Raw genomic sequence first — 52821 nt, 5'->3', positions numbered from 1 at the left:
TCCAGGTAGAAGTGCGCGGTGCCACCGCTCAGGAAGAGCGCGTACGCGGACCAGGCGAACGAGGCGGCCACCCCGAGGGAGACCAGCGTGTCCATCGTCGCGGCGCCGTGCCGCAGTCCGCGTGCCGCACGGCGGTGGAACGGCAGCGCGCCCCACACGGCGACCGGCGCGGTCAGCGCGAAGCAGAGCCACTGCCAGTTGCGGAACTGCCAGGCGGGGACCATCGACAGGACGAGTACGGGGACGGACAGCAGCGCGGTGACGAGCAGGCGGTTGCGTTCGCCGTCCGGTGCCTGCCCTTCAGACGGAGGGACTTCCTTCACCGGACCGGTCGGTTCGCCTTCCGGGAGTTCCGCCGTGAACCCCGCGGCCTCCACCGTCGCCAGGAGATCGGTCACCGGCAGTCCGGGCGGGTGGCGGACCCGGGCCTTGCCGGTGGCCAGGTTCACCGTGGCGGTCACTCCGTCGAGCCGGCCCAGCTTCTTCTCCACCCGGTTCACGCAAGCGGCGCAGGTCATACCGCCCACCGTCAGTACGGTGACGCGCTCGCTCATTCCCTACCGCCCATGCCGTCCATGCCGCCCATACCGTTCATGCCGTCCATGCCGTCCATGCCGTCCACGGAGTCGCCGTTTCCGGGTTGTTGCGGCGCTCCGGGGAGCGTGCCGCTCGGCCGCATGCCCGGCGCCACGGGTCCGGCGGCCGAGCCCGCCCCGTACGCGCCCACGAACAGGACGGCGAGCAGTGCCACGAACCCGGTCACCGGTTTCGCGGGCAGTGCGGATGACAGACGCTCTACGAGAGACATGGCCGCTCCGATACACGTGCACAGACGACGGAATGAGGAAGAGGAAAGGGGAACGGGGTAAGGGGAACGGGGTAAGGGGAACGGGACTCGCCAAGCCCGGAAGCGAGGCAAGAGAAAGGGGAAACGGGAACGGAAACGGAAACGGGAACGGGAACGGGAAACAATGCGCGGGGCAGCTCAGGGTTCCCGGTCTCCGGTCCCCGCGCTTCGCGCCTCGCGCCTCGCCCCCCGCCCCATCGCCCGAAGCCGCCATACTGGCACGGCGATCAGCCCCCTCCCCCTCTCTCACCGCCTCTTGCCCCACGTGAGGTTTGTCCTGGTCACCCGCCGGAACCCGCCCGGCCACCCGTCCGACTACCTAGGGCTGCGACCGCCTTTCGCGACACCACCCCACCGGAATTGCCGTATCCCTCGCCGGAATTCCCGTACCGCGCCGGGAACTCCTCCCCCCTTTCACCCGACCTCTGAGTGAAGCGTGCGCACGACCGGTCCCGGGCGTCCGCGCGGACAGTCGCCGATCGCCGAGGAGTTCGGTCCATGTGTGGCATCACCGGATGGATTTCATACCGCGAAGTCCCCCGAGCCCCCCACGCCCAGGCCTCCGTCATCGAGCGGATGACCTCCGCGCTGGCCCGCCGCGGCCCCGACGCCTCGGGCACCTGGTGCGGCCCGTACGCCGCGCTCGGGCACCGGCGCCTGGCCGTCCTGGACCCGGAAGGCGGTACGCAGCCCATGACCGCGCCCGCCACCTCACCCTCACCCGCACCCGCACCGCACCGACCGCCGCACGCCGTCCTCACCTACAGCGGCGAGATCTACAACCACCACACCCTGCGGGCCGAACTCCGGGCGCGCGGCCACCGCTTCGCGACCCGCAGCGACACCGAAGTCGTCCTGCGGGCCTACCTGGAGTGGGGCGACAGCCTCACGGAGCACCTGGAAGGCATGTACGCCTTTGCCGTCTGGGACACCCATCGGGAGCGGCTTCTCCTGGTACGCGACCGGCTGGGCGTCAAACCGCTGTTCTTCACCGAGGTCCCGGGCGGTCTGGTCTTCGGTTCCGAGCCCAAGGCCCTGTTCGCGCACCCCGCGTGCCGGCCGCGCGTCGACGCGCGGGGGATGCGGGAGGCGTACGGCCTGCTCTTCGGCACCGGGGAGACGCTCTGGTCGGGCGTACGGGAGGTACAGCCCGGCGGCGTGGCCGTCTTCGACCGGAGCGGTCTGACCGAGCGCGTCCACTGGCGTCTCGAAGCCCGCCCGCATCCGGACCGCGGGACCGCCGCGACGGTGGACACCGTCCGCTTCCATGTGGAGCGGGCCGCCCGTGCCCAGCTGGAGGCGGACGTCCCCCTCTGCACGCTGCTCTCCGGCGGTCTCGACTCCACCGTGCTGACCGCGTTGCTGGCGGACGAACTGCGCGTACGGGAGGGGCCGGCGGCCCGGCTCCGTTCGTACGCGGTCGACTACAGCGACCAAGCGGAACGTTTCACCGGCGATGTCCTGCGCACCGGCCACGACACCCCGTACGCCGCCGAGGCCGCCGCCTTCATCGGCACCGACCACCGCCTCGTCGTCCTCGACCCACGGGAATTGCTGGACCCGGCACACCGCGCGGCCGTGGTGGCGGCCCGCGACTCGCCCATCGGCGTCGGCGACATGGACACCTCCCTGTACCTCCTCTTCGGCGAGATGGCCCGGCACTCGACGGTCGCGCTGTCCGGCGAGGCGGCCGACGAGGTCTTCGGCGGCTATCCCTGGTTCCGCAGCCCCGCCGCGCGGGACGCCGACACCTTCCCCTGGCTGCTGGTGACCGGCGACGAGGCCGCCATGCCGCTGCACCCGGCGCTCGCGGACACCCTGCGCATCGGCGAGTTCCGGGCCGACACGTACCGGTCGGCGCTGGCCGCCGTCCCGCACCTGGACGGCGAGACACCCGCACAGCACCGCCGGCGCGAACTCCAGCACCTGTCCCTGACCCGCTGGCTGCGCCAGCTGCTGCACCGCAAGGACCGGCTCAGCATGGCGCGCGGACTGGAGGTACGGGTGCCGTACTGCGATCACCGCCTCGTCGAGTACGCCTTCAACGCCCCGGTCGCGCTCCAGGACTTCGACGGGCGGGAGAAGAGCCTGCTGCGTGCCGCGGGCGCCCGCCTCGCCCCGCACTCCGTACTCCACCGCCCCAAGAACCACTACCCGGCCACCCACCACCCGGCGTACAACCGCGGCCTCCAGGACATGGCCCGCGACGCGCTCGCGACCGGTCAGGGCCGCGTCCGCGACCTGGTGGACGAGGGCGTCGTCAAAGCCCTCCTCGACACCCCGCCCGAACACCTCCAGTGGGGTCACCGCCTGCGCCTGGAACGCGTCGTCGACCTGTCGCTGTGGCTGGAGGAGTACCGCCCGGAGCTGGCCTTCTGATCCCCTCGCGCACCTACGAGCCCGCGCACACCCTCGGCGCACACCCTCGGCGTACGCCTCCCCCGACCGGCCCACCCCTGAGGAGCACCCGCCCCATGCCCGTTCCCGAACCCGAACCGCTCCCCCTCTACGGAGAGAGCTACAAGCGTGACCCGTACCCCCTCTACACCGCACTGCGCGAGCGCGGCCCGGTCCACCGCGTCCGGTTCCCGAGCGGTGTGTGCGCCTGGCTCGTGACCGGCTACGAAGCCGCCCACCGGGCGCTGAACGACCCCCGGCTCGGCAAGCACCACTCCCGGGGCAACGCGGCCTGGCGCGCCCGGGCCTCGATCATGCCGGAGCCGCAGCACTCCCAGCTCCAGGTGCACCTGCTGCACCAGGACCCGCCCCGGCACACCGCCCTCCGCCGACTGGTCACCGACGCCTTCGCGCCCCGGCGCGTCGCGGAACTCCGCCCGCGTCTCCAGGCCCTGGCGGAAGCGCTGCTGGACGAGCTGCCGCCGACCGGGCACCCGGAGTGCGGCGGCACCACCGATCTCGTCGCGTCGTTCGCCGCCCGTTTCCCCTTTCTCGTACTCGCCGAGGTCATCGGCCTGCCCGACGAGTTCACCAGGCGCTTCGACCAGGACTGGGGCAAGGTCGTCCAGCCCGTCGGTCCGACGGATCCCGGCCGCCAGGCCTACGAGGCGAGACTGCGCGGCCTACAGGGTTACATCGCTGACCTGGTACGCCACAAGCGGCGGGAACGCGGCACCGACCTGCTCTCCCGTCTCGTCACCGCCCACGACGACGGGGCCTTGGACGGCGCGGAACTGGACTCCATGATCTTCCAACTCCTCGTCGCCGGACAGGAACCCGTCACCCACCAGATCACGACGGCCCTGACCGCCCTGCTGCGCCACCCGCACCACCTCGCCGCGCTCCGCGACGACCCCGCGCTCCTCCCCCGCGCCGTCGAGGAACTGCTCCGCTACGACAGTGCCTTCGAGCTGACGACCTGGCGCTTCCTCGCCGAGGACGCGGACGTGTCCGGCACCCGGATCCCGGCCGGCGACTCCGTGATCGTCTCGCTGTGCGCGGCCAATCGCGACCCCGCCCGCTTCCCCACACCCGACACCCTGGACCTCGGCCGGTCCCCCAACCCCCACCTCGCCTTCGGCCACGGCATCCACTTCTGCCCGGGCGCCACCCTGGCGCGTACCGAACTGCACATCGCCCTGGAGACGCTGCTCCGCCGCCTGCCGGGACTTCGCCTGGCCGTACCGGACAGCGAGCTGAACTGGATACCGGCGGTGCTCGCGCGGGGAGTCGCGGAGCTTCCGGTGGTGTACGGCGCCTCTCGCGGCGAGTGGCCCGAAGTAGAGCGTTCCCCGGCCGCGAGCTCCGGTGCTGCGCCCGGTTGCCCCTTCGGCGCCACCGACGCCCCCGCCGCCATCACCCCCGCTCCCGTACCCGCCCCCGGAGAGGGCCGATGACCAGCACAGCGGCCGCCATCCTCAGCACCCTCCTCCCCCACCACCGCACCCCGGAGGCAACGGCTCCCGCCGAAGCAGCCACCCCCACCCACTTCCCGCACCAACTACGCCATCTGGAAACCCTGGTAGCGGGCCGCCACCCGATCCGCTTCACCCTCCCCGGCTTCCCTTGCAAGTCCCCCAACCCCGCCAAGGTCGTCGGCCGGCTCCCCGACGAGGGTGAACGTCTCGCCCTGCGCTTCCTGGACCGGCTGTGCGCCCGGATCGGGGAGCTGTACGCGCCGGGCGCGCGGCTCGTCATCTGCTCCGACGGGCACCTCTTCAGCGATCTGATCGGCGTCCCGGACCCGCACGTCGACGCGTACAACGACGCGCTGCGCGCCATGATCCGTACGGCCGGACTGTCCCACCTCACCACCTTCGACCTCCGGGACGTTTACGGGGACCGGCCCTGCGACGCCAAACGCGCCGAGGCGCACCGCCGGTACGCGCCCTCCCTGGACTCCCTGCGCGCCGAGACCCGGAACGCGGCCGCCCACGGCGGCGAAACGCTTCGCCTCTACCGCGGCGTCACCCGCTTCCTGTTCGAGGACACCACCGGCTTCGAGGGCACCCGCTCCGCCCTGCAACGCGCCTGCCGCACCCGTGCCTACGGAGTCGTCCAGCGCAGCCGCGCCTGGGGCGCGCTGATCGCCGAGCACCATCCGGACGCCCTCCGGCTGTCCATCCATCCGCAGCCGCCCGGTACGGCGAAGTTCGGCATCCGGCTGCTCGACGCGCCCGACGTGTGGATGACGCCGTGGCACGCCTGCGTGCTGCGCGACGCGGACGGAGGCGGCGTACGGCTGATGCGCGCGGCGGACGCGGCGCGGCTCGGGCGGCTCGTCCACCGGGACGGCCGCCCGAGCCATTACGTGCGGGACGTGCACGAGGCCGGGCGGCCGGCACCGGCGCGGACGGCGACCCCGACTCAGCTCTCCTGACCCGCGACCGCGCCTGGAACGGGCGCTGAGACTGCGGTCGGGGCTGCGGTCGGGGCTGCGGTTGGGACTGCGGTTGGGTTCGCGGTTGGGATCGCGGTTGGGTTGGCGACTTCACGCTGATCGACGGCGATCAGCGGGCCCCCCGTCAACGGATGCTCGACCACCACCGCCCGCACTCCGAACACTTCGGCCAGCAGCTCCGGCGTCAGCACCTCGCGCGGCGCGCCGGACGCCACCACCGTCCCTTCGGAGAGCACATGGAGCCGGTCGCAGACCGAGGCCGCCGCGTTCAGGTCGTGCAGGGAGACGAGCGTCGTACAGGCCCGTCCGCGCAGCAGGTTCAGCAGCTCGACCTGGTGCCGTACGTCCAGGTGGTTCGTCGGTTCGTCCAGGACGAGAACGTCCGGTGCCTGGGCGAAGGCACGGGCGAGCAGGGCCCGTTGCCGCTCCCCGCCGGAGAGCGCAGAGAACCGCCGCCCGCCGTACTCCGCCAGCCCCACGTCGGCCAGGGCACGGGCCACCGTCTCCCGGTCGTCGCGGTCGTCGCCCGCGAACGCCCGCTTGTACGGGGTGCGGCCCATCGCCACCACCTCGTGGACGGTGAGTTCGAAGTCACCGCCGCGTTCCTGGGGCAGGGCGGCGATGTGCCGGGCGGTGCGCGACGGCGGCATGGCCCGGATGTCCTCCCCGGCGAGCAGCACCCGGCCCGCTTCGGGGTTCAGGTGCCGGTAGACCGTACGCAGCACCGTGGACTTGCCGCTGCCGTTCGGACCGACCACGCCCGCGATCTCGCCCGGCGCGGCCATCAGCCGCACCCCGGCCACCACGCACCGGCCGGCGTACGACACCCGCAGATCCTCGATGTCGATCCGCATGCCGTGGCCCGTGACGGCTTCCGTACGTCCTCCTCCACCGGCCATGCCGGCACTCCTCCCCGCCCTCATGCGCCCGCTCCCGATCCCGACGCCGGTCCCGATCCGGCTCACGTTCTCGACCCCGCTCCCACTCCCGCTCCCAGGCGCCGGTCCAGCACGTACAGCAGTACCGGCGCGCCGATCAGCGCCGTGACCACGCCCACCGGCAGTTCCTGGCCGTCCAAGGCCGTACGGCACACGATGTCCACCACGACCAGCAGGAGCGCCCCGGTCAGCGCGGCCAGCGGCAGCAGCCTGCGGTGGTCGCCCCCGACGATCAGCCGGCACAGGTGCGGCACCATCAGCCCCACGAAGGCGACCGCCCCGGACACCGACACCAGGACGCCGGTGAGCAGGCTGGTCACCACGAACAGCACCCGGCGCAGCCGCACGACGTCCACGCCGACGCTCGCCGCCGTCTCGTCCCCCATCGTCAGCGCGTTCAGCGCACGGGCCCGCGCCTGGAGGACCAGCAGCCCGGCCGGTACGGTGACGGCCGGCAGCAGGAGCGTGCCCCACGTGGCGCCGCCCAGGCTGCCCATCAGCCAGAACAGCACGCCGCGCGTCTGCTGCTCGTCCCCGGCCTGCAGTACGAGGTAACTGGTGAACCCGGCCAGGAACTGCCCGATGCCGACCCCGGCCAGCACCAGCCGCAGCGGCGCGAAGCCGCCGCCCCGGCGGGCCAGCGTCCACACCAGCGCGAACGAGGCGAGCGCCCCGGCGAAGGCGGCCAGCGACAGCCCCACACCTCCGCCCAGCCCGAACGTCCCGTCCCCGCCGAACAATCCGTCCGTCCCCGCCACGGTGCCCGCGCCCAGCACGATCGCGGCCACCGCGCCCAGCGAAGCGCCGTTCGAGATGCCCAGCAGGTACGGGTCCGCCAGCGGGTTGCGCACCAGCGCCTGGGTGGCCGTACCGACGAGCCCGAGACCCGCGCCGACCAGCGCGGCGAGCAGCGCCCTCGGAACGCGCAGCTGCCAGACGATCAGATCGTCCGTACCCGGCCGGGGTGGCTCGCCTCCCAGTCGCCGGAGCACCACCGACCACACCTCGGCCGGGGCGATGCCGGTAGCACCGAGTGCGACGGCCGCGGTCAGCGCGACGAACAGGGCGACCAGCAGCCCGAGAGCGAGCCAGACGGTACGGGCCTGACCGGCTGCCCTTCCCTCAGCTCCGCCAGCCTGGCCGGCGTCCCTCCCCCCAGCTCCGCCAGCCTGACCGGTATCCCTACCCTCAGCTCCGCCAGCCCGCCCGACACCCTGCCCTGGAGCCTGCTCGACGGCCTGCCCAGGAAGCTGCTCGACGGCCTGCCCAGGAGCCTGCTCGACGGCCTCTCGCCTCTCAGTCGGCGATGCCATCAGTGGTTCGCCCCGGGACCGGACCCGGCCAGCCGATCCGGGTAGAGCGTCGCAGCGATCCGCCGCACCGTATCGGCATTGCCCACCCCGGCGATGGTCGTCTGCTCCGAGCCGATGCGCAGGAATTTCCCTTCCCGCACCGCGCGCAGTCCCGCCGTGGCCGGGAATTCCCTGAGGAACTTCGCGGCCTCGTCGAATGCCTTGTCGGTGGCCGCGGCACTTCCCCGGTTCCGTACGCCGAGCTGGATCCAGTCCGGGTCCTTCGCGACCACGTCCTCCCACGACACCGGCCGGAAATCGCTCGCGCAGTCCGCGAAGACGTTCCGCGCCCCGGCCTCGGTCAGCACCGCGTTGGCCACCTGCCGGTTGCAGACCGCGACGGGCTGTTTCGTCCCCGCGTCGAAGTCGAAGAAGAAATACGACGGCCGCTTCGCCACAGGCACGTCAGCGAGAGCCGTACGTACCGAAGAAACCTTCTTCTCCATCTCCGCCACCAGTTGCACCGCACGTCGCGAGGTACCCGTGAGCTGTCCGAGCCGCCGGATGTCGCCTTCCACGGCGGACAGGTCCTGCTGCGGCACCTTCTTGCGCGGCGCACAGGCCGTGGAAGCCAGATAGACGTGCTTGATGCCCGCCGCGGCGAATTCCTCCTCGGTCGGACCGGCCGCAGCGCCCCCCATGGCGCCCATGGAAGCGAACGTGTCGATATAGACATCAGCTCCGGAACCGAGCAGCTTCTCCTTCGGAATCACCGTCTTTCCCAGCACCGGGACGCGCTGCGCCCGGGCGTCGAGTTCGGGCGGCAACGCACCCTTACCCGGCGGGAATCCGGTACCGACGACCCGGTCGCCCGCTCCCAGCCGGAGCAGCATTTCCAGGCTCGCCGCATTGCTCGTGACAATCTTTCGCGGCGCCTCGGAAAGCGTCGTCCGCCGCCCGTCGCAATCGGTGACCGTGACGGGAAAGCCCCCGGCTCCGCCGCCCTGCCCGTCCGCGGCCCCCGTCGCCGTACGCCCGTCGGCACTGCCGCAACCGGTGGCCAGCGCGGCCACCGCGAGCGCCCCCGCCACCCCCACTACCGCCGCCATCGACCGGCTCCCGGCCACCGGCCCCACCAGATTCGTCCGAGGACGCATACGTCCGCTCTCCCTGCCACTCGACGCCCGACGGCCCGCACGTGCGGGCCCGGGACCAGGTAGTCGAGCGGGCGGCGCCCCGGGTTCCCGCCGCATTCGTCCGATGACCACACCGCGGCCGGGCGTTAGAGTGTCCGGGCCGTGGTGTCGGGAAGACCGGTGAAGACCGTCAGGTCCAGACCGGAGCGGCCCTCGCCACTGTGATCGGGAAGTTCCCGCCCCGTTCCGTACGCGCCCCGCGCCCGTACGGAGCCACTGGCCGCAGCCCGCGGCCGGGAAGGCAGGGGCGGGCGCGCACACCCGTCAGCCAGGAGACCGGCCACGGCATCTCACGAACTGATCCACGAGGTGCTGGAGCGTGACCACCGGATGCCCCCGTCCGCCAATTCCCCGTCTTCTTCCCCGTCTCCTTCCCCCTCCCCCACCCCCTCGCCGTCCCCGCCTGCCGCTTCCACCCCCCTGCCACTGCCCGGGTTCCGCTGGCGGCGGCAGGACACCGTGCGGACCGCGGGACTGATGGCGGTCATAGCCGCCCTGCACGTCGTCGCCTTCGGTGTGCTCTTCCTGCTGGTCGTGCCGCAGCACTACACCGTGGGCTCGCAGGTCTTCGGGGTCGGTCTCGGCGTCACCGCGTACACCCTCGGTATGCGGCACGCCTTCGACGCCGACCACATCGCCGCCATCGACAACACCACCCGCAAGCTGATGGCCGACGGCAAGCGCCCGGTCTCGGTGGGCTTCTGGTTCGCGCTCGGGCACTCCAGCGTGGTCGTCGCCATGGCGGCACTGGTCGCCGGCGGCGCGCAGCTGGCCGGCACCCTGCTCGACGACGGATCGAGCGCCCACCAGGTGCTCGGCACCGTGGGCACCACGGTCTCCGGCGGCTTCCTCTACCTCATCGCCGCGCTCAACCTCGTCGCGCTGGCGGGCATCTGGCGGGTGTTCCGGGCGATGCGGCAGGGCCGGTACGACGAGACGGAGCTGGAGCAGCACCTCGACTCCCGCGGCTTCATGAATCGCGTACTGGGCCGCTTCACCCGCTCCATCACCCGGCCCGGCCAGATGTACCCGCTCGGCCTGCTCTTCGGCCTCGGCTTCGACACCGCGACCGAGGTGACGCTGATGGTGATGGCGGGCAGCGGCGCGGCGGCCGGTCTGCCCTGGTACGCGATCCTGGTGCTGCCGCTGCTGTTCGCGGCGGGGATGAGCCTGTTCGACACGCTGGACGGTACGTTCATGAACTTCGCGTACCAGTGGGCGTTCTCGAACCCGGTGCGCAAGGTCTACTACAACCTCACGATCACCGGCCTGTCGATCGCCGTCGCGTTCTTCATCGGCACCATCGAGCTGGTCACCGTCCTGCACGACAAGCTGGACCTCAAGGACGGCGTCACCGACTGGATCTCGTCCATCGACCTGGACAACGTCGGCTTCATCATCGTCGGCCTGTTCGTGGTGGTCTGGGCGGCGGCGCTGGCGTACTGGCGGCTGGCCGGAGTGGAGAAGCGCTGGTCGGCACGGGCGACGGAGGCGGCCCGAGAGACCGCCTGACCACTGCCTGAACCCTCTGTCCCCGGCGCCACCGCCTCCCGGCCCGAGTCTCCGCCGACGGAAGCAGGCCACCACCCCGCCCCGCCCTACCCGCGGGTCAGCGTGGCGGCCTGCTCCCCACCCTGCCTTCGAATCCCGGTGGCAGCCCGCTGCACCCCACCCTCAAATCCAGGTGGCGGCCCGCTCCACCCTCACCCTCAAATCCGAATCATGGCCCGCCCAGTCCTCAGGTCACCCTCAGATCGCCCTCAGATCGCCCTCAGATCGCCCTCGGGGCGCCCTGAGGACGACATCCTCAGGACACCCTCAGGTCGCCGACCCGGCCGCCGCGCCCGTCTTCAGGTCGCCGACCCGGCCGCCGCGCCCGTCCTCAGGTCACGGCCCCAGCGCGCCAACTCGGCTTCAAGGTCGAGCGGGCGCAGCCGGTCCGGCTCGTCCGGGCCCGGCCACTCCGTACGGGGCACCCGCCACATGACCTCGAACTCGTTGCCGTCCGGATCCTTGGCGTACAGCGACTTGGACACCAGGTGGTCGGTGGCGCCGACCAGCGCGCCCCGCTCGGCCAAGTCCTTCGCCACGTCCGCCAGCTCCCCGAGGGTGCCGACCTCCCAGGCCAGGTGGTAGAGCCCCACCCGGCCGTGCTCGGGCCCCGGCGCCCCGGCGCCGACCGCGAACAGCCCGAGATCGTGATCGTTGGCGGTCCCCTCGGCACTGAGGAACGCGGCCCTCCCCGGTATCTCGGTGTCCACCCGGAACCCCAGCGCCTCCGTGTAGAAAGCCACGGCGCGCGCCACGTCCCGTACGTAGAGCACCGCGTGATTCAGCCGCCGCACTGCCACGTCAATCCCTCACCTTTCCGCTTCTCTCCACAGACACCACTCCACCCGGCTCCTTACGGCTCCACACGCCTCGGCCGGGGGTCAGTCGCGCACCAGCAGCATCACGAACGCCACGATCACGCCGAACACCAGGGCAGCCACCCCGTACGCAAGCCGGTGGTTACGCAGGACCGGGAGCAGCCGGTCGACCGCGTACCGGCCGGGACCGGTCAGCGCCAGGGCTCCCGCACCCGCCGTGAGCAGCAGCTCGTACTCGACGCCCTCGGGCGCGAAGAAGCCGCCGCCCCACTTCACCGCCAGCGCGTTCACCATCGTCCCGACGACCGCCGCGCCCGCCAGCGGCGTCAGCAGCCCGAGGACCAGCCCGAGGCCGCCCAGCGTCTCGCTGAGCCCGGCCACCACGGCCATGGCCTTGCCGGCCGGGTAGCCGCTGGCCGTGAAGAACTGTCCGGTTCCGTCCAGCCCCGGCCCGCTGAACCAGCCGAACAGCTTCTGCGCGCCGTGCGCGGCCATGATCAGCCCGACCGCGAGCCGCAGCACCAGCAGGCCGATGTCGTACGCGTGCGGAGTCGCGGCATGGCGGTCGTCGACGCCGTTGCCGTAGTCACGGAGGGGGCTGCGCAGAGGGCTGAGGGGGGAGGACATACGAACGCTCATTTCTGTCTGGTCTGTCCGGGCCGGCGGCCCAGCAAGAGGACCGGTGCCGCCCATCCAAAAAGTACTTGAAACTTCAAGTCACACGCCCGACGATACACATCACTTGAAAGTCGAACAACACCCCCACGCCCTCACCATCACTCTTCGGCCACCACCCCACACAATGCGTAACCCCCGAACCTACCCCCAACACCCCCACCACACACCCCCTCACCCCTCACCCCCACCCCTCATCCCCACCCCCTGACCGCAAGACCACTCACTCTCACTCACCCCGACACCACCCCACCCCCTCCCTTCCCCCGCCCCCTCCGGCACCTCCCGTTCCCCCCACCCATGTGTCCTTGTCCCCACCGCGCCACTCCACGAGCCCCGGCGCATCCAGATCGATATCCTCCGCATCCGGCGCCAGCCCCGCGTGCCGCAGAAACTCGGCGACATCACCCCGCCCGTGCGCCAGCCCGACAATCTGCCCGTGAACAGTGACCCGCCGCCCACCGGACGAGGAGGGCGGGTGAACGATCACCGGCGGATGCTCAGCCATGCTTTCAGCGTGCACCGGGACCGACCACCACGCATGTCGACCGCATCTCACGCACCACCTCGCCCGCCACGGGGGTACGACCCAGGGCACACCGCCCAGCAGTCCCTGACACAGAACGAGTCCCCAACCGCCGAGCAAACGGCCAAGCCACCACCCCGACATGCCGGGGCCGCCGGCGAACGCGTCAGCCAGTTCCACAACCCACGATCACGAGGCCCCCAGGCCGGGTTCGGCCCCCAGCCCACGCCATGCAAGACACGCAACGCAAGGCCGTGCGCCACATGGACCGGCTCCTCAAAGAGCCCCCGCAACCAACTAGTCAGTAACCAACCGACCAGCACCGTTGATGCCAACCCTGCACGCCGAAGACCCCTCGTCGTGATCGACGAGGGGTCTTCGCGGGGTGGGCACAACAGGATTTGAACCTGTGACATCTGCTTTGTAAGGGCATAGTGTCCGATCTTGTGTAGTAGTGAGTACTGCCAAGCCTCGGCGAGTTTCGGCGCCTGCGTGACGATCACTCGAATGCGAGTCTCAGAGAGACTGATCTAGCCTCGCCGAGTGGGCTTTGTGGACTTTTCGCGGACTCCGGCGCTGCACCTCACGACACAGACCGGAGTCCACGTTCGCCGCCCAGAGCTGCACGTACATGCTCCCGCGCCCCCTCACGCTCATGGGTGTAGACCCACGTGACGCGCCCGCCACGGTCATGGCCAAGCACCGCTTGCGCGTCCGCCTCCGGGACTCCATGCGCATGGAGCCGACTCGTCACGTCATGCCGGTAGAGACCCAGCTCCGGCCACCAGTCCGTTCGCCCCGTCTCCGGGTCCATGACTTCCCGAGCGACGCCCGACTGAATGATCGCCGCGCGCCACACGCGGCCACTCAAGTTGTTGATGTTGAGGACTGCGCCCCGCGGGCCCCGGAAGATCAGCTCCTCGACGTGCAGGTCGAAGCCATCACCGATAGGCGACCGGGACCGGACCGGCTTCCACTTCTTCCGCATGAAGGCGATGGCGCCGGCCGCCCGCGGGGTGAGCGGCACCGTCCGGAAGCCAGCCGAAGTCTTCGGCGCGGCCTGCCTGCGAAGTCGGCCCCGATCGCTGACGATGATCTCCTTGATGTGCACGATCATCTCTTCCTCGTCGAAGCAGTGCAGGCGCAGGCCGGCGTACTCCCCCGGCCGCATCCCAGTCTCGTTCGCGAAGTCGCGCAAGATGATCTGGTAGTACGGCGGCAGCGCGGCGTGGATCAGTTCGTACTGCGCGGCCGTCGGCGGTTTGAGGTCGTCGGGGTGCTTCTGTGCCCGCGTCGCCGTGACCGTCAGTGCGGCGGCTGGATTCTCCGGGATGCGTTTCCCGTCTAGGACCGCAGCCCGAAGAAGGGCGGTCAGGATTTCCTTGCACTTCTTCTGGGAGTCGTAGCCCTTCACCTCGCGGGTCAGCCACCGCTGAAGATCCATGGTCTCGATGCTGTTCAGTGGGTAGTCGCCCCACTTCGGCTCGATGTGCGCTCGCCACACGGCGAGGATGCGATTCCGCGTAGTGACGCGGCCCTGTTTCTGGCGGATCTCCCACCACTTCTCCCACCACTCGCGCAGCTTGATCTGCCCGCGCTTCGGGTCGTGGTACGTCCGGCGTCGGACGCTGGTGCGGACCTCGTCGAGGAAGTCCTCCGCCTCCGCCTTCTTCTGGAAGTTCCGTGCGCACTGCTTGCCTGCGGGGTCCCGGTACCGGGCCTGCCACGAGCCGATGCAGTCGCGGCGCGGCCGACGCTTCGGCTCCGGGTACTCCTCCAAGCACAGGGCGCAGCCGCAGGACTTCGAGCGGATCTGTCGCGGGTTGTTGGTCGCTCTACGCGCCAATGTCGATCACCTCTTCGGTGTGTCGCTGCTGCGGTATCAGCCCCAGCCCATGGAGCGGGGCGCCGCAGAAACAGCGTGCACCGAACGGCCCCTGGTCTACCCCGAGTTCGGCCAGAACGGCGCGCAGCGCCATCACGGAGCGTTCAGGTGAGAGACCGGACGGGATCGATATGACCAGTCGGTCAGAGTCCCAAGGACGAGTCGGAGCTGAGACGCGATCAACGCGCACGCACATGTGCCCTACCCCCGTTATCGCAGGCAGACGAGATCGGATGCCGTGGGGGAGGACAGCGGCCGTGTGATCGAAGGTAGCGCTCTCGGGTGGGATATGCGACTACCGCGCGCAAAGTGGCTACAGTTCAGGCACGTTGAGTAACGAACTCCATTTAGCGGAGACTCACGAACTGCCCAACTGGTTGCGCTCGGCGAGGGCACGCATCTCGATCTCCTTCATCTCCTGCTGCTCAGCGGTGAGGCTGCGGTACAGGGCGAGGATGCGGGCCTCAGCATCGTCGTCGACCGGGCCGGGTACCTTGCGGCCGGCGGCGGCGAAGATTTCACGTTCGGTGAACCGAGGGAACTCCTCCGCGAGGCGGCGGAGCTTGTCTGGGTTGGGGCCACGGCCAGTGCCGCGCGTGCCGTTCACCCACGCATTGACAGTGGCGGGAGCAACGCCGATGCGGCGCGCGATCTGCGTCTCCTTGACGTCGTACTCGTCCTTGAGTCGCTTGATCAGGTCCGCGAGGGTCTCGGGGCGTTCCTCGGTGCTCACGCCGTAAGGATGCCGCTCGCCTTCTACTTTTCGCAAGTAAAAGTAGAAGCGTGGCCGGTACCGGCGTGCTCCCGTGCGCCTCCCCGCGCAACCCCAGACTAGGACAGGCGTTCGAGCGCGGGCAATCCTCCCCGAAACTCGGCGCCGCTCCGTTGACCTAGCTAACACTCACACTGTAGAAATGTGTCAGCGGCGCACCGCAAGGAGCGCAAGACACCACACGCACCGAGGTGCCCATGTCCACACTGATCCGCAAGGGCGATGGCCAGCCACTCAGAGCCGCGATGAAGGCGGCGGGACTCTCCGGTCCCGCACTCTCCGCGGCTACGAAGCGCGTCGACCCGACCGGCCGCGGCGTCAGCCCGGCAGCGATCGGTGTCATCGCCGGACGCGGCCGTACGGCCCGCCCTCGATGTCGGCTGCGTACGGCGTGGCTCATCGCTGACGCACTGGACGCGCCGCTGCAAAGCCTCTTCGCCATGCCCACAGCATCTACTGACACAGTAGAAAGGTAAACCCCATGGCCACCAAGACCCTCGCCGCGCGCACCGCGCAGCTCGCCGAGGTCGGCCTCACCCCGCTCCTCACCCAGGCGCAGGTTGAGGCGTTCTACGGCGTCTCGGACTGGACCGTGAACCAGTGGGTCAAGCGGGGGTGCCCCGTCGAGCAGACCCCGTTCCGCGGCCGGCGCTTCGACCTGGACCGCGTGAAGGCGTGGATCTCCCAGGACGTGGCCTCCGCCGCCTCCGCCTGATCTTCCCTCGATGTGAGTCGGGGCCGCACCGGATGCAGCCCGGATGCGACCCCTCGGCTCACCTCACCCACTCACCTACCGAGAGATGAGGCTCCCCGTGAGCACACAGATTACGTCCCCGCCGGACGCTGCCGAGGCGCAGCGCCGCGGGTACACGGCCGCTCTGGCGGTCGTCGAGCAGATCATCAGCACGTGCCCGATCGTCCCGCCGTCGGTCTCGGTCACCTGCTACGACTTCGCCCCGGAGAAGCCGCGCGTGGAGGTCCACTTCACCTCGGCGGCCGGTATGGAGGCGCTGGCGCCGCTGCTCGACGCGACGATCACGACCGAACCGTTCGGACCCGACGACCCGCGCCCGTACATGATGATGCACGGGGAGCTGGCTGGTGTGCCGGTCCGGGCGTCCGCGCTGCTGGACGCTCCGGCGGAAGCGGCGGTGACGCCGTGAAGGACACGAAGGCGATCAACGCCCTGGCGCTCGTGATCAACGAGGCCATGAAGTGCAAGCAGACCCCGGCGGGTATCGCGCTCGCGATCATCTCGTCGCAGGCGTGGAACGCCCTCGCGCGGCAGTGCTCGGGCCAGGTCCTGTTGGACTCGGTGTGGGGCGAGTCGACGCGGGCTGTGCCGCTGTCGGTGCAGGAGCGTGGTCTGATCTCAGAGGAGATCAACGACGACGCCACGCCGGAAGCGCGGCTGCGGCAGCTGTGCCGTGTCCTGCTGGCCGACTCCGGGTTCCGCCGCAACGAAGTCCACCGGCTTCGGGTTCAGGTCGCCGAGGTGAAGGCGTCGCGCGCCCGCTACCGCACCGCGTGGAGGGTCGCCCGCGCCCGGGCCCGCGCGGCGCTCGGTGACCCCGAGCCTGCCCATGAGGTGCCGCCGGAGCCGAACGCCTGCGCCCGGTGCGACATCCCCCGCCGCCTGCACGGTCGGCGGTACACGGAGCAGGGCGGGCACACCTGGGTGCGGCCATCCGACGAGCAGGTTCTTGCCCGTACGAAGGCGCGTGACGCCGACCGCCGAGGGGGTGTCGGCCGTGGCTGAGACGACGCCCGTTGACGGGCCGTTCTGGATCTCCGTCGAGCGCACGCCCACCGGCGTCGCGCTGGACGTGCGCCACTTCGTCGAGGCACTGCTCGTCGAGCTGTTCACCGAGCACGCCGACGCGGTCGCGGACATCCTCGCCGAGCAGGCCGAGGCGCGGCCGTACGACGGTCACCGTGCCGAGGCGCTGCTCGTCGAGCGTCTGCTCGCCGAGGTGTCGACGCGGCTGCCGGTGTACGGGCGGCAGTGTGTGGCGCTGGCGGACAGCATCCGGGCTGCGGCCGGTCTGCGAGGTGCGGCATGAGCGCCCGCGACTTGATCCGCCGGTACGTGTCCCTGCTCGGGGACTCGTGGACGCCGCGCGCGACGACGGACGCGCGGGTGGAGCAGGTGTACGCCGCCGTTCGCGCTGAGGTGCTGCGAGAGGAGGCGCGACGCCTGCGCCGACTGGCCGACGAGATGTCCGAGGTCGGCCGCGCGCGGCAGGCCGAGGGCCTGTACCGCGCCGCCCTGGTGCTGGAGGAGCGCGCCGACGAGGCCGGGAAGGACACCCGCAAGGGCGAGTCCACCCGCGCCACGTCGCCGTGGCAGCGCGCCGTCGACGGCCTCAACGCCCTCACCGACGCCGAGGTCGACTTCCACATCGAGCCGGACGGCCACATCGCCAACCCCTCCGGGGACGAGCACATCGAGTGGGACCGGAAGGCCCAGCGGTGGCGGCTCGTGCACGACGACGAGGACGGGTCCGCCCCCGACCCTGGCATGACGGCCGCCGAGCTGGCTGCCGCCGGGCCCGGCGCGTACCAGTGCCGGTGTGGTCACGGGAGCAACGTGCACGGGCCGTTCTGCTTCGCGCAGGGCTGCCAGTGCGGCAGCTTCACTCACCGCTCGAAGGGCGGTGACGCGGATGTCTGAGACCGCGCAGGCCGGGGCCACCACGGCCCCGGCCGCCGGTCGGCGGATCACCCCCACCGGCCGCCTCATCCTCTCCGCCGACGCCGACCGCACCACATGGCTCACCGCTCGCCGCTCCGGCCTCGGCTCCGCCGACATCGCCGCCATCCTCGGCATCTCCCGCTACGGCAACGCGCTCAGCGTCTACCACGACAAGACGGGCGGCCTGCCGCTGGAGAGCGACGACTCCGAACCCGCCCTCTGGGGCCGGATCGACGAGGAAGGCGTCGCCCGCGAGTGGGCCCGCCGCAATCGCAGCGTGGTCCGCCGCGTCGGCCTCGTCGCCAACATCGACCGCCCGTGGCAGATGTGCACCCTCGACCGCCGTGTCCTCGAATGCCCCCTCGCCGACGGACGCGAGCGGTGCGCCGTCGAGATCAAGTGCCGCGACAAGATGAAGGCTGGGCAGTTCCGCAAGGGCGTCGCGGACGACGTGCTCGCCCAAGTCCTGTGGCAGGCCGACACCTGCGGGTTCGACCACATCCACGTGGCCGTACGCCTCGGCGGCAACGAGTTCAGACAGTTCGTCGTGCGCACCGCCGACCACGCGGACCTGATCGACGACCTGCGCGCCGCCGGCGCCCGCGCCTGGGAGCAGATCCAGACCCGGCGCCCGCCGGTCCTCGCCGACGATGCCGACCCCGATGTCCTGCTCGACCTGTACGACCGGCTGCACCCGGACCGCTCCGGCGCGATCGACATCACCCGCGATGTCGACACGCAGGACGCGGTCGCGGACTACCTCGACGCGCACAACGACGAGCGGGAGGCGGCGGGCCGGAAGAAGGCGGCCAAGGCCCGCATCGTCGGCGCGCTCGGCGACGCCGCCGAAGCGATCGTCCTGGACCGCACCTTCGTCCGCCTCGACGAGACCAGCCGTGAGCACTGCGACACCCGCCGTCTCGCCGAGCGCTGGCCCGAGGCGTACGCCGACTGCGTCGAGGACCGCGTCAGCCGCCGCCTGACCATCCCCCGCGTGATCCGTGAGGAGCACAACGCATGACCACCTTGCAGGAGCGCGCAGCGGCTGCAGCCGGCCGCGCCACCGACGCCCCGTCGGGCCCGTCCGACGACGCGTCGTCGACGCCCGTCGAGACGTACGTCCCGGCGCCGGACCCGATGGCCGACTACGAGCCGGGCGACGGCGACCCGGAGATGGTGCCCGTGCACATCGCGTGGCTCCGCGTCCGCCGCGAAGTCCGCGCCATCGCCAAGAAGGAGCAGTACAACGGCGGCGGCACCCGCTTCAACTTCCGCGGCGTCGACACCGTCGTCAACACCTTCGGGCCCGTGACGCTGCGGCACGGCATCAGCGTCTTCCCCGTCGACATCGACGCCGAGCACCGCGACACCACCTCGGCCAAGGGCAGCAAGATGCGCGAGTGCACCGTGACCGTGTCGTGGATGGTCATGGGCCCGAAGGGCGACACGCTGCCGGCCCTGCTGAAGACCCGCGGTGAGGCGCTGGACTCCGCGGACAAGGGCACCGCCAAGGCGCAGAGCGTCGCGCTACGCGTGCTGCTCCTCACCGGCGGCCTCACGCCCACCCATGACGCGGACCCCGACGCCTCGTACGTCGAGCGGGGCGAGGCACCGCCGCGTACGGCCGCCTCGTACCGGGACGAAATTTTGGAACCGGGCACCTCCCGCCAGCGCCTCGCGCAGATCAACTACGAGATCAAGCAGGTCGGCCTGTACGACACGAAGGTCGTCAACGAGGTCGGCGAGGAGGAACCGCTCGGCTCCTTCCTGTTCCGCGTCGGCCAGGAGCGCATCCAGGGCGGTGCCGCATGAGTTGGCACCTTGGCCGCCTCGCAGGCTTCGACCTGGAGACCACCGGCCCCGACCCCGAGACCGCCCGCATCGTCACCGCCTGCGTCGTACAGTGCGGCGGCAGCCAGCCCACCCAGGCCGCCACGTGGCTGACCAACGTGGACGGGCACGAGATCCCCGACGAGGCCGCCGCGATCCACGGCGTCACCACCGAGCGGGCCCGCGCCGAGGGCGTCGCCCTGCGCGCGGCCGTCGAGCAGATCCTCGACGCCCTCGGCCAGGTGGTGCTGGCCGGCGTGCCGGTCGTCGCGATGAACGCGCGGTACGACTTCACCGTCCTCGACCGCGAGGCACGGCGGTACGGGATGAAGCCGCTCACCGATCACCTCGCCGAGACGCGGGTCGTCGACCCGTTCGTCATCGACAAGGCCGTCGACAAGTACCGCCGTGGCTCCCGCAAGTTGACCGCCCTGTGCGAGCACTACGAGGTACGCCTCGATGGCGCGCACTCCGCCGACGCCGACGCCATCGCCGCGTGCCGCGTCGCCTGGCGGCAGGGCACGCGGTACGCGCAGCTCTCCGCCATGAGCCTGGACGAGTTGCATACGGCTCAGGTGGCGTGGGCCGCCGAGCAGGCCGCGAGCCTTCAGGAGTACTTCCGCCGGAAGGACCCGGCCGCGGTCGTCGAGGGCGCGTGGCCCGTCGTCCCGCACCAGCGCGCGGGAGGCGACCAGTGATCAGCGACCTCGCCTGTCTGCTCGCCGCGGTGCCGGGCGCGCTGTTCGCCGCCGGTGTCGACCGGGTCCTCCGGCCGGCACCCGCCGCGCCGGTCCGGGCCGCGCACGCCCGCGCCGCCGCATCCCGGTTCGAGGACGTCCCGCCCGGCGCCCGGTGGCTCGCCTGCGACACCACCACGTGCGCCCACCTCACCACCCGCCACGTGCCGGACGGCGCCACCTACCGCTGCACCGGGTGCGACACGCTCAAGGGGGCGCAGTGACCAGCACTATCCGCTCCATCAGCTACGGCGGAGGCGTCCAGTCCACAGCCCTCCTCGTCCTGGCCGCACAGCGCCGGATCGACTTCCCGCTGTTCCTCATGGCCAACGTGGGCGACGACTCCGAGAACCCGGCCACCCTCCGGTACGTCGACGAGTACGCCCGCCCGTTCGCCGCCGAGCACGGCATCGAGCTGGCCGTCCTCGACCGGGTCAAGCGCACCGGCGCGGTCGAGACGCTGTGGGGGCGCCTCGTGGACCCGCGGCAGTGCGACCGCTGCAAGGGCGCAGGTGTCGTCCACTACTCGGACACCGACAACGAGGACGATGGCTTGCCGCCCGACCTCGACTCACCCAGGACATGCCCCCGCTGCCGCGGCGAAGGAAAGGTTCAATCCCGCTCTCTGCCGATCCCCGTGCGCATGTCCAACGGTGCCCCCGGCACGCGAAGCTGCACGGCCGACTTCAAGATCAAAGTAATTGCGAAGGAACTCAAGCGGCGCGGCGCTACCCCAGCGGACCCGGCCATCATCGGCATCGGCATCAGCGTGGACGAGATCCACCGCGCCAACAACCGCAAGGTTGAGCCGCACGAGCAGATCGTGTACCCGCTGCTCGAACTCGGCCTGCGTCGCACCGACTGCGCCCGCGTCATCCGCGAGGCGGGCCTGCCCGTACCGCCCAAGTCGTCGTGCTTCTTCTGCCCGTTCCACCGGCCCGAGACGTGGCACGACCAGCGACGGGAGGAGCCGGAGCTGTTCGAAAAGTCCTGCCAGCTCGAAGACCTCCTCAACAAGCGGCGCGCCACGCTCGGCAAAGACCCGGTCTATCTGACCCGGTTCGGCCGTCCGCTGCGCGAGGCGATACCGGACGGCGTGGATCTGCTGCCTGGCTTCGACGAGGCGGATGGCCTATGCGACTCCGGATGGTGCATGACATGACCGCACCGACCCTGTTCGACGCCGCCCCGGCCGCCACCACGGCGGCCGGGCCCCGGCCCCGCTACCGCGTCGCCGGACTCGACATCAGCCTCACCGGCACCGGCATCGCCACCCTCGGCGGCACCACCCGCGTACCCACCACTGGCCGCCGCCGCGACACCATCGTCCAGCGCCGCACCCGGATGCGGCACATCACCGAGACCGTCCTCACCGAGGTCGGACACGTCGACCTCGCCTGCGTCGAGGGCCCGTCGCACCACTCGGTGGGCGGCTCCGTGTGGGACCGCGGCGGCCTGTGGTGGCTGATCGTCGATGGCCTGTGCGCCCGCGACATCCCCGTCGCGGTGATCCCGCCGACCAGCCGCGCCAAGTACGCGACGGGCAAGGGCAACAGCAGGAAAGCCGTCGTCCTCGACGCCGCGCAGCGCCGGTACGGCGCCATCCTCCCGAGCGACGACGAAGCCGACGCCCTCATCCTCCGCGCCATGGGCCTGCACCACCTCGGCCAGCCGCTCGCGGAGGTGCCGGACGGGCACCGCGCGGCGCTCGCCGGGTGCCAGTGGCCCGACCTCGGACCGGCCGCATGAGCACCGCCAGCGTCCTGACGGGCGCGCTGTTCATCGACCTCGGCGAGGGCCGCGAGGACAAGGGCACCGGCCGCATCCGCTGGAGCCGCCCGCCACGCGCCCGGTACGAGTGCCTGCGCTGCGGCACCACCGAGGGCCCCGTCACCGGCGCCCGGGACGTGGCCGCGTTCGTCGCCACCATCCGCACCACCCACCCCACCCGATGCACCACCACCCACGAAGGAGCCCGCGCCGCATGATCAGCATCAAGATCGACAGCAAGGTTCTCGCCGACGTAGAGCAGGCCATCCGCCCCCACGCCAAGGCCCTGTTCGACGATCTCGGCACCACCCGCATGGCCATCGTCGAACTCGCCTCCGTCGAGCGCACCGAGCAGGGGCCCGACGAGGACAAGGACGACATCGTCAAGGTCCGCATCGTCGACATCGAGATCGCAAGCGACGAGTTCACGGACGAGAAGCTGCGCCAGCAGGCATCCGCGATGTACCGGCAGCGCAGCGCCGAGGGCACCCTCGACGAGGTCGCCTGATGGCCGGGCGCGCGGCAGCCGACGGCACCACCCGGTGCCCCGCCTGCCGCGCGCCCATCCTCCGGCAGCTCGTCGGCCACCGAGCCGCACTCACCGTCACCGCCGATCTGACGCCCCTCACCTCCGCCGAGCAGGCCGCCGCCCGCACCCCGAACCGCCTCATCTGGTGCCTCGTCCAGCGCCCCCACACGCCGCACCAGCTCCGCTGGATCGACCGCTGGCACCCCGCCGCCTGCCCCCACCCCCACGTGACCGAGCACCACTGCCCCGGCCCCGCCCGGCAGCACCCGCTGTTCTGAACCAAGGAGCACCGTGGACAACGTCCGCCGCATCCCACCGCGCAGCAACGCGGTCAACGACGAGGCACCTGATGCCCTCGCGCGGACACCCCACGACGCGGAGGCCGAGAACCTAGTAGCGGGCGCCATCATGCACAGCGCGCAGGCGTACACCGACTGTGCGCAGGTCATCGGCCGAGACGACATCTACCAGCCGGCCATTCGGCTCATCTGGGACACCGTGGCTGGCATGGTCGCCGCGGGACAGGACCCTCACCCCGTCCTCGTACGCGCGGAGATCGACAAGCTCGGCCAGCTCCGCATCGTCGACGGTGGCGCCCTCATCGACCGCCTCGGGACCGAGTACATCACCGCGCCCATGGCGCCCACCTTTGCCGAGCGCATCGCCGAGACCGCCCGCGAACGCCGCTACGACGAGCACTCGACCGCGCTCAAGGCCGCCGTACTCCGCAAGGCCACCGGCGACGAACTCGCCGAGATCGTCGCCGCCTTCCAACAGGCCGAACAACTGCGGGAGTCCACCGGCCACGGCCCGAGCCACCTCACTGCTGCCCTCCTCGACTGGGACGCCTTCTTCGTCACCGACTTCGGCGCCATCCAGCTCCTGCCCGGCAAGCTCATGGGCCCCGGCCAACAGATCACCGTCGTCGGCGACGGCAAGGCCGGCAAGTCCCTGTTCGTCCAGGAGTGGATGTGGCGCATGGCCACCGGACAGCCCTTCCTCGGCGACGCCCCGCAGCCGCCCGTACGGGTTCTGTACCTCGATGCCGAGAACGGCCAGGAGCAGGTACAGGAACGCTTCCTCAGCTTCGGTGGCGGTCTCGGTCGCATGGGCGAACTCCGCTACGCCAGCTTCCCGCCCGTCCGCCCCCTCGACACTGCGGGCGGCGGCGTCGACCTCCTCGCCCTCGCCAAGGCCACCGCCGCCGAGGTCGTCGTCATCGACACTGTGTCCCGCTTCATCTCCGGCCCCGAGAACGACGCCGACACCTGGCTCTCCCTCTACCGCCACACCCTGCTCCCCCTCAAGCGGGCCCGCATCAGCTCCGTCCGCCTGGACCACTTCGGCAAGGACCGGGACCGCGGCGGCCGTGGCTCCTCCGCCAAGACGCAGGACGTAGACCACGTGTGGGAACTGTCCGCGCAGGGCGGCGGCGCCCTCACCCTCAAGCGCACCCACACCCGCACCGGCATAGGGCCCGATCACTTCGCCCTCCTGCGCCAGGCCCGCCGCGACGGCGACAACTGGACCCCCGGCGGCACCCGCCACGTCCTCATGACGTGGGAGGAGGAGCCCACCGGCCTCGCCACCGTTCCCGGCACCGTCGAGCACATCATCGCCACCCTCGACGCCGCCGGCGTACCGGCCGACGCCGGCAACCGCATCGCCCGCCAGACCCTCGCCGACCGCGGCGTCCCCGGCGGCAACGAGAAGGTCGCCGAAGCCGTCCGCCGCCGCAAAGCACGGGCCACCACGCCCGCCCCAGACGTTTCCGGAGAGCGTTCCGGAGACCCCGCCCAGCAACGTTTCCCGGAAACGTTTCCCGGAACGCACCCCCGGAACGATGAAACCGCAGGTCAAACGTTTCCCGGAAACGTCGCGGAAACCCCCGGAACGCCCTCCGTTCCCCCCGTTCCTCCCTCCAAGGGAGGGAACGGGGAGGGAACGCCGGAAACACCAGACGACGGCAGCCCCCTCTGCGCCATCTGCGACCAGCCCCTCACCGGCTACCGCCTCCACCGCGGATACGACACCCACCTCGGCTGCGACCCCGCCACCGGCAGCCACCCCAACCGCCCCACCGACAACGTCCCCGCGCCCGAGGAGGACTGACCCCATGACCACCACCCCACCCCTCGGCCGCCCCGCCTGCGCCGCTGACCCCGAACCGTTCTTCGGCACCACCGAACAGCAGCGCGCCGCCGCCACCCTGTGCGCCACCTGCCCCCTCATCGAGCCATGCCTCACCGCAGCCATCGACAACGAGGAGCGGTACGGCATCTGGGGCGGCCTCACCCCCACTGAACGCCACCGCCTCACGCACACGGATGGTTCGTGGATCGACGACGCCGGCGCCGTCCGCGCCGCGTGCGGTACGGACATCGGGCACAAGCAGCACAAAGCCCGCGGCGAGCAGTGCGCTACCTGTCAGCAGGCGCACGACGAGCGCACCGCCGGCGGGCGCCGGGCGCGGCTGATCGTGGAGCACGCGAAGGGCGGGACGTTCTACGGTTACCAGCTGCACATCCGGCTTGGGGAGGACGCGTGCGGGCCGTGCACGGCGGCGCAGGCGCGGTCGTCACAGAAGGGCCGGGACACGCGGGCGGCGCGGCTGGCGGTGGCGTCGTGAGCGCCCTCCGCGCCGCCGTACGCGCCGTGGCGTGGCTCGGGGGACGCCAGGCCCGCCGTGAGGCGCGTGAGGCCGCTGTGCGCGCCGAGAGAGCCGCACGCCCCACCGAGGCCGCGCCGCTCATCACCGCGTGCTGCGAGACCTGGTGGCTCACCGCCGGCCGCGCCCACGACCGGGCGTGCCGGAACTCACCCACTCGATCAGGCACCAGCCCACTGACATGAACCCCACCCAGATCGACGCGACTGCCACCGAATCACCCCACGGATCACCGGACACCCACCGCCGAACCGCCACCACGGCCAACCAGCAGACGACCGCCGCGACCGCCGCGTACACCCACCGTCGAGTCATACCCGCCGACTACCCGCGAAGGGACACCGACGTGCCCACTGACCCCGCCCGCGAGATCGTCAAGGCCGTCGACCGGCTGACGACGCAGGTCAGACGCCTCGCCGACACCATTACGACGCCCGTCACCACCGAGCCGACGACGGGTAGCACGACGCCACGCCAGCCTGACGCTGCTCGCGCTGGCCGCTTTACCCATGGGAATCAACACCACCGAGTTCGTGACGATGGCGCTGCCTACCGCGACGCGCTGCTGGTGCTCCTGTCCCGCGCCGCCCGCGGCGTCCTCACCCCCGACGAGGGCCCGCTCCTGCGGCAGCACGTCGAGCACCTGCTCCATGACCGCGACCAACTCGCCGTCGCCGATGTCAGCCCTCGGCGTCCGCCTTGTTCTTCAGCTTGCGCACATACTCCCGAGTCCAGCCCGTGATCCGGGCAACAGTGGCTTGCGCCCCGCGTTCGTCGGTCTGCCGGAGCGCGGCCACGGCCTCGGCCTGGAGGTCTGCGCGGGCTGCGTCGAGGGCCTTCTCCGCGTCGCGGTAGCGCTGGGCTGCAAGTTCGAGCTTGGCGGTATCCATGGGGCCATGATGCCTCACCCTTGTTGGCCAACACAGTACGCCAACACGGTTGACAATGTGAATCGAGTAGGCCAACATAGTTCTCGCAAGGTGACGAGTGAACAGCCAGCGGAGGGGCGAGAGCATGAACAAGACCTACGAGCGCACCGAGAACGGCATCGCCACCAAGAAGGGCGCACAGCTCACCGACACCATGAAGGCCGCGCTGAGGAAGCTCTACGCGGGCGAGGTTCCCTTCATGGGCGCGTCAACGGTCCGCGCGCTGGAGCGGCGCGGGCTCATCACAGCGAACACTGCACCGCGGAGCCCGAAGCAGGGGATTCGCTCCCTCTACATGCTGACGGGCGCGGGGCGGGACACTGTGCGAGAAGAGGCGGGCGCGCGGGTCGGTCACGTAACCGACATCCACGACGCCCGCCCGGCGTTCGGGATCCTGTACCGCCGGTACCAGGACACCCGCAGCAGCTTCGTGCGGGTGCAGGCGGACAACGCCGAGGCCGCGATGGCCGCCCTCACCGCGCACGTCGGAAACACCCAGTACGTGGTGACGTCGATCCGTCCCGAGTGATTACCCGTTGGCCATGGTCACACCGATGCCCCGGCTGAAGGAAGCAGCCGGGGCATCGCCCGTACCGCAGATGAATGGAGAGCAGATGGCCGCCCCGGAGCCCGCGCCCGACCTGATCAACACCCTGTACGCCGCAGCACTCCGGCTGGAGAAGGCAGCGGCCAACGCCCGCACCATCGCGGAGCAGCTCACCGCCGGGGCCGCCGAAGCCCGACGTGCCTACGAGGCGGCATCGCGGACCGCCGACGGATCGGGCTGCGGCAGAGGCCCTCGCGACACGTGATTCACCTCGCCCGCCACCGAGACATGCTGGGACGCCCCCACCCCAGCCCTCCGTCAGCCACCCGGCCGACGGGGCGCAGTGCTGTGCGGGCCGCGGCGCGTCAGAGTGAGTACCGCTGCACGTCCGTCACACGGCACTTGATCGAGCCGGACGCCTTCACGAACCCCTGCGCCGTCGCCTTAGCGCGCTGGCCCGACGCAAGGTTGTTCTCCGCCGCCGCACCCGTACCGATCCGCGTACCGGAAGCGTCCACGAACTCGACCTGCACCATGTAGTTGAAGGTCCGCTCCGTGCGGTTCGTGATCAACAGCTTCGCCGCCGGCCACCCCGTCGCCCCGTCCACCGAGCAGCCGGTGACCTTCACGTCGTCCTCCGCTTCACCGCCGGCCGCGGCGGCCTTGCTCGGCGACTCGGCCGCCTCGGGCTCGGCCTTCTCCGGCGCCGCACTCGCAGGCGCCGGCGTCGCCTCGTACTTCGGTACGCCCATGCAGCCGGTGAGCGCGACCGCCCCCACGATCAGACCGGCTGCGGCGAAACGTATGCGCATGATCCCCCCACGGGACGCTAGTTGAGGACGCAACCGTAAGAGCCGGACACGCACTCGTGGGAGTGGCGTGGCGATCCTGTGACCATTCCGCAGCCGTCCCCACACGACGCGCAGCGGGCCCCACCGTGTCACTGTTCGATCACAAGCCCAACGCACCGCCCCCACGCGCCGCATGATTGCCCCCTCAACCACCGTGGGGGCCCACATGAACATCCGCACCACCGCCGTCGGAGCACTCACCCTCGGCCTGCTGCTCGCCGCTTGCGGCACCCAGGAGCAGCCCAAGGCCGAGCCGACGCGCACGCCGTCAGACAAGTTCCTCGGTGCGATCGTCGACCATCCGATTCATAGCTGGGACGACAACGGTCCCTCGCAGACAGAGCTGCTCGCGTACCCGCCGGAGTGGTGCACAGCCCTCAAGCAAGGGCACAGCGTCGATTACCTCTTCGGCAAGGGGGGCCTCTACCCGATCGGCATGGAGTGGGGGACCAACAAGGAGGACGCGCGGCAGGTGCTCATCATGGCGGTAGAGGCGTACTGCCCACAGCACCGTGAACGGGTCGTGCAAGAACTGCGCAGCAACGGCGACTACTGACCCGTCGGCCACTCACCCGGCCCGCCGCCGCGCCACTCGATCAACTCCGGATCATCCGGCCGAACCGCACCCTCGTCGAGGCCCGCGCGGCGCAGGAACTCCACCACGTCACGCCAGCCGTACGCGAGCCCCAAGATCGTCCCGTCGACCGACACCCGCCGGCCGCCGGTCGGGGATGGTGGATGCACGATCACGGGTCGCCGCTCCATGTGACCACGGTGCGCGGCGGGCGGCGACGACGCACGTCAACGGCCGTCGGACGGGCTACTCGCCGTCGGCGTCGCGCTTCGGGGCCCGCCACTTCCCCGCCGCGATCTGCCCGACCGCCTCACCGGAGATGTCGCCCATCCGCTTCCCCAGTTCCCGGTAGGTCACGCCGCTCGCCTTGGCCGTGATGACTGCCTGCTGCCGCATGTCCGCGACCATCCGGTGCAGCTCCGGCCACTCACGCAGCAGCTCGGCGCACGCCGCCGCCCGGTCCGTCGCATCCGGGATCGCCTCCAGCGCCCGCAGCGCCCGCCGGACCCGCTCGACCTCACCCGCCACGCTGATCACCTCCGGCCGGAGCGTATGGCGCGCACGAGCGCGCCCAAGGGGTACCCATTGGGAATAGCCAAGGGGTACCCTTTGGCTCGTCGCGACGGGCCGACGACGCCCGTCGACGCTCCTAAAACAAGATCGGCCCCCGGCGGTGTGGCTGCACTACCGGGGGCCTGACCAGGAGAGGTGAGTCTCCATGGCTGAGCAGCAGCCTACCCGCGACGACGACGCCGAGGCCCGCGTTCGCGACCTCCAGGCGCAGGCCGCCGTCGAATACGCCCGCCACCACGACCCGGCCACGGCCGCCGCCGCCCGCGACCAGTCCGCCGTCGCCCGCGCCCACGGCAACGAGAACGGCGGCAACCGCGGATGAAGCTCCTCCCGCGGAACCTCTGGCGTCGCCTGACACGCAGCCTCCGTGCCCGCCGCACCGCGCCGCTCCCGTCGTCGAGCGCCCGCATCCCCTGGTGGGCATCGCTGTTCACCGACGCCGGGCGCCCCATCGTCGCCGTCCTCGTCATGGTCATGTGCGCCCCCGGCGAGCACCACCTCGGCGTACTCGCCGGATGGGACACCCGCCTCGCGTGGGGCATGGCCTCGGTCCTCGCCGCGTACGCCGGCATCGCCGCGGTGGTCGCGTCGCGCCGGCCGAAGGGCGCACCGGGCAAGACGAGCGCGGTCGTCGGTGCGTGGCTGGCGCTCGGCGCCGCCATGGCCGCACAGCCGATCTCGCATCTTTTCGTGACCGGGCATTGGTCCGCCAAGCCGCACGCTCCGGCGTGGCTCGTGATCGTCGTCTCGTGCGTGCCGCCGCTCGTCCTCGGCCACCTCCTGCACCTCGCCGCGACGCCCGTCCCGGCCCCGTCGACCAGCGTCGACACCGAGCAGGAGACGCCCGTCGACGAGCACGCCGACGAGGAGCCCGCCACCCCGGCTCCGGCCGCACCACCGGCAGGAGGAGCGCCCGCTCCTCAGCAGCCGCCCGCCGCTCCGCCGCCGGTCGTCTACCGCGACCCCAGGTGCGCCGCCATCCGGCCCCTGTACGACGGCGGCACCCGCCCCGGCACCGCCGCCATGCGCGATGCGCTGGAGGGCGCCGGTTACGGCCGCGTCGGCGACTCCACGATCCGCGGCGTGATCCGCGCCGAGGTCGAGGAGCACGAGCCGCAACTCGCCGCCTACCCGCCCGCGCTCCCCGCAGCGCACTCCGCCTGACGCCGTGACCGCCCCCGGCGCCGACGAGCTGCGGATGCGCTACCTGCTTCGCCGCCTCGGCGTCGGGCCCGACGCTTCACCCGAGGACCCCATGCCCGAGAACACGCACCAGCCGCGGCCGGTCACGCCGACCCGCGTCATCCCGGCCGGGCAGCCGTGGCCGCCCATCGCCCGGCCCTTACCGCCCGGACCGCCGGGGCCCGGCGCCGTACCGCCGTGGCGCACCGCCCCCGCGGCCCCGCCGCCGCCCCCGCCGGTCGTCCCGCCGCGCACCCAGCCGTGGCCCGACCCGCCGCCGCCCGGCCCGGTCGAGGTCCGCGTCACCGTCGACCTCGTCCGGCCACCCGAGCCGGAGCCGTCCCGCTGGCGGTGGGACTGGCTCACCGCGCGCCTGCGCCCGTGGGCGTCGCTGATCTCTGCCGTCGTCGTGCTCGGCCCGTGGTTCGGCGGGCACAGCATCGCCGGAGCGTGGTCCGCGACGCTGCACGAAGCGCGCACCGAGGCCGGGCTCCTGCCTGCCTATCTCCTCGCCATCGGCGCTGGTGCCCTCGTCTTCTTCGCCGATGACCGGCGCCCGCGCTGGTGGACGCGCGGCGCGCTGATCGTCGGCCTCGTCGGCGGCACCGGCGCCATGGGCTGGTATGACCCCGTGACTCTGCTGACGGGGGTACGCCCGTGAACACCGCCACCAGCCTCTCCTTGGGCGGCCTCGCCCTGTCCCTCGTCATCGCCTACGCCAACCTCTGGCCCTGGTGGAAGTCGGGCCACGACCCGAAAAAGCTGATCCCGTTCGGGGAAGGGCTCGCCCTCGGCAGCGTGTCGACCATCTGCGCGGGCGGCCTGCTCGGCGTTCTCGCCGGGTGCTCCGCAGGTGCCGGTAACACCGTCGGCGACAAGACCCTGTCGGGCGTGACTGGTGTTCAGGGTGGCGCCGCGTTCGGCCGCGGCGATCTCGGCCACCTCACGCCGGAGGGCGCTGTCGTCGTCCTGCTGATGACCGTGGGCGTCGTCCTCGCATGGAGGGCCGCCGGGAAGAACGACAAGAAGAAGATCGCTGGCGGAGTGTTCGTCGGTACCACCCTGTCCCTGACGGCCGGTGTCGCGGGCCTGCTCGGCTTCCTGCCCGACGCGATCAACATGATCGGTCAGCAGGGCCGCGCCACGCTGGAGGGGGCGGGCATCCTGTGAAGCGCCTCCGCCTCCTCGGTGACCGGCTCTGGTACGGGTCGATCACTGTCGCCCGGCGCCGGGCCGCTGCCCTCGCCGCGTGGGTCCGCGCCTCGCCCACCCCCCGGGGCCGCGGCTTCCGCTTCGCGGTGCTGCTCATCGTCGGGTGGATCGCGGTACGGACTGCCCGCGCGATGCCCGCCCTGCTGTGGGTCGCTACTGCCGCGTGGCTCTGGGCCGCTCACCGCGCCGGCCGCGGACGCATCGCTGCCCCCGCCGAATCGCCTGCCGAGGAGACTCCCGCAGACACCTCCGAGGGGTCTGCGGAGGACGCTTTCCGCACCCTCGTCTGGGACGCCATCGGGGACCGCCAAGGGGTGCACCTGCGGGACCTCCTCGCCGCCCTGCATCAGGCCGGGATGCACCCCGAGTGGGAGGTGGCCGATGTGCGGTCGGTGTGCACCCGGCTGGGCATCCCCGTGCGGGATCGCGTGAGGGTGCGCGGGAGGGGCGTCACGGTGGGCGTGCACCGGGCTGATCTGGCACCCGCCGAGGCCCCTTCCGGCCCCTCTCCCGAGAGCGGCCCCGTGGAGACGCCCGGGCCGGGACTACGCGTGGCGTGACCTGCGGAACTACACCTCGACCACACCCTAACTACGGGGCCGACTACAGCCCTGGGGCAGCCGACTGCTGCCAGACCGCTCGTCCGCCCCAGCCCCATCCCGACACAGGAGCTACATCATGGCGCTGAGCCGCGACATGCCCATCCGCGACGAGAAGCGCAGTAGCGATGAACCACAGCACGCACGCTACTACGCGGCCAGTACAGGCGGATGGACTAAGCCAGTGAGCAACCCCAATAGTGATGGAGATAGGCAGTGCCAAAGGCCCAATTAAACACTGCTGTTAAGACAACAGCGCACTGCGGAGTGCGCTACGGTGAGGTCACTCGCGTTGTTGAAACCTAGGGTGTAATTGTCACAGGCACCAGTGGTCCTGGGACGCCACCACCTGTGTTCATCAATGCAGGTAGCCCGCCCCCAGTGCCCAAACCGGAGGCGGGCCGAGCAGTACAGCTCAGAGCCCGGCCGTACACCCACCGGCCGGGCTCTGTGAGTCCGCGACCAGGACGCCGGGATCGCACCTGCCGACTGCTACCGGCAGTGCTGCACCACTTCCGCGACAATCAGCGACAGTACGGGCCAACAATCGATGATGGCCTGCACCCACTTCTGTCGGCCACGATGGCACCGACAGTCACAGTCGTCCTGATCGTCCACATGCATCACCTCCCCGTCCCTGAGACCCGTGGTCGGGTCACGGTCGCCCGCGCTGGTGGCACGGGCTCACCAGCCCATGTACAGCTGGCTAGTTGAGGTGGGACGAGGCGGAGCAGGCTCAGCATATGGGACCGGCCGGGTCACGGATGCACACTCCCGTATATCCGTGTCGCTCTGCGCGCCGCGGCCCTTGCTCTGCTGCGAATGACACCACCCAAGATCCCGGCCGCCGGAAAATCCTTACCCTCCCCACCAGGGAGGCGAGCGGACATGGCAACGAAGATCAACCAGGACATCGCGACAGCACGCGAGCAGCAGGTCATCGACATGCGCGTCCGCCGCCGCATGCAGTTCCGTGAGATCGCCGCCGAGCTGGGCATCAACGTGAAGTCCGCCCACGAGGCGTGGAAGCGCGGGATGCGCCGCTGGGCCGAAGCCGCCGCCGAGCAGCGCGACGCCGAGATCGGCCGCCAACTCGCCACCCTCGAAGCCCTGCTCGACGGCCTCATGCCCAAGGCCGTTAACGGGGACGCCCGCGCCGCCGAGGTCATCATCAAGGCCCTCGACCGTCACGCTCGGCTCCTCGGCCTCGACGCCCCCGTCAAGGTCGACGCCAAGCTGACCGACGCCCTCACAGCGGAAGTCGAGGCGCTGGCCGACGAGATCGCCGAGCGGGCCCGGTGAGCAGCCTCACCGCCGAGCAGCGGGCGCGGCTGGAGCGCATGAGCCCGGCCGCGCTCCGCGCCCTGCGCGACCGCCTCGCCGCCCGCCTGTGGCAAGACCGGTGGGACGCGTGGACCCCGTACGAGTGGCAGGTCCCTCCGGCCGAGATCGAGACGCACGGCATGTGGCTCCAGCTCGGCGGCCGAGGCACCGGCAAGACCGACGGCTGCGCCCGGTACGCCGTTGCGCACGTCAACGGGCCGCCGTGCGACGAGCGCGTCCCCGGCGGCCACCGCCTCAGCATCATCGCCCCTACGCAGGGCGACGCCGTCGAGTCCGCCGTCAACGGCCCCTCCGGCATCCGCGCCCACGACCCGCGCGTCGTTGTCCGTACGACCGTCGGCGGCACCCACGTGCGGTGGCCGTCCGGCGCCGAGGCCAAGCTGTTCGGCGCCCACTCGCCCGACGACATTGAGCGCCTGCGCTCCGGCGGTAACAGGTGCTTGGTGTGGCTGGAGGAGGCCGCCGCCATGCGGCGCCTCGGCGACGCCCTCATCCACTCCGCGATGGGTCTGCGTCTCGGTCCCCAGCCGCACTACATCGCGTCGACCACGCCGAAGCCGCGCCGCGAGATCCGCGACCTGATCACCCGAGACGACGTGCACGTCACCCGCGGCCGGACCCGCGACGCCATTCACCTGCCCGCGCTCATGCGGTCGAAGTTGATCGCACAGTACGCCGGCACCCGGCTGGAACGCCAGGAGCTGGACGGCGAACTGATCGCCGACGTGGAAGGCGCCCTGTGGTCGTGGGGCCTGATCGACACGACCCGTGTCGGCGCGGTGCCGGACACCGCCCGCCTCGTCGTCGCCGTCGACCCGGCCGCCACCTCGCACGACGAGTCGGACGAGATGGGCATCATCGTGGCCGGCCTGTCCCGCCAGTACATTCCGGACCTGAACGGAACGGTGAGGCAGCACGGGTACGTGGTCGATGACCTCTCCCTTCGGATGCCGCCGATCGAGGCCGCCCGGCGGGCCGTTGAGGCGTACCACGCCCATCGCGCCGACGCGGTGATCGCTGAGGTCAACAACGGTGGGGAGTGGATCGGTGAGGTGATCCGGCAGGTCGACCCGACGGTCAACTACCGCACCGTGCACGCCTCGCGCGGGAAGGCGACGAGGGCCGAGCCGGTGGCCGCTCTCTTCGAGCAGCGCGCCGCCCATATCGTCGGCGCGTTCCCGGAGCTGGAGGAACAGCTGACCACGTGGGTACCGGGCGACGACTCCCCGGACCGGCTCGACGCCCTCGTCTGGGCCCTTACCGATCTCATGCTCGCCCCCGCGGGCAACCTCGCCGCGGTCGCATAGGAGGACGACGACGTGGGACGACTCAAAGACGCGCTCGACGTGGCGCGCGGCCGGCGCTCCGTCGGCGGCCTCGACCAACTACGGGACCGCCGCCCAATCACCGTCGCGTCGATCGGTGGGCAGCAGTCCCTCACGCTGGACCTGGACGCTGAGGCTCGCGGGTACGCACACTCCGCGGTGGCGTACCGGTGCGTAGCGGCCATCGCCGACAACGGCTCGTCGGTGCCGCTGGTGGTTCGGCGGCCGGACGGCGAAGCCATCAACGGGCACCCGGTGGCGCACCTCTTCAACAAGAAGCCGAACCCGCAGATGAGCGCCCGCGTCTTCAAGTCGCTCATCCTCCAACAGGCGGAGTTGGCCGGGCAGAGCTTCGTGTGGCTCGACCGCGGCGAGACCGGCCTCGGCCCGATCACCGAGGCGCACCCGGTGTACGACGACGTGCAGGTCGTGGTGAACAAGCCGATCGCCGCGCGGCCAACGACGGCCGACATCGTGGGCTTCGTGATCAACCGGGCCGACGGCCAGCGTGTGCCGGTCCTGCCAGACGAGATGCTGTGGCTGCGGTACCCGCATCCCTTCGACCCGCTCGGCTGCCTCGCCCCGTGGAAGGCCGCACGGCACGCGGTGGATATGGACGCGTACGCCCGCGAGTGGCAGCGCCGGTCCTACGCCAACGGCGCTGCGCCGAGCGGTGTGCTGTACGTCGGCGACCAGACCGAGCAGCAGTTCGCGCAGACCCGCGCGTCGTGGCGCACGTCGATGCAGGGGCCGGAGAACGCCGGCAAGACGCTGCTCGTCGCCTCGCCGCCGGGCTCGCAGGGCAAGGGCATCGAGTACGTCCGTGTGGGCCTGACCACGGAGGAGATGGACTACCTCGAATCCCGCATGGCCAACAGCGCGGAAGTGATGTTGGCGTTCGGGGTGCCTCACGACTACCTCGCCAGCGGCACGACGTACGAGAACCGCGCCGCCGCCCGGGGCACGCTGTGGTCCGACACGATCAAAACGAAGCTGGAGATCATCGGCTCCGAGATCGACCGCATCTTGCTGCCCTCGGACAGTGAAGAGGCCGAGTTCGATCTCTCGGGAGTCGAGGCTCTGCAAGAGGCGCAGGACTCCAAGGCGAACCGGGCCCGCGCGAGCATGTACGCGGACATCACGACCGTGGACGAGGCGCGGGCCGTCCTCGGCTACGACCCGCTCCCCGGCGGCGTCGGGCAGATGACGTTGACGCCGTACCGTGCCCAGTTCGCGCCCGTGCAGGGGCAGGCCGGCACCGACGATGCCCGGTCGTGGGATGCCGACTTCTCCCGCCTGCCGGGCCCGGACGTGGACACCATCGTCGTGCGGGCCGTCGAGACGACGCTCTCCCGTCTGCTGGGAAAGACGCAGGTAGACGACCCGTCGGCGCCCGTCCGACATGAGCTGACGCGTACGGACGACGGCCCGTCGGCGCCGTCGCTGGCGGAGATCGCCGAGGCGTACGAGGCGCTGGAGGCGTCCGGCCGGGCTGCGGTGCGGGCCCTCGGGCGGGAGCAGCGGGAGCGCGTGCTCCGGGACTTCGATCGGCTGATGAAGAAGCCGCAGCGCTCCACCGACTGGCTCGCCGAGGTCGGCGCGGAGGCGTGCGCGCTGGCCCGCGAGAACACCGTCCGTCTCGCGCCGCCGGACCCCGAGGTGACCACCGCGGATCGGATGACGGACCTCGATATCGCCGTCGGCCCGGAGGGCTGGGAGCAGCGGATCAAGGTCCGCGATCTGTTCGACGGCGGGTACTGGCGGCGCCGGACGCGGGAGATCATGAGGCCGTTCGTCGAGCGGGCATGGCGCCGCGGTGGAGCATCGATCACCGCGTCGTTCGACCTCGACGAACCCGCCGTCGCCGAAGCCTTGGACGACCGCATCGACGAGCTGGCCGGCCGCGTGACCGCGACGACCGAGGCCGTGCTCCGGTCGCAGCTCCTCGCGCACGGCGTCGCCGAGGGTGAGTCCGTGCCCGAGCTGCGGGCCCGGATTCAGAAGGTGTTCACCGACCTCAGCGACTACCGGGCGACGATGATCGCCCGCACCGAGTCCGTCGGCGGGTACAACGCCGCCAGCCACACGGCCGCCCTCGACGCGGGCGCCGTGCGCAAGACGTGGCTCGCCACGGTCGACACGCGCACCCGCGAGACGCACCGCGAGGAGAACGGCCGGTCGGTCCCGCTGAACAAACGATTCGTTCTGACCAAGTCGCGGTGGCCAGCGGACCCGACGGCGCCCGCGTCGCAGGCAATCCAGTGCCGCTGCACCCTGACCTATCAGTTCGAGGAGGACTGACCATGGCCAACCCCCGGCCGCCGATCATGGCGTACTTCCAGTTCACCCACCTGCCAGCGGGCCCTCTGCAGGAAGTCTCATGCCGGTTCTCGAAGTTGGCGTACGAGCTGTACACGACGCTGCCCGCGGGGCCAGAACTGTCCGTCGCACTGCGAAAGCTCCTGGAGTCGAAGGACGCCGCAGTCCGCGCCGCGCTCGGTGCCCCGACCTCGGGTGACTTCGTGGCCGAGCACACCAACTGGGACATGATCGGGCCAGGTGAGTGACCATGGCGACGCTGCTGCGTGGTGAGGTCCGCGCGATCCTCCAGCCCGCCGGCCATGCCCAGTACAAGGGCGCCTACTGCCCACCCGGCGTGCCGTTCGCCCAAGTGCGAAGAGGCCCGTTCGACGGCAAGACGGACGTCGCCGTCCGCCCGGACGCCGACGGCAGCTTGCCCGCGCACATGACGTTCGGCGGCGGCTCCGTCGTATACGAGTACGACGGCCGGGACAAGAGCGGCCGCGCCGTGTACCGGTACGCGCCGCGCCTCTCGCCGTCGCACCGGACCGTGATGGACGGCGTCGCCGAGGTGTACGCCGAGCACACCCTGAAGGGGAAGCGATGACCGAGATCGAATTCCGCACGGCCGTCGACATCGACCTCCGCGCCGCCGATGCCGATGACGGCACGTTCGAGGGCCTGGCCTGCCGGTACGGCGTGGTCGATAGCTACGGCACCACCTTCCATCAGCGGGTGTTCCGCAAGGGCCTCAAGGGGCAGTACGCCATGTTGTTCATGCACTCCCCGATGCAGCCCGTCGGGGTGTTCAGCGCCGAGGAGCGCGACGACGGGCTGTACATCTCCGGCCGGTACGACGACACGGCCGCCGGCCGCGACGCCCGCACCATGGCCCGGTCCGGCAGCGCGCCGGAGCTGTCCGTCGGGTTCGTACGGACGGACCTGCCCGACTGGGACAAGCTCGCCGAGATGGACGACGACAAGCGCCGCGACGTGATGGAGAACATCCGCGGTGCGCGCCTCGTGGAGGTCAGTCAGATCACCGCGCGGATGGCCGCGGTGCCCGGCAGCAAGCTCAAGACCGTACGGCACGCCCTCGGCGCTCTGTACGAGGACATCGAGGCGCCCGCCCCCTCTCTCGACGAGCAGGTTGACGCCGACCGCGATCGGGTGGTCGAGGAGCAGCGGCGGGCCCGGCAGCGGCGGGCGGCGGCGCTGCGTCTCGCCGTGATCGGAGGTGCGTGATGGCGCGGCGGTTCACGAGCAAGGCGCAGTGGCGCGCGATGTTCGCGCGGAAGATGCCGTTCGCCCGGCGGTGGGCGCACCGCAACCAGCGCACCGCCCCGTACCGTTCCCTGCCAGCACGCAAGGGACGCCGCACTGGGAGGCACAACTGATGCACTGGTTCCTGATCGCGGTCGCGGCTCTTCTCCTCCCACCCACCTTCGCCGCTGAAGGCTGGGTGCGCATCTACCTCGGCGTGCTCGCCTTCGCGTGCACGGTGGGTGCGATGGTCGCCAGCCGGTTGCGGGACTAGGACGCCGCCGATAGTCGCCGCGAATGACACCACCCCCCACCGCGACACGCGGCATGTGATCTACCCTCGCCGCATCGATCCGGGCCGCCTGTACCGGACGTGAAAGCCACAGGCTTGCCGGGCGCGATCCACCGGCCGTGAAAGACGGACGCAACCCCCAGACATCTGGGCGGCTGCGACCCGCCCACGGACCGGAAGGCACCGCGATGAGCACACGCGCGAAGCCCATCGGTCGCCGCCGCGACGGACGACCGATCTACCCCATCAAGGGCGCAGCCCCGACCCTCACCGAACAGCGCGACGAGATCGTCCGCCTCCTCCAGGACGACTCGTACGAGGGCGACCTCGACGAGCTGATGCAGCGCGCCGACACGATCGCCGCGCAGATCGAGCAGGCCAACCAGCGGGACGCCCGGCTGCGTGCCCTGCGCGCCGCCGCCCTCCCCGCCGGCGACCCCGACCCTCAGCCGCAGCACCGCCGCACCGAGCCCGGCCAGCAGCCGGACGACCAGGGGCGCGAGCATCCGGTCACCGCAGCCGAAGCGTTCGTCCGGTCCGCTGCTCTGGCGCACTTCCGCAGCAACGGCATGGTCGGCAAGTTCAGCGTCGAACACCGGGACGCGCCGACTGGCACGGTCACCACCACGAACGGCGTGCCGGTCGTTCCTCAGCGCGTCCCCGGCCAGATCCCTGTCAACCCCGACTTCCCCCTCCTGATCGCCAACTTGATCGACCGGCAGACCAGCAGCGGCAACACGCTGGAGTACGTACGCGACACGTCCGGCCCGGTCGCCGGTACCGGCACGTGGAACAAGGCCACCGTCGTACCCGAGGGGACGATGAAGCCACAGAGCGGGCCGTTCTCCTGGGACCTGATCACCACGTCCCTCAAGACGTGCGCGCACTGGGTGCCGATCACCCGGCAGGCCGCCGACGACGACGGTCAGATGATGGGGTACATCAACGGCCGGTTGCAGTACGGCCTTGAGTACAACATGGATCGCCAGGTCCTCATCGGCAACGGAACCAGTGAGATGCAGGGCATCCTGACCACGCCCGGCATCGGCACCTACCGACCCGGCGTTGGATCGACGGACGCCAAGCTGATCACCGTCCGCAAGGCTCGCACACAGGGCGAGTTGGCGCTCTACCCGCCGGACGCCGTGGTGATGAACCCGCTGGACTGGCAGGACATCGAACTGGACACGGACGCCAACGGCCAGTTCCGCGTGATCACCAGCGTCACCGAACCGGGCGCCGCGATGCGCCTGTGGGGCCTGACCGTCGTTACCTCTGTTGCGATGGCGCAGGGCACTGCCCTGCTCGGCGGCTTCCGCACCGGCGCCACGCTGTGGGAGCGGCAGGGGATCACGATTCTGATGACTGACTCGCACGCGGATCTGTTCCTCGCGAACACGCTGGTCATCCTCGCCGAGCGCCGAGCGAACGTGGCCGTCCACACGCCCCGCGCGTTCGTGAAGGTCACCTTCGCTGCCGCCACCGCCTGACCCGGCCCCCGCCACCACGACACCGTGAGGAGGCCAGCGATGGCCGCACGCAAGAACCCCGACGAGCCGACCCCCGCGGCCGTCGTCCGCACGCAGGAGTACGCGGCCGGCGTCGGCTGGGAGGTCGGCCAGACCGCGCCGGACGACGCGTACCGCTCGCTGGACGACCACTCAGCGCCGACCGGTCCCGTCGTCCACTCCCACCCCGGCGGCCATGCCCGGCTGATCGTCGCGAAGGACGCCGTCGTCACCGAGGGCGCCCGGCGCGAGCTGGACGCCGCCGACACCGAGCAGACCGAGGGCTGATCGGTGTACTGCTCCGTGGCACAGGCGCGCACCGCGGGGTGCACCGGGTCGGACCCGGAGGTCACCGCGTGGATCACGGCTGCCATGGAGCGGATCACCGCGTACACGCAGCAGGCGTTCGAGCCCACTGTGATGGCGGTGGTCGCGGACGTGGCGCCGGGCGGCTTGGTGCTCCTCCCGCGCCGCGTCCGCACGGTCACCACCGTGACGCCCGTCTGCGACGGGTACGAACGCCCGTCGCTCCCGTCGTCGGCGTACCGCGTCACCTCGTCTGACGTGCTCGGACAGGTCGACGCCGTACACCTCGCGTGGGGCGGCTGGGACGACCTGATCGCTGGGGCCGAGTCGTGGAACGGCGGGTGGCACGCGCTGTTCGAGGGCTGGGGCGCGGAGCAGGTGCGCATCGAGGGGGAATTCGGGTACGCCTATGTACCGCCCACGGTCGTGCAGGCCACGGCGCTCCTCGCTGCGCACGTACAGGCGCAGGCCGCGCCGTCCGACGCCGACGCCGCCCGTGACCCGCGGCTCGACGTGGACGACGAGGGCAACAACGTCCACATCGAGGACGAGTCGGCCACGGAGACGGTCGTCGTCTCGGCTGCCGCGTCGACCGGATCGACGCAGGTAGACGCCCTCCTCGCCCCCTACCTCAACAGCGGCGCGACCGTGCTGGGGGGCGTGTGATGGCCCGCTACTTCGACACCCGAGCCACCGCCCGCATCGACACCCGCGCGTACGAGCGTGGCCTCCGGCGCTGGCTCGGCCGCATGTCGGACGACGTGAAGCGCGCCGTCGAGCGCACCGGCACCGACGTGCAGAACGAAGCGAGGAGGCTGGCGCCGGTCGACACCGGTCGGCTCCGCTCCTCCATCGTCGCGCGGCAGACCGGCGGCGGTCGCCGTGTCGGCTACGAGGTCGGCACCAACGTGACGTACGCGGCGGCGGTCGAGTACGGCACGGCGCCGCACGTCATCGTGCCGAAGAACCGCAAGGCCCTGTACTGGCCCGGTGCCGCGCACCCGGTCGCCAAGGTCAACCACCCCGGCACCGCCGCCCGGCCCTTCCTGCGGCCGGCCGTGGAGAAGACCTCGTTCTTCTTCCGCTTCCACATGGCCGGTATCCGGGGAGGCCGCTGATGTCTGCGACCACCGGCGGCGCCATCAAGGCGTACCTCGAATCGCTCGGCTCCGGGGTGCCCGTCTTTCGCGACGGGCCCCGGGACGGGCAGGCCGAGCCGTACATCGTGGTGCAGGAGGCCGTGAGCGTTGGCCTCGACGGTCGGGCCAACGGGGACTTCGGCGATCCGAGCGCCGAGATCAACGTGACCGAGGTGGCGACCGTCGACCTGGTCCAGCGGGCGCGCACCAAGACCGGCGCCCGCACCGCCAAGAACGCCGAGCGGTACGGCCTCGCCGAATCCCTCGCTCACGCGCTGCACGGCTGCCGCCTCCCCGCCCATCCCGCACCCGTGCACGCCGTCCGCGTCCGGGACATGGACCGCTTTCCCATCTCCGACAATCGCATCCGTGTCTCGATCACCGTCGAGATCCGGCGCGGCCTGCTCTCCGCCGAGGTGACCCCCGCATGACCTCCATGTACATCAGCCTCGATCGCGCCGAGGTCGTCCTCTGCCTCGACCGGCGCATCCCCGCGCAGCCCGGCCGGCCGATGGTCCGCGTCCCGGCGGACGCCGAGGTGCAGACCGGCGGCGTCGCCGTGCACCGCGTCGAGGGCCAGCCCGGCTACCTCTACTACCTCCTCGACGGCTGCATCTACGAGCAGGACGCCGGCCGCCTGGACGACCTCCCCGACCACATCCCGGGCGCCGCGCTGACGGTCGTGCCGGGCGACATCCCGCCCGACAAGCCGCCGTCGACCACGCCGGACTACCCGTGGGACCCGCCGGTGCCGCCGGAGGGCGACGCCACGACAACCCCCGCCGAGTAAGGGCCGGCCCCCGGCACCAGGAAGGACACCACCATGCCGCTCTCACCCGTCACCAAGGTCTACAGCGTCAAGGACGCCAAGGTCTTCAGGCTCACCGCCGACCCTGCCGGAGGGGCCGCTACGTACGGGCCCGCGGTCGACGCTCCGGGCATCCAGTCCATGGAGATCAGCGGGGACATCGAGACGAAGAAGCTCCGCGGCGACAACGGGCCGCTGGCCTCGAACAGCACGCTGTCCGGCATCACGGTGAAGGTCGAGCACGCCAAGCTGTCGCTCGCCGCTCTGGCCGTCATCACGTCCGGCACGGTCACCGAGTCAGGCACCACTCCGGCGCAGAAGTCGGAGTTCACCCTCACTGGCGATCAGGCCGACATGCCGTCATTCAAGATCGAGGGAGTCACGCCGCCGAACGGCGTCGACATCATCGGCGGTGACCTGCACTGGACACTGTACTGCTGCACCCTGTCGAAGTTCCCGGAGCTGGGCTTCGCGAACGAGGAGTACCGCATCGTCTCGTTCGAGGCTGACGCCAACCCCCTGATCTCCTCCGGCAAGTGGATCAGCGCGGTCATCAACGAGACCGCCGTCCCCATCGCCACCACCTGACTGCGGGCGGGCCGCCGCCCGGCCGCCCGCCCGGCCACCCATCCGCAGGCCGAAACCCGGCACTGACCAAGGGGCACACGCACATGACCACTGGCCTTGACCTGCTCGCCGAGGGCGGGACCATCACCCTCACCGACGGCACGACCGTCCCCCTCCGCTACAGCTTCCGCGCCCTCGCCCTGTTGGAAGCCCGTTTCGGCAGTGTCGCCGCCGTACAGGACGCGATCGACAGCACGGGCAAGGGCGCCGCGTTCGGCCCGCTCATGCAGATCATCGGCGCCGGAAGCCTCGGGCCCGGTGGCTTCGAGCCGCACATCCGCGAGCACCAGGACGCCAAGGGCAACCGCAAGGTCAGCGATGTCGTGTTCCGCCGCCGCACCGACGGCGCCGACCTCGCCGACCTGCTGCACCCCGGCCGCCTCGACGAGTACACGAGCGCATTCACCGCCGCCCTCGAACGCGCTCTGCAGAGCCAGGGAAACGACGGAGCGGCGACCACCGCCGCGACTCCGGTGACGACCGTTTCCCCTGGTCTGAGTGCTATTACCTCGCCGTCGGTGCCCTCCACATTCAGCCCGGCGCCTTCTGGGACATGACCCTCGGCCAGCTCCTCACGCTGGCCGACGAGCACCAGGCCGCCCACCGCACCAGCGGCCACACCACCCCGCAGCAGTCCGGCCCCGGCCTGCTCGACCTCGCCGCGATGGCCCGTGCATAGGAGGTGACCTGCGATGGCTGAGGAGATCAACCTCCCCAACCTCGTCTCGCACTTGCAGGTCAACCTGCAAGGGACATCCGGCGTGATCGCGGACGCCGCCCGGCAAGGCTCCTCCGTTGGCGCGGCGCTGGGTAACTCGCTGCGGGAGACGCTGCGGGACCAGCTCGCCTACCTGCCTGAGATCGAACTCGATGCAGACTCCACCGAGCTGGACCGTGATTTCGACCGCGTCCGCCGCGAGATCCAGCGCCTGTCCGAGCAGCGCATCGGCATCGACATCTCCATCGAGGACGCGCTCCGGCAGATGGAAAGGCTGGAGCCGCACCTCGATCGGCTTCAGCGCACGCATCCCAGCATCGCCGTACAGGCTGCCGTCGGCGGTGCGCTCGCTGACTTCGCCGAGGTCCGCGAGGCGGCGCGTGCGGTCGACGACACCGACATCGAGATCGACGCCCACGTCGACACCCACAACTCCGAGGCGACAACCGAGCGTCTGCGCGGCGCGCTGGCCCGGCTCGGCGCCATGGGCAGCAGCATCGTCGGCATCTCGGCCTCGTTCCTCAAGGTCTCGGCGGCGGTGGGCGCCGTCATGCCGCTCGTCGCTGGGCTGTCCGCCACTCTGGCCAGCATCGCGCCGGCCGCCGGTGTCGGGGCTACGGGCCTGCTTGCGTTGATCGCCCTCGTGGGCACGGTCAAGATCGCTTTCTCCGGGGTCGGGGAGGCGATCTCGGCAGCGTTCGATCCGTCGAAGCCGGAGGCGTACGCCGAGGCGCTGAAGAAGCTCAGCCCCAATGCACAATCGTTTGTCCAGCAGCTACGGTCCATGTCGCCCGAGCTGGACAAGATCAAGCGCAGCGTCCAGGACCGCGTCTTTGCTGGACTGGACACGCAGCTCAAGAGCACCGCATCGGCGACGCTGCCCGTGTTCCGGCAGGCGCTCACCTCGTCGGCCACGACGCTCAACCAGATGGCCAGCGGGGTTCTGACGACCGCGCGGCACCTCGGCCAGTCCGGCACGCTCGGCGCCGCGCTCAAGGGCGCGACGGCCGGTCTCAGCGGATTCTCCAAGCTGCCGTCGGTGCTGGTGCAAGGGCTGGTGCAGGTCGGTGCCGCGGCGGCGCCCGCCTTCAAGCGGCTCGGTGACGCTGCATCGTCCGGTCTCGGTTCCCTCTCGCAGAAGATGGACGCCGCGTTCAAGAGCGGCGCGATGCGGCAGGCCATCGAGCAGGCGATCAGCCTGGTCAAGCAGTTGATCCAGGTGGCGGGCAACATCGCGTCGATCTTCGCGAGCGTCTTCCAGGCCGCGCAGGTCAGCGGCGGTGGCTTCGTCGGCATGCTCCAGACGATCACCGGCCACATGCGGCAGGCGTTCGCGTCGCCGGAGATGCAGGCCGGTCTCCGGGCCCTGTTCACCACTATGGCGCAGCTGGCCCGTACGGCAGGGCCGCTGCTCGCGCAGGCGCTCGGCGTCGTCGGGCAGGTGCTCGCCAAGCTGGGCCCGCCTGCGCAGGTGCTGATCCGGACCCTCGGCACCGCACTTCAGCCCGTGATCCGCGCGCTTGGCCCCGTCCTAGTGCAGGCGGCGGGCGCCGTCGGTCAGCTCGTCGTAGCGTGCGCGCCGCTGATCACGGCCGTGGGGCAGATCGTCGCCGCCATCCTGCCCGCACTCGGCCCCGTGTTCGGCGCCCTCGGCCGAATCTTCGCCGCGCTCGCGCCGATCATCTCGCAGATCGCGACGGGCATCGCCGCGTACCTGTCACCGGTCCTCTCCGGCCTGGCGCAGGTCATCGCGCAACTGATCACCGGGGCCGCCGATCAGCTCGTCGTGATCCTCAAGAGCCTCGCCCCCCTCGCCCCGCAGATCGCGCAGGCGATGGGCGCCATGGGCCAGGCGATCGGACAGGTGCTCGTAGCCGTGGCGCCGCTGCTCCCCGCGATCATGCAGCTCGGGACGCAGCTCATCGCGGGTCTGCTGCCCGCCGTGCTCCCGTTGGTGCAGCCCATTCTGCGCATCGCCACCGTCCTGATCCAGTTCGCGGTGGTCGCCATCCGGCAGTACGCGGTCCCGGCGATTCAGGGGCTGGTGGGCTTCATCAACGGGCTGGGGAGCGCGTTCGGCCCCGGCATCGCCGCCGTCCGGGCGCTCGTCAAGGCGATCAGCGTCCCGTTCGAGTGGCTGTACGACCACCTCGTCGGTCACAGCGTCATCCCCGACATGGTCCGCGGCATCGTCTCGTGGCTCACCGGCCTACCCGGCAAGGCGCTCAACGCGATCTCCTCCCTGCCTGGCTCACTGGGCCGGAAGGCGAGCGAAGCCGCCCGCGACTTCCGGTCCTTCCTGGAGAGAGGCATCAGCGACGCCGTGGGATGGCTGCGCGGCCTGCCCGGCCGCGCACTCTCCGCGCTCGGTGACCTCGGCGGCGTGCTGCGGAGCGCTGGCGCCTCCCTCGTCCGAGGGTTCATCCGCGGCATCGAGTCGGCGATCGGCGGAGTCCAGGCCGTACTGGGACGGCTCACCGCGATGATCCCGGACTGGAAGGGCCCGAAGCGCAAGGACGCATCGCTCCTCACCCCAGCCGGTAAGACGCTGATCAAGGGCCTGATCGACGGCATCACCGCGTCGACCTCCTCCCTGAAGTCGAAGTTGGCGCAGGTCACGACGTTGATCGAGCGCGCGATCAGCGTCAACGCGGGCAACCGGAAGAAGCGGGGCGGCCTGTCGAAGCTGCTCGCGCAGGTCAAGAAGGACAACGCCGCCCTGGTCAGCCTCGCCCTGCGGCGTGATGCTGCGGCCAAGCGTCTGTCGGAGGCCACGAAGAAGCTCAACGACCTCGTATCTGAGCGGAACAAGGCGGCGCAGGAGGCCACGAACAAGGCCCTCGGCGAGGCGAACATCGTCACCGGACACGAACAGGTCAACAGCGCTTCGGCGATCACCGTCGGCCTCCAGCAGTCCTTGAAGAAGACGCAGAAATTCGCCGACACCCTCGCCGCCCTGAAGAAGAAGGGCGTACGCGGAGACCTACTCCAGCAGATCGCCGACGCTGGTGTCGCAGGTGGGTCGGCCACCGCCGACGCCCTCAACCGGGCCACCCCGGCAGAGCTGAAGCGGATCAACGATTTGCAGGCGAAGCTCACCACGGCCGCCAACAAGGTGGGCAGCACGGTCGCCGACCAGATGTACGGCTCCGGCATCCGCGCCGCTCAGGGCCTCGTCAACGGCATCAAGGTCTCACAGAAGGCCATCGAGGCGCAGATGCTCCGCATCGCCAAGGGCATGCAATCCGCGATCAAGAAGGCCCTCGGCATCCGGTCGCCGTCCCGCGTGTTCGCGGAGATCGGGCGGCAGACCGGCGAGGGCCTGCGCCGCGGAATGCTCGCCACGACCGGTGCTGTCGCGGCGGCGTCCGCCGCGATGGCTGGTGCCGCGACCGGCGCCGCCAGTGCCGCTACCGCCGTTCCCGCGCCGGGGGCCCTGGCTGCCGCGTCAGCGGGCGCCGGGCCGACGAACAACACCTTCAACCTCTACAGCACCGACGCCACCCCGGACGGCATCTTGCGCGCTCTGTCGTGGGCTGGCCTCGTAGGGAGGCGGTGACCATGCCCTCGTCCGAGGCCATCGGCCGTATCCAGTGGGGCGACCTGCTGTTCGGCCCCGGAACGCCGTACGGCATCGAGGCTCTGCCCGATATCGACGACCTGCCGGACGTACGCGGCGACGACACCGACCGGCCGGCACAGCACGGGACTTACTCGGGCCCGGACTTCACCGGGGCCCGCGTGATTCAGCTCGGGCTGGCCATCCGCGGCGACGACCCGTCCCACCTCCGCGCACTGAAGGTCGCACTTCGCGCGGCGACACAGCCCGGCCGCAGCCCGGCGCCGCTTCAGTTCCTCGACTGGGATCTCCTCGCGTACGGCAAGGTCAGAAAGCGGAGCATCCCGTACGACGCCCACTACCTGTGGCGCACCGGCACCGCCGCCATCGAGTGGTACTGCCCCGACCCGCGCCTGTACTCCCTCGCCGAGCACACCGCGACCACGACGGCGTACAGCCCGTCGGCCGGCCGCACGTACCCGCTGACCTTCCCGCGGGTGTACGGGGCCGCCGGGTCATCCGGCCGTCTGACCATCTCCAACTCGGGGGATAGCGAAGCATATCCACAGCTGCGGATCGACGGTCCGGTCGCGCAGCCCATCGTCGAGCACATCGGCTCGGGCGCCACGCTCGCCCTGTCCGGCACGCTCCAGCCCGGGGAATACCTCGTGATCGACACCCGCACGCGGGCGGTCCTGCTGATGGGGTCGGCGCCGCGCCGGGACTGGGTGCGGGCAGGGTCGGCGTGGCCGGTACTGACGCCGGGTGACAACGAACTCGCCTTCAGAGGAGCTGCCCTGCCGGGCGCCCCGGGGCAGACCAGCACGCTCACCGTGACGTGGCGGGACACCAGCCTGTGACAGCGAAGGAGGGCCCGTCGTGGCCGAAGTGAATCCGCCGACGTGGATGCAGGCGGGCAGCTACCCCGCCCGCAACGACCGGCTCGGAGCCATCTCGTCGATGCTCTGCTATCCCGGCTTCGCGGCCGACGAGTCGGCGCCGCTGCGCATCCGGCAGGGCGTGAAGCCCAGTTACCAGAATTACCAGCTCAAGGTGCGTCCCGCGGCTACACCGAACATGACGGTGATCGTCAGTGCGGGGTATTGCTGGGTGGACAACCACGATGTCGGCGGGTTCGGGGCATACACCTGCGTCAACGACGCCGACAAGATCCTCACCATTGCGCCGGCGGGCGGCGCCGGGCAGTACCGGCGGGACGCGATCGTCGCGTCGGTGTACGACGCCGAGACCAGCGGCAGTGTCTCCGAGTGGCGCCTCGAAGTGATTCAGGGGGTGTACGCCGCGTCGGCGGGCGCCGCTGTTCTGCCGACCCTGCCGTCCTCGGCGGTGCTCCTCGGGTCCGTGCTGGTGTCCCCGGGGCAGACGAGCGTCACCGCGGCGAACATCTCCGATCACCGCAACTACACCGTCGCCGCTGGTGGCATCCTGCCGGTGCCTGCCTCGATCATGCCGAACCGGCTGCATCCCGGGCAGGTCGTCTACCTGTCCGATGCCGACCTTTTCGCGTATGGCCGCTCTGACGGCAGCTATGCGCCGCTCATTCTCGGGGTCGGGGCGGGCGGGTTTGCACGCAAGACCTCTGACACCTCGCGCGCGAACACGGAGGCGATGACCCCCGACCCCCACCTGTCCGTGCCCGTCGCGGTGTACTCGACGTACACCGTCGACGCCTACCTCGTGTATACGGCGGGCACCACCGGGGACATCAACATCGCGCTCAATGGACCCAGCGGAGTCGAAGGGTCGTGGTCCGCGGTGGGCTTCGGACGCGGCGTGCCACCGGCGAGCGGCGTCGAGGGGTACACGGTCCGGCTCAACCCGAACACCATCGCCTCGACTCAGCCGCGCTCGTACGGCGGTGACGGCGGGGAGGAGACGCTGCACCTGCGCGGCATCGTGCGTACGGCGGGCACGTCGGGGACGTGCTCGGTGGTGTGGTCGCAGGCCGCCAGCAACAGCACAGCGACAGTCATGCGTGCGGAATCGTGGCTGCGCGTACAGCGGGTGGCGTGATGGATCTCCTCGACATGGCGCCTGACCTCACCATCGGCATGGAGCAGCAGGCGCACACGTACACGTACCTGTTCTGTGACCTGCGCACAGATACGGTCCTCGCCGAGCTGCCGCTCCGGGACGTTAAGTACAGCACCGAGTTGAACGGGATCGGCTCGCTGAGCGCGGTCGTGCCGTACACCGATGACACCCTGCCGCTTGACCCCGACACCGCCACCCGGCCGGGCCGGACCGCGGTGTACGTGGACCGGGACGGCGTTCTCGTGTGGGGCGGAATCTTGTGGACGCGGGATCGCGCCGAGGGCGGCAAGGCCATCCAAGCGGGCGAGTTCCTGTCGTACTTCCAGCGCCGGTACGTGAAGACGACGCTCAGCACGGACACCAGCGTGATCCTCAATCCCGCGTACGTGCCGGACGGGCAGAAGTTGTACCCGGACCAGCGCTTCATCGTGTGGTCGCTACTCAAGTACGCCGAGGTGCAAACCGGCGGATCGATAGGCATCGACATCACCAGCATGATCGCGGAGCCGAACACCGGGATTTTCCCCACGATCACTTACTTCGGTTACGAGCGGCCCGCCATCTACGACGCCATCGCGGCCCTCGCCAAGAGCGACAACGGGTTCGACTTCGGAATCGAGACGTTCTGGACGCAGCCCGGCAACAACGACGCGCCGTCTCGGGTGCGTCGGATGCGCGTCTGGTATCCGCGGCGCGGCCGTCAGTCGGCCGCCGAGTCCGGGCTCGTGTTCTCCAACGGCGGGCCCGAGCCCAGCATCCTCAGCTACGACTGGCCGGAGAACGGGACCGAGCTGGCGACCGAGGTGAGCGCGCTCGGCGCCGGGAACGGCGAAGCGAAGCTGGTCAGCGTTCAGCCGGCCGCCGACCTGATTGCCGCCGGGTACCCGCTGATCGAGACCGTCACGACCTACTCGGACGTGCTGGAGCAGGCGCGGCTGGACGCGACCGCACGGGCCGACCTCGCCGCCCGGACCAGGGCGGACGTGCAGCCGTCATTCGAGGTGATGGCGGACGCCGACCCCGTGTACGGCTCGTACACCGTGGGCGACGTGGCGCGGTTCGTGATCGAGCCGGACGGGCAGAGCCCGGCCGGCCGGTCGGCGGAGCTGCGCATCCTGTCCATCGAGGCGACGGCTGGCGCGGGGGCCGAGCGGGTCACGCTGAAGTGCGGGGCGGTGTAGGCGATGCCGCAGTACGCGAAGCAGCGGGACCCGATGGAGCGGCTGGCGATCCTGGAGGAGAGGCTGGCTCAGCTCGAACGGGTGGGGCGGACCACGTCGGAGATCCCGTTCTTCCCGACGGCCAGCCACGGCCTGTTCTGGGAGGACACGGCGGCTTTCGCCACGACGTGGGAGACGATCATCACCCCGCGCGCCGCCGTGGTGTCCCTTGGCCTGGTGTTCATCGGTGACCTCGTCGGCAGCGTGTACACGGGCGGTGCGTGGCAGGTCGTGGTGAACGACGGCGCGGCCGTCGTCGGCTCCGGGGCGGTGCCTGCGTCCGCGACGTACGCCCTGCCGACGGTGTCCCTCGACCTCGGCCCGTATCGCGGCGCCCCCGACCTCAAGATCCAGATCCAGACGCGCCGGACTTCGGGCGCCACGACCGGCGGGCGGTACGGCGGTGGCGGGGCTATCGGGTCCGCGCCGCGCTTCGCCCGCCAACTCTGAGAGGAAGCATCATGGCCCCACCCCTGTCCGCAGACCGGTTCCTCGCGGCGCTCAGATCCGAGGGTGTCCGTGTCATTGAGGTCGGCAACTGGCGCGCCCACAACCGCAACAGCCGGGGCGCCTGGGGCCCGGTGCACGGCATCGTCGTGCACCACACCGTGTCGTCCGGGACCGCATCGTCCGTGCAGCTCTGCCGTGACGGGTACAGCAGCCTGCCAGGCCCGCTGTGCCACGGCGTCATCGCCAAGGACGGCACGGTGCACCTCGTCGGCTACGGCCGCGCGAACCACGCCGGAGGTGGCTGTCCCACGGTGTTGCGGCAGGTCACCGACGAGTCGTACGGCACGGCACCATCCCGCCCGACCCGGGGCAACCTCGACGGCACCGACGGCAACCACGCCTTCTACGGCTTCGAGTGCATCAACCTCGGCAACGGCAAGGACCCGTGGCCCGCCGCGCAGCTCGACGCCATCGAGCGCGTCTCGGCGGCGATCTGCCGAGCGCACGGCTGGACTGCGAAGAGCGTGATCGGCCACCTGGAGTGGTCCAAGGACAAGGTCGACCCGCGCGGGTTCACCATGCCGCCCATGCGCGCCCGGATCGCCAGGCGCCTCGCCGGAAAGCCCAGCACCCCCACTACCCCCGAGGAGCACACCGTGGCACTCACCGACGCCGACGTGAAGAAAATCTGGGCGTACGAACTGATCAACCCCATCGACAAGGGCCCGGACCCCACGCGGCAGGCAGGAACGTATCTGCGGTACGCCGACCACCGGCAGGTGACGCTCCTCAGTCGCCTCGACGCCGCCCTCGCCCGCCTCGACCACATCGAGGCCGCGCTCAAGACCATCACCGACCGGCTCGACACCGACTCCTGAGAGGAACCCCATGAACACCGCTGCATTCTGGAAAGCCACCTTCGAGCGGGTCGTCCGCACCTTCGCCCAGGCGCTGCTCGCCGTTCTCGGCGCCGGCGCGACCGGCGTCATCGACGCCCCGTGGCTCGGCGCCCTGTCCGCCGCCGGGCTCGCCGCGCTCCTGGCCCTGCTCACCGCCATAGCTGCCAGCGGCGGTGGCACGGTCGGGCCCGGCGTCACGGAGTCCGCGGTCGACCGTACGCCGAGACTCATTCCGTAGGAGGTGCTGCTGATGACGACGCACCCGTCGCCGTCGGACCCGGCCGCCGTGGCGGTCGAGCTGGAGCGCCTGCGTAGCTCTGTCGACGTAGGGTTCGCCCGCGTCGACGGGAGCCTCGCTCTTCTGGTGCAGCGTTCTGACCAGACCGACCGGGCCATCGCCGATCACGAGTCCAGGCTCGATGCGCTGGAGCGGAGCCGCTGGCCACTGCCCTCGCTGGCGGTGCTGGTGTCGGTGGTCGGGGCGGCGGTCACGATCTGGACCGCCGCTGGCCGCTGACCGCGCCCCCGCCCTGCCGTCTCGGCGGAGCGGGGGCGTGCGGCTACTCAGCCTCGGGGTCCGGGTGCCTGACCCGCTTTTTCAGGGCCTTCTCCACCTCGTACCTGCTCTGGCCGGTCGCCTCAGCATGTGCGGTGATGGCCGACTGCACCCGCTCGGCGGTCTCTACCGTCAGCTCGCCTGCCTGGATCTCAGCCCAAGCGGCGATCTCCGCCTTGATCAATTCGTCTGTGAGTTCGATAGTCACTGGCCGATATTACGCTTCGGTGGCTTGATTTCCGCCCTCGTGGCAGCGCGACACGGGCCCGCCCATGCGCGCAATCCGGGCTTCGGCCTCGGAGTCAGGCAATCTCCCGCAATCGCCAAGCAGGACGGCGGCATTCCGCGCATCCTGAAGGGCGCACCCAACCGCGGGAGGACTCACATGACGCTCCGC

At 70.8% G+C, this 52821-nt stretch carries 69 protein-coding genes and 1 riboswitch (2 of these 70 running past the window's edge); of the genes, 53 read left to right on the top strand and 16 right to left on the bottom strand.

Annotation, left to right across the window (positions count from 1 at the left end):
- Both OEIGOIKO_RS29590 and OEIGOIKO_RS29585 read right to left on the bottom strand, forming a co-directional pair.
- On the bottom strand, positions 1-554 hold the beginning of the coding sequence (locus OEIGOIKO_RS29590) for a heavy metal translocating P-type ATPase (protein WP_125056595.1). 1816 nt of this gene lie to the left of the window's left edge; the window shows 554 of its 2370 coding nt (coding positions 1-554); it begins with the start codon at positions 552-554; its stop codon lies off the left edge, out of view.
- Positions 551-808 carry a hypothetical protein gene (locus OEIGOIKO_RS29585; protein ID WP_125056594.1) on the bottom strand — a complete coding sequence of 86 codons (258 nt, stop codon included), beginning with the start codon at positions 806-808 and terminating at the stop codon, positions 551-553. The genes OEIGOIKO_RS29590 and OEIGOIKO_RS29585 overlap by 4 nt, the downstream gene beginning before the upstream one ends.
- A gap of 537 nt (positions 809-1345) precedes the next feature.
- On the opposite strand from OEIGOIKO_RS29585, the gene asnB reads away from it, so the two are divergent.
- The 3 genes from asnB to OEIGOIKO_RS29570 all read left to right on the top strand — a co-directional run bounded on the left by asnB (position 1346) and on the right by OEIGOIKO_RS29570 (position 5684).
- Entirely contained in the window at positions 1346-3226 is a 1881-nt protein-coding gene (gene asnB, locus OEIGOIKO_RS29580; protein ID WP_125056593.1) for an asparagine synthase (glutamine-hydrolyzing), read from the top strand.
- 95 nt (positions 3227-3321) lie between these two features.
- Positions 3322-4701: a cytochrome P450 family protein gene (locus tag OEIGOIKO_RS29575; RefSeq protein WP_125056592.1), complete on the top strand. Its 1380-nt coding sequence runs from the start codon at positions 3322-3324 to the stop codon at positions 4699-4701.
- Complete coding sequence (locus OEIGOIKO_RS29570; RefSeq protein WP_125056591.1) at positions 4698-5684, top strand: L-tyrosine/L-tryptophan isonitrile synthase family protein; 987 nt, start codon at positions 4698-4700, stop codon at positions 5682-5684. The genes OEIGOIKO_RS29575 and OEIGOIKO_RS29570 overlap by 4 nt, the downstream gene beginning before the upstream one ends.
- Here the strand turns inward: OEIGOIKO_RS29570 and OEIGOIKO_RS29565 are convergent.
- From OEIGOIKO_RS29565 to OEIGOIKO_RS29555, 3 genes are all read right to left on the bottom strand, one after another.
- Positions 5672-6559, bottom strand: coding sequence for an ABC transporter ATP-binding protein (locus OEIGOIKO_RS29565; RefSeq protein ID WP_246178156.1), 888 nt, complete (start codon positions 6557-6559; stop codon positions 5672-5674). The genes OEIGOIKO_RS29570 and OEIGOIKO_RS29565 overlap by 13 nt on opposite strands.
- Positions 6560-6666: 107 nt before the next feature.
- On the bottom strand, positions 6667-7719 hold the full coding sequence (locus tag OEIGOIKO_RS29560) for a FecCD family ABC transporter permease (RefSeq protein ID WP_125059121.1): 1053 nt from the start codon (positions 7717-7719) through the stop codon (positions 6667-6669).
- Between the two features lie 236 nt (positions 7720-7955).
- Entirely contained in the window at positions 7956-9044 is a 1089-nt protein-coding gene (locus OEIGOIKO_RS29555; protein ID WP_125056590.1) for an ABC transporter substrate-binding protein, read from the bottom strand.
- 173 nt (positions 9045-9217) lie between these two features.
- A riboswitch (cobalamin riboswitch) is annotated at positions 9218-9430 on the top strand.
- A gap of 10 nt (positions 9431-9440) precedes the next feature.
- Between OEIGOIKO_RS29555 and nicT the strand changes: the two genes are divergently transcribed.
- On the top strand, positions 9441-10643 hold the full coding sequence (nicT, locus tag OEIGOIKO_RS29550; protein WP_371858981.1) for a Nickel transporter NicT: 1203 nt from the start codon (positions 9441-9443) through the stop codon (positions 10641-10643).
- A gap of 338 nt (positions 10644-10981) precedes the next feature.
- Here the strand turns inward: nicT and OEIGOIKO_RS29545 are convergent, their stop codons facing one another.
- The 5 genes from OEIGOIKO_RS29545 to OEIGOIKO_RS29525 form a co-directional block, all read right to left on the bottom strand.
- Entirely contained in the window at positions 10982-11482 is a 501-nt protein-coding gene (locus OEIGOIKO_RS29545; RefSeq protein ID WP_125056589.1) for a VOC family protein, read from the bottom strand.
- 81 nt (positions 11483-11563) lie between these two features.
- Complete coding sequence (locus OEIGOIKO_RS29540; protein ID WP_174857236.1) at positions 11564-12127, bottom strand: DoxX family protein; 564 nt, start codon at positions 12125-12127, stop codon at positions 11564-11566.
- A 277-nt stretch (positions 12128-12404) separates the two neighbouring features.
- Positions 12405-12683 carry a hypothetical protein gene (locus tag OEIGOIKO_RS43140; RefSeq protein ID WP_246177598.1) on the bottom strand — a complete coding sequence of 93 codons (279 nt, stop codon included), beginning with the start codon at positions 12681-12683 and terminating at the stop codon, positions 12405-12407.
- Positions 12684-13284: 601 nt separating this feature from the next.
- Positions 13285-14481, bottom strand: a complete 1197-nt coding sequence (locus OEIGOIKO_RS29530) for a site-specific integrase (protein ID WP_218040018.1) — start codon at positions 14479-14481, stop codon at positions 13285-13287.
- A 463-nt stretch (positions 14482-14944) separates the two neighbouring features.
- Positions 14945-15319, bottom strand: coding sequence for a helix-turn-helix domain-containing protein (locus OEIGOIKO_RS29525; RefSeq protein ID WP_125056587.1), 375 nt, complete (start codon positions 15317-15319; stop codon positions 14945-14947).
- Positions 15320-15839: 520 nt separating this feature from the next.
- On the opposite strand from OEIGOIKO_RS29525, the gene OEIGOIKO_RS29515 reads away from it, so the two are divergent.
- The 16 genes from OEIGOIKO_RS29515 to OEIGOIKO_RS29435 all read left to right on the top strand — a co-directional run bounded on the left by OEIGOIKO_RS29515 (position 15840) and on the right by OEIGOIKO_RS29435 (position 25548).
- Positions 15840-16073 (top strand): MerR family transcriptional regulator, encoded by a 234-nt coding sequence (locus tag OEIGOIKO_RS29515; protein ID WP_125056585.1) that lies wholly within the window; start codon positions 15840-15842, stop codon positions 16071-16073.
- Between the two features lie 97 nt (positions 16074-16170).
- Complete coding sequence (locus tag OEIGOIKO_RS29510) at positions 16171-16521, top strand: hypothetical protein (RefSeq protein WP_125056584.1); 351 nt, start codon at positions 16171-16173, stop codon at positions 16519-16521.
- Complete coding sequence (locus OEIGOIKO_RS29505; protein ID WP_125056583.1) at positions 16518-17117, top strand: hypothetical protein; 600 nt, start codon at positions 16518-16520, stop codon at positions 17115-17117. Before OEIGOIKO_RS29510 ends, OEIGOIKO_RS29505 begins: the two co-directional genes overlap by 4 nt.
- The gene (locus tag OEIGOIKO_RS29500) at positions 17110-17421 is read left to right on the top strand and encodes a hypothetical protein (protein ID WP_125056582.1); all 312 of its coding nucleotides are present in this window, start codon (positions 17110-17112) and stop codon (positions 17419-17421) included. Before OEIGOIKO_RS29505 ends, OEIGOIKO_RS29500 begins: the two co-directional genes overlap by 8 nt.
- Complete coding sequence (locus tag OEIGOIKO_RS29495) at positions 17418-18032, top strand: hypothetical protein (RefSeq protein ID WP_125056581.1); 615 nt, start codon at positions 17418-17420, stop codon at positions 18030-18032. The genes OEIGOIKO_RS29500 and OEIGOIKO_RS29495 overlap by 4 nt, the downstream gene beginning before the upstream one ends.
- Positions 18025-19074, top strand: a complete 1050-nt coding sequence (locus OEIGOIKO_RS29490) for a YqaJ viral recombinase family nuclease (RefSeq protein ID WP_125056580.1) — start codon at positions 18025-18027, stop codon at positions 19072-19074. Before OEIGOIKO_RS29495 ends, OEIGOIKO_RS29490 begins: the two co-directional genes overlap by 8 nt.
- Positions 19071-19865, top strand: a complete 795-nt coding sequence (locus tag OEIGOIKO_RS29485) for an ERF family protein (RefSeq protein WP_246177597.1) — start codon at positions 19071-19073, stop codon at positions 19863-19865. Before OEIGOIKO_RS29490 ends, OEIGOIKO_RS29485 begins: the two co-directional genes overlap by 4 nt.
- On the top strand, positions 19862-20581 hold the full coding sequence (locus tag OEIGOIKO_RS29480) for a 3'-5' exonuclease (RefSeq protein WP_125056579.1): 720 nt from the start codon (positions 19862-19864) through the stop codon (positions 20579-20581). The genes OEIGOIKO_RS29485 and OEIGOIKO_RS29480 overlap by 4 nt, the downstream gene beginning before the upstream one ends.
- The gene (locus tag OEIGOIKO_RS29475; protein WP_125056578.1) at positions 20578-20844 is read left to right on the top strand and encodes a hypothetical protein; all 267 of its coding nucleotides are present in this window, start codon (positions 20578-20580) and stop codon (positions 20842-20844) included. Before OEIGOIKO_RS29480 ends, OEIGOIKO_RS29475 begins: the two co-directional genes overlap by 4 nt.
- Positions 20841-21782: a DnaJ-like cysteine-rich domain-containing protein gene (locus OEIGOIKO_RS43130; protein ID WP_246177595.1), complete on the top strand. Its 942-nt coding sequence runs from the start codon at positions 20841-20843 to the stop codon at positions 21780-21782. The genes OEIGOIKO_RS29475 and OEIGOIKO_RS43130 overlap by 4 nt, the downstream gene beginning before the upstream one ends.
- Complete coding sequence (locus tag OEIGOIKO_RS29460) at positions 21779-22369, top strand: hypothetical protein (protein ID WP_246177594.1); 591 nt, start codon at positions 21779-21781, stop codon at positions 22367-22369. The genes OEIGOIKO_RS43130 and OEIGOIKO_RS29460 overlap by 4 nt, the downstream gene beginning before the upstream one ends.
- Positions 22366-22608, top strand: coding sequence for a hypothetical protein (locus OEIGOIKO_RS29455; RefSeq protein ID WP_125056577.1), 243 nt, complete (start codon positions 22366-22368; stop codon positions 22606-22608). Before OEIGOIKO_RS29460 ends, OEIGOIKO_RS29455 begins: the two co-directional genes overlap by 4 nt.
- Positions 22605-22898: a hypothetical protein gene (locus OEIGOIKO_RS29450; RefSeq protein ID WP_174857235.1), complete on the top strand. Its 294-nt coding sequence runs from the start codon at positions 22605-22607 to the stop codon at positions 22896-22898. Before OEIGOIKO_RS29455 ends, OEIGOIKO_RS29450 begins: the two co-directional genes overlap by 4 nt.
- Positions 22898-23197 carry a hypothetical protein gene (locus OEIGOIKO_RS29445; protein ID WP_125056575.1) on the top strand — a complete coding sequence of 100 codons (300 nt, stop codon included), beginning with the start codon at positions 22898-22900 and terminating at the stop codon, positions 23195-23197. The genes OEIGOIKO_RS29450 and OEIGOIKO_RS29445 overlap by 1 nt, the downstream gene beginning before the upstream one ends.
- A gap of 13 nt (positions 23198-23210) precedes the next feature.
- Positions 23211-25031 (top strand): AAA family ATPase, encoded by a 1821-nt coding sequence (locus OEIGOIKO_RS29440; RefSeq protein ID WP_125056574.1) that lies wholly within the window; start codon positions 23211-23213, stop codon positions 25029-25031.
- Positions 25032-25035: 4 nt separating this feature from the next.
- Positions 25036-25548 (top strand): WhiB family transcriptional regulator, encoded by a 513-nt coding sequence (locus OEIGOIKO_RS29435; protein ID WP_170251910.1) that lies wholly within the window; start codon positions 25036-25038, stop codon positions 25546-25548.
- Between the two features lie 268 nt (positions 25549-25816).
- Here the strand turns inward: OEIGOIKO_RS29435 and OEIGOIKO_RS29430 are convergent, their stop codons facing one another.
- Entirely contained in the window at positions 25817-26239 is a 423-nt protein-coding gene (locus OEIGOIKO_RS29430) for a hypothetical protein (protein WP_125056572.1), read from the bottom strand.
- Positions 26240-26267: 28 nt separating this feature from the next.
- A complete protein-coding gene (locus tag OEIGOIKO_RS29425) occupies positions 26268-26477 on the bottom strand; it encodes a hypothetical protein (RefSeq protein ID WP_125056571.1) in 210 nt (69 codons plus the stop codon).
- Positions 26478-26601: 124 nt separating this feature from the next.
- Between OEIGOIKO_RS29425 and OEIGOIKO_RS29420 the strand changes: the two genes are divergently transcribed.
- Together OEIGOIKO_RS29420 and OEIGOIKO_RS29415 are read left to right on the top strand one after the other, a co-directional pair.
- Positions 26602-27045 carry a hypothetical protein gene (locus OEIGOIKO_RS29420; RefSeq protein WP_125056570.1) on the top strand — a complete coding sequence of 148 codons (444 nt, stop codon included), beginning with the start codon at positions 26602-26604 and terminating at the stop codon, positions 27043-27045.
- A 13-nt stretch (positions 27046-27058) separates the two neighbouring features.
- Complete coding sequence (locus OEIGOIKO_RS29415) at positions 27059-27328, top strand: hypothetical protein (RefSeq protein ID WP_125056569.1); 270 nt, start codon at positions 27059-27061, stop codon at positions 27326-27328.
- A gap of 100 nt (positions 27329-27428) precedes the next feature.
- Here OEIGOIKO_RS29415 and OEIGOIKO_RS29410 read toward each other — a convergent pair whose 3' ends face one another.
- Positions 27429-27875: an FxLYD domain-containing protein gene (locus tag OEIGOIKO_RS29410; RefSeq protein WP_125056568.1), complete on the bottom strand. Its 447-nt coding sequence runs from the start codon at positions 27873-27875 to the stop codon at positions 27429-27431.
- 172 nt (positions 27876-28047) lie between these two features.
- Between OEIGOIKO_RS29410 and OEIGOIKO_RS41880 the strand changes: the two genes are divergently transcribed.
- Positions 28048-28470 carry a DUF732 domain-containing protein gene (locus OEIGOIKO_RS41880; protein ID WP_170251434.1) on the top strand — a complete coding sequence of 141 codons (423 nt, stop codon included), beginning with the start codon at positions 28048-28050 and terminating at the stop codon, positions 28468-28470.
- On the opposite strand, the gene OEIGOIKO_RS29400 is transcribed toward OEIGOIKO_RS41880, so the two are convergent.
- Both OEIGOIKO_RS29400 and OEIGOIKO_RS29395 read right to left on the bottom strand, forming a co-directional pair.
- A complete protein-coding gene (locus OEIGOIKO_RS29400) occupies positions 28464-28679 on the bottom strand; it encodes a hypothetical protein (protein ID WP_125056566.1) in 216 nt (71 codons plus the stop codon). The two genes, OEIGOIKO_RS41880 and OEIGOIKO_RS29400, sit on opposite strands and share 7 nt — an antisense overlap.
- A 55-nt stretch (positions 28680-28734) precedes the next feature.
- Positions 28735-29016, bottom strand: coding sequence for a hypothetical protein (locus OEIGOIKO_RS29395; protein WP_148112436.1), 282 nt, complete (start codon positions 29014-29016; stop codon positions 28735-28737).
- A gap of 190 nt (positions 29017-29206) precedes the next feature.
- Between OEIGOIKO_RS29395 and OEIGOIKO_RS41875 the strand changes: the two genes are divergently transcribed.
- The 29 genes from OEIGOIKO_RS41875 (at position 29207) to OEIGOIKO_RS29260 (ending at position 52385) form a co-directional block, all read left to right on the top strand.
- Positions 29207-29383: a hypothetical protein gene (locus OEIGOIKO_RS41875; RefSeq protein ID WP_170251908.1), complete on the top strand. Its 177-nt coding sequence runs from the start codon at positions 29207-29209 to the stop codon at positions 29381-29383.
- On the top strand, positions 29380-30225 hold the full coding sequence (locus tag OEIGOIKO_RS29390) for a hypothetical protein (RefSeq protein WP_246177592.1): 846 nt from the start codon (positions 29380-29382) through the stop codon (positions 30223-30225). The genes OEIGOIKO_RS41875 and OEIGOIKO_RS29390 overlap by 4 nt, the downstream gene beginning before the upstream one ends.
- A 4-nt stretch (positions 30226-30229) precedes the next feature.
- Positions 30230-30904, top strand: coding sequence for a hypothetical protein (locus OEIGOIKO_RS29385; protein WP_125056564.1), 675 nt, complete (start codon positions 30230-30232; stop codon positions 30902-30904).
- Positions 30901-31413 (top strand): hypothetical protein, encoded by a 513-nt coding sequence (locus tag OEIGOIKO_RS29380; RefSeq protein WP_125056563.1) that lies wholly within the window; start codon positions 30901-30903, stop codon positions 31411-31413. Before OEIGOIKO_RS29385 ends, OEIGOIKO_RS29380 begins: the two co-directional genes overlap by 4 nt.
- Positions 31410-32015 carry a hypothetical protein gene (locus OEIGOIKO_RS29375; RefSeq protein ID WP_125056562.1) on the top strand — a complete coding sequence of 202 codons (606 nt, stop codon included), beginning with the start codon at positions 31410-31412 and terminating at the stop codon, positions 32013-32015. The genes OEIGOIKO_RS29380 and OEIGOIKO_RS29375 overlap by 4 nt, the downstream gene beginning before the upstream one ends.
- Before the next feature lie 927 nt (positions 32016-32942).
- Positions 32943-33356 carry a hypothetical protein gene (locus OEIGOIKO_RS29370; protein ID WP_125056561.1) on the top strand — a complete coding sequence of 138 codons (414 nt, stop codon included), beginning with the start codon at positions 32943-32945 and terminating at the stop codon, positions 33354-33356.
- Entirely contained in the window at positions 33353-34705 is a 1353-nt protein-coding gene (locus OEIGOIKO_RS29365; RefSeq protein WP_246177591.1) for a phage terminase large subunit family protein, read from the top strand. Before OEIGOIKO_RS29370 ends, OEIGOIKO_RS29365 begins: the two co-directional genes overlap by 4 nt.
- Before the next feature lie 12 nt (positions 34706-34717).
- A complete protein-coding gene (locus OEIGOIKO_RS29360) occupies positions 34718-37024 on the top strand; it encodes a phage portal protein (protein WP_125056560.1) in 2307 nt (768 codons plus the stop codon).
- 2 nt (positions 37025-37026) lie between these two features.
- Complete coding sequence (locus OEIGOIKO_RS29355; RefSeq protein ID WP_246177589.1) at positions 37027-37290, top strand: hypothetical protein; 264 nt, start codon at positions 37027-37029, stop codon at positions 37288-37290.
- Positions 37291-37292: 2 nt separating this feature from the next.
- A complete protein-coding gene (locus tag OEIGOIKO_RS29350) occupies positions 37293-37631 on the top strand; it encodes a hypothetical protein (protein WP_125056559.1) in 339 nt (112 codons plus the stop codon).
- Entirely contained in the window at positions 37628-38269 is a 642-nt protein-coding gene (locus tag OEIGOIKO_RS29345) for an HK97 family phage prohead protease (RefSeq protein ID WP_125056558.1), read from the top strand. The genes OEIGOIKO_RS29350 and OEIGOIKO_RS29345 overlap by 4 nt, the downstream gene beginning before the upstream one ends.
- A 151-nt stretch (positions 38270-38420) precedes the next feature.
- On the top strand, positions 38421-38561 hold the full coding sequence (locus tag OEIGOIKO_RS41870) for a hypothetical protein (RefSeq protein ID WP_170251906.1): 141 nt from the start codon (positions 38421-38423) through the stop codon (positions 38559-38561).
- Between the two features lie 206 nt (positions 38562-38767).
- A complete protein-coding gene (locus tag OEIGOIKO_RS29340; RefSeq protein WP_125056557.1) occupies positions 38768-40069 on the top strand; it encodes a phage major capsid protein in 1302 nt (433 codons plus the stop codon).
- 39 nt (positions 40070-40108) lie between these two features.
- The gene (locus OEIGOIKO_RS29335; RefSeq protein ID WP_125056556.1) at positions 40109-40375 is read left to right on the top strand and encodes a hypothetical protein; all 267 of its coding nucleotides are present in this window, start codon (positions 40109-40111) and stop codon (positions 40373-40375) included.
- Between the two features lie 15 nt (positions 40376-40390).
- Positions 40391-41059: a hypothetical protein gene (locus OEIGOIKO_RS29330; RefSeq protein ID WP_218040017.1), complete on the top strand. Its 669-nt coding sequence runs from the start codon at positions 40391-40393 to the stop codon at positions 41057-41059.
- Positions 41059-41511 (top strand): HK97-gp10 family putative phage morphogenesis protein, encoded by a 453-nt coding sequence (locus OEIGOIKO_RS29325; RefSeq protein ID WP_218040016.1) that lies wholly within the window; start codon positions 41059-41061, stop codon positions 41509-41511. The genes OEIGOIKO_RS29330 and OEIGOIKO_RS29325 overlap by 1 nt, the downstream gene beginning before the upstream one ends.
- Positions 41511-41963 (top strand): hypothetical protein, encoded by a 453-nt coding sequence (locus OEIGOIKO_RS29320; RefSeq protein ID WP_125056554.1) that lies wholly within the window; start codon positions 41511-41513, stop codon positions 41961-41963. The genes OEIGOIKO_RS29325 and OEIGOIKO_RS29320 overlap by 1 nt, the downstream gene beginning before the upstream one ends.
- Positions 41960-42322: a hypothetical protein gene (locus OEIGOIKO_RS29315; RefSeq protein WP_125056553.1), complete on the top strand. Its 363-nt coding sequence runs from the start codon at positions 41960-41962 to the stop codon at positions 42320-42322. Before OEIGOIKO_RS29320 ends, OEIGOIKO_RS29315 begins: the two co-directional genes overlap by 4 nt.
- Before the next feature lie 33 nt (positions 42323-42355).
- Complete coding sequence (locus OEIGOIKO_RS29310) at positions 42356-42928, top strand: phage tail protein (RefSeq protein ID WP_125056552.1); 573 nt, start codon at positions 42356-42358, stop codon at positions 42926-42928.
- Positions 42929-43011: 83 nt separating this feature from the next.
- Entirely contained in the window at positions 43012-43524 is a 513-nt protein-coding gene (locus OEIGOIKO_RS43125; protein ID WP_246177587.1) for a hypothetical protein, read from the top strand.
- Positions 43497-43646 (top strand): hypothetical protein, encoded by a 150-nt coding sequence (locus OEIGOIKO_RS43600; protein WP_359874247.1) that lies wholly within the window; start codon positions 43497-43499, stop codon positions 43644-43646. Before OEIGOIKO_RS43125 ends, OEIGOIKO_RS43600 begins: the two co-directional genes overlap by 28 nt.
- A 13-nt stretch (positions 43647-43659) precedes the next feature.
- Entirely contained in the window at positions 43660-47244 is a 3585-nt protein-coding gene (locus OEIGOIKO_RS29295; RefSeq protein ID WP_125056551.1) for a phage tail family protein, read from the top strand.
- 2 nt (positions 47245-47246) lie between these two features.
- Positions 47247-48104 carry a phage distal tail protein gene (locus OEIGOIKO_RS29290; protein WP_125056550.1) on the top strand — a complete coding sequence of 286 codons (858 nt, stop codon included), beginning with the start codon at positions 47247-47249 and terminating at the stop codon, positions 48102-48104.
- A gap of 19 nt (positions 48105-48123) precedes the next feature.
- Positions 48124-49278: a hypothetical protein gene (locus tag OEIGOIKO_RS29285; RefSeq protein ID WP_125056549.1), complete on the top strand. Its 1155-nt coding sequence runs from the start codon at positions 48124-48126 to the stop codon at positions 49276-49278.
- On the top strand, positions 49278-50480 hold the full coding sequence (locus tag OEIGOIKO_RS29280; protein WP_218040015.1) for a hypothetical protein: 1203 nt from the start codon (positions 49278-49280) through the stop codon (positions 50478-50480). Before OEIGOIKO_RS29285 ends, OEIGOIKO_RS29280 begins: the two co-directional genes overlap by 1 nt.
- 3 nt (positions 50481-50483) lie before the next feature.
- Complete coding sequence (locus OEIGOIKO_RS29275; RefSeq protein WP_125056548.1) at positions 50484-50969, top strand: hypothetical protein; 486 nt, start codon at positions 50484-50486, stop codon at positions 50967-50969.
- An 11-nt stretch (positions 50970-50980) separates the two neighbouring features.
- Complete coding sequence (locus OEIGOIKO_RS29270; protein WP_246177583.1) at positions 50981-51847, top strand: N-acetylmuramoyl-L-alanine amidase; 867 nt, start codon at positions 50981-50983, stop codon at positions 51845-51847.
- Between the two features lie 10 nt (positions 51848-51857).
- Positions 51858-52106 carry a holin gene (locus OEIGOIKO_RS29265; RefSeq protein WP_125056547.1) on the top strand — a complete coding sequence of 83 codons (249 nt, stop codon included), beginning with the start codon at positions 51858-51860 and terminating at the stop codon, positions 52104-52106.
- Between the two features lie 12 nt (positions 52107-52118).
- Complete coding sequence (locus OEIGOIKO_RS29260) at positions 52119-52385, top strand: hypothetical protein (protein WP_125056546.1); 267 nt, start codon at positions 52119-52121, stop codon at positions 52383-52385.
- A gap of 43 nt (positions 52386-52428) precedes the next feature.
- Here the strand turns inward: OEIGOIKO_RS29260 and OEIGOIKO_RS29255 are convergent, their stop codons facing one another.
- The gene (locus tag OEIGOIKO_RS29255) at positions 52429-52632 is read right to left on the bottom strand and encodes a hypothetical protein (protein WP_125056545.1); all 204 of its coding nucleotides are present in this window, start codon (positions 52630-52632) and stop codon (positions 52429-52431) included.
- Positions 52633-52809: 177 nt separating this feature from the next.
- Between OEIGOIKO_RS29255 and OEIGOIKO_RS29250 the strand changes: the two genes are divergently transcribed.
- Positions 52810-52821, top strand: partial view of a DUF6879 family protein gene (locus tag OEIGOIKO_RS29250; protein WP_125056544.1) — the 5' end (the start) only. The gene runs 726 nt beyond the window's last position; only the first 12 of its 738 coding nucleotides appear in the window; its start codon is at positions 52810-52812; the stop codon falls past the right edge of the window.

The sequence above is a fragment of the Streptomyces paromomycinus genome, from assembly GCF_003865155.1.
Classification (GTDB): domain Bacteria; phylum Actinomycetota; class Actinomycetes; order Streptomycetales; family Streptomycetaceae; genus Streptomyces; species Streptomyces chrestomyceticus.
This window is presented reverse-complemented; position numbering and strand designations above follow the sequence as displayed.

What these genes read in the sequence shown, in the direction of transcription:
- OEIGOIKO_RS29445 (WP_125056575.1), top strand. Translation starts at nt 22,898, where the DNA reads ATGGCCGGGCGCGCGGCAGCCGACGGCACCACCCGGTGCCCCGCCTGC.
- OEIGOIKO_RS29515 (WP_125056585.1), top strand. Translation starts at nt 15,840, where the DNA reads ATGGCCACCAAGACCCTCGCCGCGCGCACCGCGCAGCTCGCCGAGGTC.
- OEIGOIKO_RS29370 (WP_125056561.1), top strand. Translation starts at nt 32,943, where the DNA reads ATGGCAACGAAGATCAACCAGGACATCGCGACAGCACGCGAGCAGCAG.
- OEIGOIKO_RS29455 (WP_125056577.1), top strand. Translation starts at nt 22,366, where the DNA reads ATGAGCACCGCCAGCGTCCTGACGGGCGCGCTGTTCATCGACCTCGGC.
- OEIGOIKO_RS41875 (WP_170251908.1), top strand. Translation starts at nt 29,207, where the DNA reads ATGGCTGAGCAGCAGCCTACCCGCGACGACGACGCCGAGGCCCGCGTT.
- OEIGOIKO_RS29450 (WP_174857235.1), top strand. Translation starts at nt 22,605, where the DNA reads ATGATCAGCATCAAGATCGACAGCAAGGTTCTCGCCGACGTAGAGCAG.
- OEIGOIKO_RS29345 (WP_125056558.1), top strand. Translation starts at nt 37,628, where the DNA reads ATGACCGAGATCGAATTCCGCACGGCCGTCGACATCGACCTCCGCGCC.
- OEIGOIKO_RS29340 (WP_125056557.1), top strand. Translation starts at nt 38,768, where the DNA reads ATGAGCACACGCGCGAAGCCCATCGGTCGCCGCCGCGACGGACGACCG.
- OEIGOIKO_RS29425 (WP_125056571.1), bottom strand. Translation starts at nt 26,477, where the DNA reads ATGGATACCGCCAAGCTCGAACTTGCAGCCCAGCGCTACCGCGACGCG.
- OEIGOIKO_RS29565 (WP_246178156.1), bottom strand. Translation starts at nt 6,559, where the DNA reads ATGCGGATCGACATCGAGGATCTGCGGGTGTCGTACGCCGGCCGGTGC.
- OEIGOIKO_RS29420 (WP_125056570.1), top strand. Translation starts at nt 26,602, where the DNA reads ATGAACAAGACCTACGAGCGCACCGAGAACGGCATCGCCACCAAGAAG.
- OEIGOIKO_RS29350 (WP_125056559.1), top strand. Translation starts at nt 37,293, where the DNA reads ATGGCGACGCTGCTGCGTGGTGAGGTCCGCGCGATCCTCCAGCCCGCC.
- OEIGOIKO_RS29260 (WP_125056546.1), top strand. Translation starts at nt 52,119, where the DNA reads ATGACGACGCACCCGTCGCCGTCGGACCCGGCCGCCGTGGCGGTCGAG.
- OEIGOIKO_RS29270 (WP_246177583.1), top strand. Translation starts at nt 50,981, where the DNA reads ATGGCCCCACCCCTGTCCGCAGACCGGTTCCTCGCGGCGCTCAGATCC.
- OEIGOIKO_RS29280 (WP_218040015.1), top strand. Translation starts at nt 49,278, where the DNA reads ATGGATCTCCTCGACATGGCGCCTGACCTCACCATCGGCATGGAGCAG.
- OEIGOIKO_RS29310 (WP_125056552.1), top strand. Translation starts at nt 42,356, where the DNA reads ATGCCGCTCTCACCCGTCACCAAGGTCTACAGCGTCAAGGACGCCAAG.
- OEIGOIKO_RS43125 (WP_246177587.1), top strand. Translation starts at nt 43,012, where the DNA reads ATGACCACTGGCCTTGACCTGCTCGCCGAGGGCGGGACCATCACCCTC.
- OEIGOIKO_RS29570 (WP_125056591.1), top strand. Translation starts at nt 4,698, where the DNA reads ATGACCAGCACAGCGGCCGCCATCCTCAGCACCCTCCTCCCCCACCAC.
- OEIGOIKO_RS29355 (WP_246177589.1), top strand. Translation starts at nt 37,027, where the DNA reads ATGGCCAACCCCCGGCCGCCGATCATGGCGTACTTCCAGTTCACCCAC.
- OEIGOIKO_RS29480 (WP_125056579.1), top strand. Translation starts at nt 19,862, where the DNA reads ATGAGTTGGCACCTTGGCCGCCTCGCAGGCTTCGACCTGGAGACCACC.
- OEIGOIKO_RS29555 (WP_125056590.1), bottom strand. Translation starts at nt 9,044, where the DNA reads ATGGCGGCGGTAGTGGGGGTGGCGGGGGCGCTCGCGGTGGCCGCGCTG.
- OEIGOIKO_RS29430 (WP_125056572.1), bottom strand. Translation starts at nt 26,239, where the DNA reads ATGGAGCAGGTGCTCGACGTGCTGCCGCAGGAGCGGGCCCTCGTCGGG.
- OEIGOIKO_RS41880 (WP_170251434.1), top strand. Translation starts at nt 28,048, where the DNA reads ATGATTGCCCCCTCAACCACCGTGGGGGCCCACATGAACATCCGCACC.
- OEIGOIKO_RS43140 (WP_246177598.1), bottom strand. Translation starts at nt 12,683, where the DNA reads ATGGCTGAGCATCCGCCGGTGATCGTTCACCCGCCCTCCTCGTCCGGT.
- OEIGOIKO_RS29415 (WP_125056569.1), top strand. Translation starts at nt 27,059, where the DNA reads ATGGTCACACCGATGCCCCGGCTGAAGGAAGCAGCCGGGGCATCGCCC.
- OEIGOIKO_RS29410 (WP_125056568.1), bottom strand. Translation starts at nt 27,875, where the DNA reads ATGCGCATACGTTTCGCCGCAGCCGGTCTGATCGTGGGGGCGGTCGCG.
- OEIGOIKO_RS29290 (WP_125056550.1), top strand. Translation starts at nt 47,247, where the DNA reads ATGCCCTCGTCCGAGGCCATCGGCCGTATCCAGTGGGGCGACCTGCTG.
- OEIGOIKO_RS29320 (WP_125056554.1), top strand. Translation starts at nt 41,511, where the DNA reads ATGTCTGCGACCACCGGCGGCGCCATCAAGGCGTACCTCGAATCGCTC.
- OEIGOIKO_RS29490 (WP_125056580.1), top strand. Translation starts at nt 18,025, where the DNA reads ATGTCTGAGACCGCGCAGGCCGGGGCCACCACGGCCCCGGCCGCCGGT.
- OEIGOIKO_RS29275 (WP_125056548.1), top strand. Translation starts at nt 50,484, where the DNA reads ATGCCGCAGTACGCGAAGCAGCGGGACCCGATGGAGCGGCTGGCGATC.
- OEIGOIKO_RS29485 (WP_246177597.1), top strand. Translation starts at nt 19,071, where the DNA reads ATGACCACCTTGCAGGAGCGCGCAGCGGCTGCAGCCGGCCGCGCCACC.
- OEIGOIKO_RS29435 (WP_170251910.1), top strand. Translation starts at nt 25,036, where the DNA reads ATGACCACCACCCCACCCCTCGGCCGCCCCGCCTGCGCCGCTGACCCC.
- OEIGOIKO_RS29540 (WP_174857236.1), bottom strand. Translation starts at nt 12,127, where the DNA reads ATGTCCTCCCCCCTCAGCCCTCTGCGCAGCCCCCTCCGTGACTACGGC.
- OEIGOIKO_RS29335 (WP_125056556.1), top strand. Translation starts at nt 40,109, where the DNA reads ATGGCCGCACGCAAGAACCCCGACGAGCCGACCCCCGCGGCCGTCGTC.
- OEIGOIKO_RS29390 (WP_246177592.1), top strand. Translation starts at nt 29,380, where the DNA reads ATGAAGCTCCTCCCGCGGAACCTCTGGCGTCGCCTGACACGCAGCCTC.
- OEIGOIKO_RS29495 (WP_125056581.1), top strand. Translation starts at nt 17,418, where the DNA reads ATGAGCGCCCGCGACTTGATCCGCCGGTACGTGTCCCTGCTCGGGGAC.
- OEIGOIKO_RS41870 (WP_170251906.1), top strand. Translation starts at nt 38,421, where the DNA reads ATGCACTGGTTCCTGATCGCGGTCGCGGCTCTTCTCCTCCCACCCACC.
- OEIGOIKO_RS29400 (WP_125056566.1), bottom strand. Translation starts at nt 28,679, where the DNA reads ATGGAGCGGCGACCCGTGATCGTGCATCCACCATCCCCGACCGGCGGC.
- asnB (WP_125056593.1), top strand. Translation starts at nt 1,346, where the DNA reads ATGTGTGGCATCACCGGATGGATTTCATACCGCGAAGTCCCCCGAGCC.
- OEIGOIKO_RS29575 (WP_125056592.1), top strand. Translation starts at nt 3,322, where the DNA reads ATGCCCGTTCCCGAACCCGAACCGCTCCCCCTCTACGGAGAGAGCTAC.
- OEIGOIKO_RS29460 (WP_246177594.1), top strand. Translation starts at nt 21,779, where the DNA reads ATGACCGCACCGACCCTGTTCGACGCCGCCCCGGCCGCCACCACGGCG.
- OEIGOIKO_RS29585 (WP_125056594.1), bottom strand. Translation starts at nt 808, where the DNA reads ATGTCTCTCGTAGAGCGTCTGTCATCCGCACTGCCCGCGAAACCGGTG.
- OEIGOIKO_RS29295 (WP_125056551.1), top strand. Translation starts at nt 43,660, where the DNA reads ATGGCTGAGGAGATCAACCTCCCCAACCTCGTCTCGCACTTGCAGGTC.
- OEIGOIKO_RS29325 (WP_218040016.1), top strand. Translation starts at nt 41,059, where the DNA reads ATGGCCCGCTACTTCGACACCCGAGCCACCGCCCGCATCGACACCCGC.
- OEIGOIKO_RS29265 (WP_125056547.1), top strand. Translation starts at nt 51,858, where the DNA reads ATGAACACCGCTGCATTCTGGAAAGCCACCTTCGAGCGGGTCGTCCGC.
- OEIGOIKO_RS29315 (WP_125056553.1), top strand. Translation starts at nt 41,960, where the DNA reads ATGACCTCCATGTACATCAGCCTCGATCGCGCCGAGGTCGTCCTCTGC.